Origin of the sequence: Nonomuraea sp. NPDC049655 (assembly GCF_044465465.1) — a bacterium.
GTDB lineage: Bacteria > Actinomycetota > Actinomycetes > Streptosporangiales > Streptosporangiaceae > Nonomuraea.
This window is the reverse complement of record NZ_JBITLS010000011.1, coordinates 276,476-333,167: the sequence shown is the minus strand read 5'-3', so window position 1 is coordinate 333,167 and position 56,692 is coordinate 276,476. Positions and strand designations below refer to the sequence as shown.

Here is a 56,692-nt window from a genome sequence, read left to right as displayed (position 1 = left end):
CGTCGAACTTGCCGGCCCCCCGGTACGCCTCACCTCCAACTTCCAGAACGGCCTCAAACACCTCCCGGTACGCCTGACCCGCCGCCCGGCCTGAAGGCCGCCGCCCATCCAGACAAATGGGACATCTGAGACCGATGGGCCGGATGACCGTAAGATTTGCGCCGTGAAGTCACCAGCATCGTTCAAGAAGGCCGCAGCATGGGCCTTGCCGTACTGGACCAGAGGCCAGGCGGGGCGCGAGACGCCGCAAGACCTGTTCCGGGTGCTCTACTTCGGATGGCTGGTGGCGCTCACGCTCAAGCTCCTCGGCTCGGCCTGGGACGTCTCGTGGCACTTCAAATGGCTGCGCGACGACCTCGCCCCGCCCCACCTGCTCAACTCCGCCGGCACCGCCCTCGTCGTCGTGCTGACCGTCGTCCACGGCTACACCGGCTACGGCGTCGACAAGGCGGCGCTGCGACTCATCCAGTGGGGAACCGGGATCTTCCTCGTCGCGGTGCCGCTCGACCTGATCAACCACCGCGTCAACGGGCTCGACATCACCTCGTGGAGCCCGTCGCACATCATGCTCTACGTTGGAACGTTCTTCATGATCATGGGCGTGATCAGGGGCTGGTTCATGGGCGCGCCCCCCGGCCGGGAGCGCACGGTCGTGCTGGGCGCCTTCCTCGCGTTCTTCCTGGAGAACGTGCACTTCCCCGAGCAGCACCAGGAGTACGGCATCCTGTCGCTCGGCGCCTGGGACAACCAGGCCACCTACGCCGAGCCGATCCTGCTGCGCTTCGCCGCCGACCAGATGGGCCGTCCGGTCGACCGGATCATGATGGCCGGCTTCACCCTGCCGGTGCCCGACTACCTCTACCCGGTCTACGCCGTCGTCGGCGGGCTGTCGGTGCTGGTCGCGGCCAGGCTGCTGATCGGCAGGTTCGGCGCGGCGACGCTGGTGGCCGGCGCGTACGTCGGGTTCCGCACGCTGATCTGGCCGCTGCTCACCTTCGGCGGCTTCCCGCCGTCGGCGGTGCCGTTCTTCTTCGTGGCGGCCGGCCTGCTGGTGGACCTGGCGTTCCTGGTGCGCGTCCCGGCCGTGCGCGCCGTCGTGGGGGCGGCCGTGGTGACCGCCGGCGCCTACGGCGCGCTGGTCGCGCAGAACGCGGCCCTGGGCCCGGTCTACGGCGCGATCAAGGGCCAGACCGGCCTGTACGGAGCCCCGCCCCTGGTCACGTCGTCGGCCCTGTGGGCCGGGCTCGGCCTGATGGTCGCCTGGCTGGCCGCCGAATGGCTCGCCGGGCGGCGCGACCGGCGAGCTCAGCCGATCGAGGCCCGGGTGATCGCGACCGCCACCCCGTAGGCCAGCCCCATCACGCCCACCTCGGCCGCCGTCCAGCTCACCAGGGCGGTGGCCCCGCCGCGGCGGATCACCGGCAGCAGGCGGAAGCGGATGTGGGCCGCCAGCGGCACCAGCAGCGCCACCAGCGCCGTCTTGATCACCACGAGCACGCCGTAGTGGCTGGTCAGGATCGCGCCGGGCAGCTCGACGCCGGGCGTGAGGGCCATCGTGCCGAGCCCCGTGACCAGCCCGGACAGCGAGACCAGGAGCAGGCAGACGGTGGCCATCCTGGAGAACTTCGGCAGCGCCACGGCCAGCAGCCCCCGGTGGGGGGCGACGAACACGGCCGTGGCGGCCAGGCCGCCCGCCCAGGCAGCCGCGCCCATCACGTGGATCTCCATCGAGATCATGATGGGGTCGTGCCAGACGGAGTTGACCGCGTGCCCGGTGACCGGGATGGGCAGCAGCCCGAACAGCGCCACGATGATCCGCAGCTCCGCGGGCACCTTCTCGCCGAACCTGACCGCCATCAGCCCGATGCCCGCCGCCGCCAGCGCGCACGCCGCGCTGAACAGCAGCCCCTGCCCGGTGCCGACCTCCTCGACGTAGGAGGCGATCAGGCCGAACGTGGGCACCCGGCCCGGATTGAGCTCGGCCGTCTGGAACACGATGGTGAGCAGCGCGCAGATCGCCCACGCCCAGGCCGCCAGCACGGCGAGCGGACGCACCCGGCGCAGCACCGGCTCGGTGGCGTCGGGGTCGTCGAAGCCGAGCAGCTTGGGCACCAGGCTCAGGCCGACCACGGCGACGGCGGCCAGGTCGAGCAGCACCCGGACGACCGGCAGGCCGTAGGCCACGACCGGCCCCGGCATGGGGATGCCCGGCACGGACTCCTGCGCGGTGAACGTGGACGCCGCCACGGCGGCCACGATCCCGCACACGACGAAGGCGCCGGCGACGAGCCGCCCGCCCACCACCTGCTGCCCGGAACGGGAGGAGACGGTCGCGGTCACGCCCGCGTCCCCTCCGACTCCGGCTCCGACTCCGATGCCGATTCCGGCTTCGGCTCCGGCTCCGCAGAGGCGGGCTCGGGGGCCGGGGCGGCGCGGCGGAGGGCGACGGCGGTGCCCGCGGCCAGCAGCAGCAGCGCGGCCACGATCCACACGACCGCCATGCCGGCCCCGCCGTTGGCCGCCGCCTCGGCCGCCTCGGCGCTGTCGCCCTGCTCGGCCTGCCCGGCCGAGACGCCGGTGGCGGAGGCGGCCATGGTGAAGCTGATCTTCCCGGTCACCGGATGGCCGTCGGAGGACAGGATCCGGTAGCCCACCACGTACGAGCCGCCCGCGGGCAGCGGCCTGACCTTGACGGAGACCCGCTCGGCGGCCACCTCCGCCGCGCCGTCGGTCCACGAGGAGCCGTCCGCCCCCGTCACGCCCACCTGCGCGTAGCCCTGGCGCACCGCCTGGTCGAACACCAGCGTCACCCGCGCGGGCGAGGCGGACAGCGTGGCGCCGTCCTTCGGATCGCTGCCGACCAGCACGTTGTGCGCCTGCGCGGGAAGGGCGAACCCGACCGCGGCGCACGCGAGCAACAGGACCGTGAGTAGCCGCCTCACCGATCAAAACCTTCCATCGAACGAGTCTCGAACCCGTATATGGTCCCACCCATGACGGACCTCTTCGGCGGCGCGGCGCCCTACTACGCCAAGTACCGGCCCGGGCACGGCGATCCGGCCATCGACCGGCTGGCCCGCGCGTTCGGCCCGGACGGCGTCGTGCTCGACCTCGGCTGCGGCCCGGGGACGATCGCGATCCCGCTGGCCGGGCGGGTGCGCGAGGTGCTGGCCGTGGACCCCGACGAGGAGATGCTGGCCGAGGGGCGGCGGCTGGCGGCGGGCGTCCCCGGCGTCCGCTGGCTGCGCGGCGACTCGACGACGCTGCGGGAGCTGCCGCCGTTCGGTCACGTGGTGATGGGCCGGTCGTTCCACTGGATGGACCGCCGCGCGGTGCTGGCCGACCTCGACGCGCTGCTGCCGCCCGGCGGCGTCGTCGCCCTCGTCGGCCCCACCCGCGACCCCGCCGAGGAGCCGTGGGAGCCGGTCATGCGCCGGGTGCGCGAGGAGTTCGGGGTGAACACCTGGACGGCCGCCGGCTCCTTCCAGCAGACCGGCGAGCACCACCACGACGTGCTGGCCGCCTCGCCCTTCGCCGACCTGGAGTCGAGCCGGTACGAGCACCGCCTCGCCTACGACCTCGACGCCGTGCTCGGCCTGCAGCTCTCCTACTCCTACACGGCCCCGGCCAGGCTCGGCGACCGTCTGCCCGCGTTCGTCGAGGCGGCCAGGGCCGCCCTGCTGGCCGCCGAGCCGTCGGGCCGCTGGGAGCTGACGACGACCACCGAGGTCCTCATCGCCCGTCGCCCCGCCTGACCGGTCCGGTGGCCCGGACGGCCGGGCCTCAGCGCCGGGCGAGCCGCCGGACCGCGAAGCCCGCCACCCGCACCGCCGCCGACGGCCACAGCCGGGCGGCGCGCCAGGCGATCCGGCCCGAGGCCGGCGCCACGATCAGCGCCTTGTTCCTGGCCACCCCGCGCAGGATGTCCCCGGCCAGCGCGTCGACGGGATAGAGCCGCCCCTGCGCCCGCACCGCCGCGCGCCTGGCATGGGCGGCGATCTCGTTCTGCGGCAGCCCCGGGTTGGCGTGGTCGAGCAGCGGCGTGTCGATGAACCCCGGGCAGACCACGCTCACCCGCACCCCGTACGCGGCCGCCTCGGCCCGCAGCGCCAGCGAGAGCCCGACCACGGCGTGCTTGCTCGTCGTGTACGGCAGCATCAGCGGCGCGGGCACCAGCCCGGCCAGCGAGGCGGTGTTGACGATGTGCCCGAAGCCCTGGTCCACCATGATCGGATAGGCCGCGTGCACGCCGTGGACGACGCCGCGCAGGTTCACGTCGATCGTCCGGTTCCAGTGGTCGAGCGTCAGCTCGCGGGTGCGGCCGCCGACCGCGATGCCGGCGTTGTTGAACAGGAAGTCGAGCCGCCCGCGTTCGGCCTTCACCCGGGTGACCAGCGCGGCCACGGCCTCGGCGTCGGTGACGTCGAGCCGGGCGAACTCCAGCCCGGAGTCGGCGGCGGCCTGCTTGCCCGCCCGCTCGTCGACGTCGGCGATCACCACCGTCACGCCCCTGCGCCGCAGCTCCCGCGCCACCGCGAGGCCGATCCCGGAGGCGCCCCCGGTCACCACCGCGACCTTCACCGGCCCGGCTCCGCCCATATCCCCATGGCCTGCCAGACCTTCCTGCTGACGACGTTGACGAGCCCGATCTCGGCGCACAGCTCGCGGGTGCGGCCGACCGAGTCGCGGATCTCCCGCCGGGCGGCCGGGTTGTCACGGTAGATCTCGGCCACGACCTGCGGCGGGACGCGGAAGTGCCTGATCAGCGGGCCGGGCGGCGCCAGCATGATGCGGGCCATCACGCCGAGCACGACCGGCGAGATCACGCTCAGCAACATCCGCCGGTGGCGGGGCATGCGCGGCACCCGGTCGCGGAGGTAGTGGCGGGCGAAGGAGATGTGCCTGGCCTCCTCCGCGATGTGGATGCGCATGATCGTCTCTTCCAGCGGATGGTGGGCCCGGCCGTCCTTCAGCACCTTACGCTGCACGTGGTCGATCGGGTCCTCGCCACCCAGGACGAAGACGAAGAACAGCTCGGTGGAGATCAGCGGGATCCAGGGCGCGATCTGGGCGACCAGGGACAGCGGCCGCGGCATGCCGCGTATCGGGAGCTTCGTGCGGTTCACGAACTCCTGGAACATCATCCCGTGATGTCCCTCTTCGATGGTCTCGTGGTAGACGTACCGGAACTCGGGGGAGCCGTTCGGCAGGCGGTAGGCGTAGTTGAGCAGGCCGCGCTTGAGCAGGTTCTCGAACTGCAGGCCGATCTTCATGGCGGTGGCGACCCGCCACAGGCCGATCCTGGCGCGGACCTCGGGGGAGCGGCTGCGGTACCACGGGTGGCCGCCCAGCTTGTCGACCTCGGGCAGTTCCCAGCGCGGGTCGGCCTGGTCCACGCGGAACTCCGGGGCGTCCCACGGGATGTCGCGGTAGGGCTCCCAGTGTCTGTCGACCGACGCCTTCGACAGGCGTTCGACGACCGCCTCGTAGGCGGCGCGGTCGGCGATCCTCTCGTCGTTCTCCCGGGCGGCGGCAGAGCTCGGTGCGGATGTCATCGCGGGTGCTCCTCTCCTCGCCCTTGTAATTGTACGAAGGATCCAATAGGCGTGGAAGAGGGACCCGGGTCACAGGTTCTCGACGGGCAGCCCCAGCTCTCCGGCGACCGCCGTACGCAGCAGGACGGCGGCCCGGCGGCGCGAGAGCACATGGGGATGCACGTGCGTCTGGACCGCCAGGCCGTCGATGAGCGCGAAGATCCGCCAGGCCGCCTCCTCCGGATCGCCGCAGGCGAACGCGCCGGAGCGCACGCCGTCCTCGATGATCGAGCGCAGCAGCGAACGGCTGCGCGCGTCGATCCGGCGGGAGATCTCCGCCAGCTCCGGACTGCGCATCGCCTCGGCCCAGGCGTCGATCCACAGCCGCCACTCGTCCGAGGGGATCGCCGGCGAGCAGCGCCGCAGCAGGGCGCGCAGCCGTTCGAGCGGGCCGGCGGGGGACTCCTCGATGTCGGACAGCGCGTCCAGATGCAGCCTGGCCGCGTAGCCGAACGCCTGCGCGAACAGCCTGTCCTTGGTGTCGAAGTGGTAGAAGAGCAACGCCTGGCTGACGCCCGCCGCGCGGGCGATGTCGAGGGTCCGGGTGTGACCGAACCCCTGCTCGGCGATCACTTCGCAGGCCGTCTTGAGGAGGTCTTCGCGCCTTAATCGGCTGAAAGTGGGTGTCACAGCGAGTAACTCTAACTACTGATCAACGGTATTTGTAGGACAAACCGGGCGCCGCGTTCGGAGGGCTCGATGGTGAGCCTGCCCTCGTGGGCCTCGGCGATCTCGCGGGCGATGGGCAGGCCGAGCCCGGTGCCGCCGGCGTCGCGGCGGCGGGAGTCGGCCAGCCGGGTGAACCGCCGGAAGACGGCTTCGCGCTGGTCGGGGGCGATGCCGGCGCCGTCGTCGAGCACCTCCAGCACCGCCCGTCCCTCGTGTTCACCCACAGTCACAGTGATCATGGTATCGGCGTGCCTCTCGGCGTTGTCGAGCAGGTTCGCCAGCAGGCGGGACAGTCGCAGCGCGTCGCCCTCGACGACCACGCCCGAGCGCAGCCGCGTCTCCACCGGCTTGCGCTCCGGACGGCGGAGCAGCTCCTCGCGCACCAGCCTGGCCAGGTCCACCGGCTCGCGCCGGCCGGGCGCGCCCGCCTCCAGCCGGGCCAGGGTCAGCAGGTCGCCGACGATATTCTGCAGGCGGTCGAGGCCCTCGATCACGCGCCGGCCGGTCCGGGGCCAGTCGGTCTCCTCGGGGGCGAGCATCGCCTCCTCGACCTGCGTGCGCATCGCCGCGATCGGGCTGCGCAGGTCGTGGGAGGCGTCGGAGGCGAACCTGCGCTGCTGCTCCACCGCGCGTTCGAGCCGATCGAGGGTCTCGTTCACGGTACGGGCGAGGTCGTCGAGCTCGTCCCGGCGCCGTCCCCTGGGCACCCGGCGGCCGAGGTCGGTGGCGGTGATCTCGGCCAGTTCGTTCCTGATCGCCGAGACCGGGGTCAGCGCGTTGCGCGCGGTCAGCCAGGCCACGCAGGCGGTGACGGCGGCCAGCAGCAGCACGCCGAGGCCGGTGACCGGCAGGTACAAGGGGCTGATGTACCAGGGGAGCGCGGGGGTGTAGGCGTAGATCATCCAAGGTCTGCCGCCGACGTGCGCCCGGAAGCCGACGGTGATCAGGCAGTTCACGCCGGACACCCGGTTCGTGCAGGTCGTGGTGTCGAGGCGGGCGTCGTCGCCGGTGGCGGTGGCGGTGCTGAGCGGCGGCAGCCCCGTCAGGCGGGGGCTGGCCTGCCGGATCCGGCCGTCCGCGTCGACGACCTGGATGAGGTCGGTGCCCTCGGTGACGGCCACGGGCCGCAGGCGGCCGGGGGCGTCCCGCTCGACGACGAAGGCGATGCGGCGCGCGGCCTTGGCGGTCTCCTCGACGAGATAGCCGGTGGCCATCGTGTGCACGAGCGGCGTGACGAGGAGCGCGGTGACGCCGTAACCCGCCAGCGCGCACAGCAGGGCGGCCAGCGTCAGCCGCCGTTGCACGGACCAGCGTCTGAACATGCGCACGCACCCCTCCGACGACCAGATGATCACAGGAGGCGGGAGTGATCCTAATTAGCGGAGTTTCGTCGACAAATGCGGCCGAAAGGTCCTCCAGAGCATTGCTCTATGCGTGCCGCCGCGACCTGACTAGAGTAAGTGAACACTGATGCCAAGGAGTCGATGTGGACCTTGCAGAGTATCGGCGTGCCGCCGCGGAGTGGCTGCGCGACAACGTCCCGGCCGACGATCAGTCAGGGGCCGACGCCCTCGCCCGCGCCAAGGAGTTCATGGCCAGGCTGTACGACGCCGGCTACTCCGGCATCACCTGGCCGCGGGAATGGGGCGGCCAGGGGCTGACGCAGGGCGAGGAGCGCGCCTTCGCCGCCGAGGCGCGTGACTACACCCTCCCCACGTACGTCTTCTCCATCGGGCTCGGCATGACCGGGCCGACCCTGGTGGACCGGGGCACCGACGCGCAGCGCGAGCGGTTCGTCCGGCCGCTGCTGCGCGGCGAGGAGGTCTGGTGCCAGCTGTTCTCCGAGCCGGGCGCCGGCAGCGACGTGGCCAGCCTCCAGACCCGCGCCGTACGCGACGGCGACACCTGGGTCGTCAACGGCCAGAAGGTCTGGACCTCGGTCGCCCACCACGCCGACTGGGGCCTGCTGCTGGCCCGCACCGACGTCGAGGTGCCCAAGCACCGCGGCCTGACCATGTTCGTGGTGGACATGCACCACCCCGGCGTGACGGTCCGGCCGCTCAAGGACATGTCCGGCCGGGCCAACTTCAACGAGATCTTCTTCGACAACGTGACGATCCCCGACGAGCACCGGATCGGCGAGGTGAACGACGGCTGGAGCGTGGCCGTCACCACCCTGCTGCACGAGCGGCTGTCGATCTCGGCGGGCGTCGGCATGGGCGGCCAGAAGGACAACCCGGCCACCTTCGAGGCGCTGCGCGAGACGCTCGACACCAGCGACCCGCTGGTCCGCGACCAGCTCGTCGAGCTGCACATCCGCAGCCGCGCCCTGGCCCTGTTCAACCAGCGGCTGGCCCAGGAGACCAGGGCGGGCATCTTCCCCGGCGCCCGCGGCAGCGCCGCCAAGCTGCTGCTGGCCGAGCTGACCCTGTTCCAGGCCGACCTCGCCACCCAGCTCGCCGGCCCCGAGTCCGTGGTCGGCGACCACCCGCTGTCCCGGTCGATCTCGCTGGCCCCCGGCATGGCGCTGGGCGGCGGCACCAACGAGATCATGCGCAACATCGTCGGCGACCGCGTGCTCGGCCTGCCGCCGGAGCCGCGGGTGGACAAGACCGTGCCGTTCAAGGACCTGAAGGTGGGGACGCAGGGGTGAAGCTCGTACTCAGCCAGGAACAGCAGCAGCTCCGCGAGGCCGTGCGCGACTTCCTGCGCGCCGCCTCGCCGCTGCGCAAGGCCCGCGAGGGCTACGACCCCCAGGTGTACGCCCGGCTCAACGGCGAGCTCGGCCTGTCCGGCCTGGTCGTCCCCGAGGAGCACGGCGGCGCCGGGGCCGGGCTCGCCGACCTCGCGGTGGCCCTGGAGGAGACCGGCGCCGCGCTGCTGCCCGGCCCCTTCCTCGCCACCCAGTTCGCCGCGCTGGCGCTCACCCAGGTGCCCGACAAGGAGCTGCTGGGCGGCATCGCCGAGGGCCGCGTCGCCGCCACGCTCGTCCAGCCCGAGAGCGACCTCGCCTTCGACGGCACGGCCGTCACCGGCTCCCTGCCCCGGGTGTTGTCCGGCATGGAGGCGGACGTGCTGCTCGCGCCCGCGCCCGGCGACGGCGGCGTGCTGCTGGTGGCCGTCGACCTGGCCGGCCCCGGCGTCACGCGGACCCCGCTGGAGACGCTCGACCTCACGCGCGGCCAGGCCCGGGTGACCCTGGAGCACGCCCCCGCCCGCGTGCTCGGCCGCCCGCCCGCCGGCAGCGGCATCGGCGACCGGCTGTGCGTCGCGCTCGCCGCCGAGCAGCTGGGCGTGCTGCGCGCCTCGCTGGACGCCATCGTCGCCTACGCCAAGATCCGCGTCGCCTTCGGCCGTTACATCGGCTCCTACCAGGGCGTCAAGCACAAGCTCGCCGACATGCACGGCAAGCTCGAACAGGCCGAGTCGATCGTCAGGTACGCCGCCTGGGCCGCCGACGAGTCGCCCGCCGAGCTGCCCGGCGCCGCCGCCCTGGCCCAGGCGTACGTGGGCCGCGCCTGCTTCGAGGTCGCCCGCGACCACCTGCTCCTGCACGGCGGCATAGGTTTCACCTGGGAGCACGACGCGCACCTGTTCTACAAGAGGGCCAAGGCCGACGAGGTGCTGCTCGGCCCGCCCCGCATCCACCGGGCCCGTCTCGCGGAACTCCTGGAGCTGTAGATGGACATCAGCGGCCTTCCCGGCTTCTACGCCATCGCCGCCGCCGACCCCGGCCGCCTGGCCGTGATCGACACCGACGGCACGCGGACCACGTACGGCGAGCTGCTCGCCAGGGTCAACCAGGTCTCCCACGGCCTGCGGGCCCGCGGGCTGGGCAAGGGCGACGTGGTCGCGGGCGTGCTGACCAACGGCGTCGACGCCGTCGTCATGCTCATGGCGACCGGCCAGATCGGGCTCTACTACGTGCCGGTCAACTGGCACCTCACCGAGTCCGAGGTGTCCTACATCCTGGCCGACTGCGACGCCAAGGTCGTGGTCACCGACGCCGCGCACGCCGTGCCGGGCGCCGAGATCGGCACGTCCGGACTGGCCGAGGGGCAGCCCACGGACGCCCCCGACGGACGTACGGCCGGGGCGGTCATGTGGTACACCTCCGGCACCACCGGCTTCCCCAAGGGCGTGCAGCGCGCGCTGCCCGACGCCGAGCCGGAGGCCGTCGTGCCGCTGTACACGTGGTTCCTCGGCGAGGTCGTCGACCTCACGCCGGGCGACGGCGTGCACCTGGTGACCTCGCCCATGTACCACTCGGCGCCCTGCGCGCACACCCAGTTCGCGCTGCACCTGGGGCACACGGTGGTGATCACGCCCAGGTTCGACCCGGTCGACATCCTGGAGCTGATCCAGCGTCACCACGTCACCAACGCCATGATGGTGCCGACCATGTTCCACCGCATGCTCCAGCTCCCCGAGGACGTCCGGGCCAAGTACGACGTGTCGAGCCTGCGCCAGGTCATCCACACGGCCGCGGCCTGCCCGGTCGCCGTCAAGCAGGCGATCATGGACTGGTGGGGCCCGGTGCTGTACGAGTACTACGGCTCCACCGAGTCCACGATCGCCTTCTCCGTCAAGCCGCACGACTGGCTGGCCAGGCCCGGCACGGTGGGCCGCCCGGCGCCGACGTTCGAGGCCAAGATCTGCGACGAGAAGGGCGAGGAGCTGCCGCCGGGCGAGCCCGGCATGATCTACGTCAAGTCCTCGATGGGCTCCTTCGAGTACCGCAAGGACCCGGCCAAGACCGCCGCCAGCATGCTGGGCGAGTGGTACGCCCCCGGCGACATCGGCTACCTCGACGACGACGGGTTCCTGTTCCTGTGCGACCGGCGCACCGACCTGATCGTCTCCGGCGGGGTGAACATCTACCCCGCCGAGATCGAGGCCGCGCTGCTGGAGCACCCCGCGGTGGCCGACGTCGCGGTCATCGGCGTGCCCGACGAGGAGTGGGGCCACAACGTGGTCGCGCTCGTCCAGCCCGCCGAGGGCGTCGAGCCGGGCCCCGAGCTCACCGCCGAGCTGCTCGAACACTGCGGGCCCCGGCTCGCCCGGTTCAAGCACCCGAAGGTCGTCGAGTACCGCGACCGGCTCCCGCGCACCCCCACGGGCAAGCTGTCGCGCTCGAAGGTGCGCGAGGGTTACCTGGCCGAGGCGGGGAACACCAGCTCCTCGCTGTAGTCGCGGCCGTCGCCGAGGTAGAAGCGGGTGGCGAGGGTGCGGTCGGCGGTGTCGAAGACCGTGGTCCACAGCGTGCGGAACGGCCCGGCGGCATCCTCCTCCGGCCGCACCGCGCGCAGGCTGTCCCGCAGGTCTTCGGCGGACATGGTGGCGCCCTTGCTGCGCTCGTACAGGGTGCGCAGCCGGCCGTAGGTGCCCAGGCTCGCCGGGGTGTCGGCGGGCAGGGCCATCGGGTCGGGATGGCGGTGCAGCAGGTGGTTGGTGACGCACAGCGGGCCGTCGCCGAACTCGACGGCGTGCTCGGTGCCGTCCGTGCCGCGCTCCCACACGAACGCCTGGCCGTGGGCGTCGGCGACCAGGTAGTGCAGGGGCAGGCCGAGGTCGTACTGCTTGGCCCCCAGCAGAGCCTGCCTGGCCTGGGCCGCGGTCTCGCAGGTGTCCATGAGGAACCGGGGCAGTTGCAGGCTGCCGAGCCCCACCTGCGGGACGTCCAGCCGCGGCGGGGTGGCGGTCTCGGCGTCGGCGATCAGCAGCATGACGGCCAGGCCGGCCTCGTTGATGCCGTCGATGCAGCCGTCGAGGCCGTTCATGGTGATGACGGTGGAGGCGAGCCCGTCGTCGGGCACGGTGCTGATCACGTACGGGCGGGCGGCCATGGGCAGCTCGCCGGGGCGGGCCGGCTCGCCCATGAGCTGACTGGTGGTGTGCAGGAAGAAGTCGTAGTTGCGGCCCACCCTGCCGTGCCCGTCGGCGGAGGCGGACGGCGGGCACCACAGGGCCGAGCAGGCGGCGCCCGCGGGCACGAAGTTCCAGCCGTCGAGGGCCAGCTCGTCCTGGTCGGGGTCGAGGCCGAGCGCCGCGGCGGCGCCGTCCATGCGGGCGTGGTGCTGCGGCCAGTTCCGTTCGAACCAGGACATCCTTGCTCTGATCACCGCCGGGTCGGCGGTCCTGGGCGACCAGCCGAGCCGGCGGGCCTCCTCGGTGAGCACCCGGCCGATCTCGAACTGGCTGCCGGTGACGGTGAGGTGCGTGACGAGCTGGAAGTCGTCATTGCCGCCGGCCACGCAGGTCATGTTGGTCATGCCGCCGATGTTGCCGCCGCCCGCTGACCGGGCTCCTACCGTCCGCTGACCGCCCGCCGGTGTCCGGGGGAGCAGGCGGTCGACCCGGAAGGTGCGCCAGTCGTCCCGCTCGACGTCGTAGCCCATCAGATACCACCGTCCGCGCCGGTGGACCAGCCGGTACGGCTCCACGTCCCGGACCGTCGACGAGCCGTCGTGCCCGGTGTGGTCGAAGCGCAGGCGCTCGTGGTCGCGGGCGGCGTTCGCGATCGCGGACAGCGCCTCCGGCCGGACGGGCGCCGCGGCCGACCCCGGGAGCTGCCCCGGGATCTGCACGGTCCAGGCGTTGAGCGTGCTCACCCCGCGCCGCAGCCGGGCGGGCAGGACAGCAGCGGCGGCAGCGCCGCCCCCGCGCCGAGCCGGTACCCGTCGGCTGCCCCGGGCGTGGCGTGCACGGGGTAGCCGAGCGTGCGCAAGCGCCCGACGTCGTTGCGGATCGTCCTGGTCGAGACCCGCAGCCGGGTGGCCAGCTCCGGGCCCGTCCGTTCGCGGTGCGCCTGGAGCAGCGAGAGCAGCTTGAGCAGGCGGGCGGAGTCTTCCAGCGTGCGCCCAGTCTGCCCGCTAACGCGGCAAGGAGGCTTCCGCGTCGAGGACCAGCTTGCCGAGGAAGTGGCCGTCCTGGCTGCGCCGGTGGGCGTCGGCCACCCGCTCCAGCGGGAACACCTCCGCGACCGGGACGCGCGGCAGCACGTCCGCCGGGAACGGCCCGCCCTTGCCCGTGGAGAACCGCACGCCGTGCTCGGCCGCGCCCGCCGGGTCGGCGATGGTGATCACCTTGGCCGGATCGCCGGTGAGCCTGACCGACAGCGCGACCTCGCCGCGTCCCGAGGCGTCCAGCACCCGGTCCACGGGGTCGGGGAGGCGCTGCTCCAGCCCGTCCCCGTAGGTGACCGGCACGACGCCGAGGTCGCGCAGGAAGGCGTGGTGGCGTTCGCTCGCGGTGCCGATCACGCGGGCGCCCCGGGCCAGCGCGAGCTGCGCGGCGGCCAGGCCGACGCCGCCCGCGACCGCGTGGACGAGCAGCGTCTCACCCGCGCGCAGGCCCAGCTCCGCCAGCACGCGGTGGGCGGTCTCCAGCGCGACGGGCAGCGCGGCCGCCTCCGCGTACGACAGGTGCTCCGGCTTGGGACGCAGCGCGGCGGCCTCGGCCAGCGCGTACGTGGCCGCCGCCCCGGACGGGACCTGCCCGAACACCCCCTGGCCCACCGCCAGGCCGGTCACCCCGGGGCCGAGTGCGTCGACCGTCCCGGCCAGCTCGATCCCGGTGCCCTGCGGGCCGTCGGGCGGCGTGCCGCGGAAGCCGGTGCGCAATTTCCAGTCCAGGGCGTTCACCCCCGCCGCCCGGACCGCCACGCGTACCTGCCCGGCCCCGGGCCGGGGCAGCGGCACCTCCTCCAGCGCCAGCACCTCGGGGCCGCCGTGCTCGTGGTAGCGCACGGCCTGGGCGGTGACCAGCAGGACCGCCTTGCCGACCAGCTCGCGGGCCTCCAGGGCGGCGTGCGCCTCGTGGGCGCGGTCGAGCGGCACGGCCAGGCCGACGACGGTCGTCAGCTCGCCGGTGGCCGCCATGCGCAGCGCCTGCCCGGCCAGGCGGCGGAACTCCTCGGGGGCGAACTGCACCTGTTCCATGCCGACCAGCCGCACCCCCCGGCGCGCCGCCTCGGCCGGGTCCACCAGCGCGGTCGAACCGCTCGGCACCCCGTACGCGAAGAACACCCCGCCGGGCCCGAGCGACGCGAACGCCTCGGCCCCCACCCGCCCCCCGACCCCGTCGAAGACCACGTCGAACGCCCCCACCGCGCCCCCGCCGGCCATGGTCACGTCAGCTCCCGCGCCCGCTTCCGTCTCGTGGGGGCCGGTGGCGTTCAGGGCGTGGTGGTCGGTGCCCCCATCGGTCTCACGGGTGGCCAGGGCCGGGTAGTCGACCGCCTCGGCCGCGCCCGCCGCCAGCGCCGCCGCCCGCTTGGCCGGGCCGTGCGCGGCGGCCGTCACCCGGGCGCCGGCGGCCCGCGCGAGCCGGACGATCGGCAGGCCCAGCGCCCCGCCGGCCCCCGTGACCAGCACCCGCGCCCCCGGCTTCAGCTCCGCCGCCGCCACCAGGCTGATCGCCGCCGGGCCCACCTGCAGCAACGCCGCCGCCAGCCACGAGCTCACCTCGTCGGGCACCGGCACGAGCGTGTCCACGCCGGTCACGACCCGCTCGGCGTACCCGCCGGACACCAGGGCCGCGACCCGACGCCCCGTCCAGCCGGGATCCACCCCCTCGCCCACCGACACCACCCGCCCGGCCACCCCGGTCCCCGGCACGAACGGCGGCCGGTTCGGGAACCACTCCTGCCCCCACCCGGCGCGCAACTGGGCGTCCAGCGACATCACGTCGGCCACCGAGACGCCGACGACCACCTGCCCCGGCCCCGCGACGGGATCGTCCACCCGCCGCACCTGAAGCACGTCGGGACCACCGAACTTCGTCACCTCGACAACATCCATGCCGCCGAGTGTCCTACCTCAAGTGAACTTGAGGTCAACCCCGGCGCTCAGCCGGTCAGCTTCTGCACCTGCTGGACGACCACCAGGACGGTCAGCGTCCCGAAGAACAGCACCGACCAGACCAGCGCCCCCAGCCGGTACGACCTGACCTTGATCGCCTCCGGCAGCGCCCGCCGGTTCAGCACGATCAGCAGGATCGAGTACACGAACATCATCACCGCCGCGAAGCACGCCGAGAACACCAGCAGGATCAGCGGCTGGTCGAGCCCGAGCAGCAGGATCGCGATGCCGACCAGCGTCATCGCCCAGACGGTGACGAAGTACACCCGGTTCACCGACACGGGACGGTCGCGCAGGTAGACCGTCTTGATCGTGTCCGAGGCCAACCGCGAGGTGTAGTCGACGATGCCCATCGCCGAGGCGAACAGGGCCAGCGCGCCGATCAGCCAGAACAGGATCCCGAACCACGTGCCGACCACGCCCTGCAGCACCTCGCCCTCGACCTTCAGGAAGCCGATGTCGTTCTTGCCCGCCACCTCCGGCCGGCCGAAGACGGTCGAGTAGGCCAGCATCGACATCAGCCCGATCGTCAGGAACGACACCAGCGCGAACGTGGCGCCCTGCTCGGCGTTGGCGAAGCGCCACCACCGGCGCCAGCGCGCCAGGTTGTCGTCGGTCGGCGGGAACTGGAAGCCGGTCGAGGCGGTTGCCTCCTCCTCGCCGGTGACCGGGCTGACCAGGCGCGGGACGTACACGCCCATGCCGAAGCCCTTGTCGCGGATCCAGTTGCTCTGGCACAGGTTCTGGCCGCCGCCCGCGCCGGCGTAGGCGACGGCGCCCATCAGCACGGCGATCCCGAGCTCCCCGGCCGGGAAGCGGGCGCCTACGGTGAGCCCCTTGCCCAGCTCGACCCAGCTGTCGGCGTTGATCGCGAACAGGATGGCGACCACCGCCAGCGTGGCCACCAGAGCGATCTTCACGAAGATCACCCGTTCGAGGACCGTGTAGATCACCGGCGCCAGCGTCAGGCCCAGCGCGATCACGACGAGCATGCCGATCGCGATCCAGCGCACCCCGCCCGCCCCGGCCCCGGTCAGGTACGTCACCATGGTCGCGGACGTGGTCACCCACCCCGGCCACAGGTTCGAGGCCAGCGTCATCACGACGAAGACCAGCCCCCAGTGCCGCCACATCCGGCTGAACCCGGTCAGCGCGGTCTCGCCGGTGGCCAGCGTGTACCGCTCGATCTCCATGTTCAGGAACCACTGGGTGACGATGCCGACCGCCGCGCCCCAGACGAACACCAGCCCCACCTGGGAGGCGATGTAGGGCCAGAGGATGAACTCGCCCGACGCCAGCCCCACCCCCGCCCCGACCAGCCCCGGGCCGATGACGCGCCAGGTCGAGCGGGGAGGGTCGGGCAGGTCGCGGACGGCGACGGACGGCAGGACTCGCGCGGGGACGGTGGGGGTGAAGTCCGTCATGCGGATCTCCTCGGTCGGCTTCCCGTACCGTCACCTTACGCAGATCGCTTACGCCGGTGAACTATCCGGTCAGGGTCACCACGTAGTCCCCCTGGTCGGTGAGCCCGTCCACCCGCCCGCCGGACTCCATCAGGCCGCCCAGCACCTCGCGCATCGCCGTCCGCCAGGCCCTGGCCGCCGCCGGGTCGTGCACGCGCAGCCGTTCGACGTCGTGCGGCGTGCCCACCAGCACGGCGTCCGCGTCGGCCGGCCGCACGACCGGGCCGGAGCCGTCCTCGGCCAGCACCCGGACGCGGCCCTCGGCCGGTTCCACCCGTGGCCCGACCGGGCGCTCGTCCAGCGGCCACACCGCCAGCAGGCGGTCGGAGGAGTCGCCCTCGTTGATCGCGTCGGCCATGACGCCGTAGAAGTCGCGCAGGTACTCCTGCGGGCGGGCGCCCAGCTTGACCAGGTTGAACCGGGCGTTGCGGCGGACGAGCGGATCGAAGGTCCAGGTGACGCGGTCCAGGCCCCGATCCAGGCACCACGCCCGCTGGTGCAGCTTGAGCGCGTAGCCGATGCCCCGGCCGATCGAGGCGCCCGTCACGTGCGAGTGCAGCGCGCCCTCCGCCGCCCGGAAGCCCACCGACGCGCCCACCAGCACGTCGTCCTCGTACGCACCGGCCACGTAGTTGCCGGTGTGCGCGAACCCCGCCATCAACTCGACGCTGATCGGCGCGTTGCCCGGATCGGGCCGCCAGATCTCGTCGAAGAGCCGGAAGACCTGCGCGAACTCGCCCATCTCGTGCAACTCGCGGATCGTCACACCACTCTTGGCCGCCGCCTCGGCGGCCTCCTCCCGGCTCGTCATGCCCCCACTATGCCCGCCGGACGGCGACATGCCCGCCCGCGCTCGGCGGACGGGCATGTCAGGGACTGCCGGGGATCACTTCACCAGCGGCCCGAGCGTGCGTTCCATCAGGCAGTCGTTCTCGAACTTCCTGTCGTAGGACGTCGTGCGGCCGTACCAGTGGCCCCTGACGTGCACGGAGACGGGGGAGTAGTTGCGCGGGCACGCGCCCGGGTCGACGTTGAGGTCCTTGACCACGCCGTCGACCTCGTGCAGCTCGGCGCAGGCCGTGCGCGGGCGCGGGTGGGTGCCGCCGTCGGGGTCGCAGGTGAGCCGCATCGCGTACGCGCCGCCGCCGTTGCTCGGCGTGACGGTGATGTACAGCAGCACGCCCGGCTCGTCGGCGGCGGCGGCGGCACCGGCCGGGCTCGCCCCGAACGGGACGACGAGCGCGGCGGACGCGCACAGGGCTAGGGCGGCCGTCCTGCGAGCGGCGGTCAGCACGGATTTCATGGAACCTCCCTGGTCAACGTGCGCCCCGAGAGCGGCGGCGCACGTCAAATGACTACAGGCAGTCACCATATCGATACCACTGGTGAAGGAGTGACAGAATGCTGTCCCCGCCGCTCACCCCCGCTCCCGCCGACCGGGCCCGGCCGCCCTGGCCGGGGCCGCGACGCCGGGCCCAGGTCGCTCCGGCGCGGCCTCGGTCAGCGCACGGCCTCGATCAAAGTGCGGCCTCGGTCAGCGCGCGGCCTCGGTCAGGACGGCGTCGATCAGGGCGCGGAGGAGGGCTGCGCGGCGCGGCATCTCGGCCACCACCACGTGCTCGTGGTCGGCGTGCGCGCCGCCGCCCACCGCGCCCAGCCCGTCGAGCGTCGGGCAGCCGGCCCCCGCGGTGAAGTTCCCGTCGGAGGCGCCGCCCACCGCGGCGGCGGTCAGCGGGCCCACGTCCAGCCCTGCGGCCAGATCCTGGGCCAGGGCGTACAGCGAGGCCGACATCGCGGCTTCGAGCGGCGGCCGGTTGGGGCCCCCTTCGACCTCCAGCCGCGTGCCGGGCACCACGGGCGCCAGCGCCCGCATCGCCGCGTCCACCCGCAGCTGCTCGGCCACCGTGCTCGCCCGCACGTCGACCCCCACCGTCGCCTCGGCCGGGACGGTGTTGAGCGTCGTCCCGCCGCGCAGCACGGTCGGGGTGACCGTCGTGTCACCGGCTCCGAGGGCGGCGATGGCCAGGATCTGGTGCGCCAGCTCGACGCCCGCGTTCGCGCCCTTCTCCGGCTCCAGCCCGGCGTGGGCCGCCTTGCCGCGCACCCGCAGCGTGTACATCGACGTGCCCTTGCGGGACGTCTTCAGCGCGCCGCCGTCCGCGCTGGCCTCCATGACGAACGCGGCGGCCAGCCCTCGCGCGGTGTCCGTGATCAGCGGCGCGGACGTGATCGAGCCCAGCTCCTCGTCACCGGTGATCAGCAGCGTGACGCCGTCGAGCGAGCCGAGCCCGGCGAGCGCGTGGAAGGTCTGCACCAGCCCGGCCTTCATGTCGAACACGCCCGGCCCGCGCGCCACGCCGTCGACGACCGACCAGGGGTGGGTCGCCAGCGTGCCGATCGGCCAGACGGTGTCGTGGTGGCCGAGCAGCAGCACCCTGGGCGTGCCGAACGACCAGCGCAGATGGGTGACGCCGTCGATCACCAGGAACTCCGGCCGGGCCCCTAGGTAGCGGGCCCCCATCGCGGCCACGACCTCGGCGCTGCGGGCCACGGCCGCGAGGTCACGCGAGAACGACTCGCACAGGACCAGCTCCTCCAGATCCTCGATCATGCCAGCCGCTCTCCGAGGAACCGGTGGACGTTCCCTCCGATGATCTTGGCGACGTCCTTCTCCGGCAGGCCGCGGGCGAGCAGCCCCTCGGTCACCATGGGCAGCCCGACGGGCCCCTCCAGGCCGGGGATCGACGCCTTGGAGTCGAGGTCGTCGGGCTCCAGGTCCTCGCAGCACGGGGGCGTCAGGTCCTCCATGACCTCGCGGATGAAGTCGGGGCCGAGGCCGACGTGGTCGATCCCGGCCACCTGCGCGACGTGCTCGATGTGGTCGAGCAGGCGGTCGAGCGTCATGTCCTCCTTACGCTCGGCCAGGAAGGGGGCGAAGAAGTTCACGCAGACCACGCCGCCCGTGGCGGCGACCGCGCGGAGCTGGTCGTCGGTGAGGTTGCGGTGGTGGTCGCGCAGCGCGCGGGCCGCGGAGTGGGTGGCCATGACCGGCTTGGTCGCCAGCTCCAGCACGTGGGCCACGCCCGACGCGCCGAGGTGCGAGACGTCGAACACCATGCCCAGCCGCTCCATCTCGCCCAGGGCGGCCACGCCGCGGCTGGTCAGGCCGCTGCCGGTGGCGTCCTCGGCGCTGCCGTCGGCCAGCGGCGTGCGCCCGAAGTGCGCGATCGAGGCCACCCGCACGCCCAGCCGGTGGACGGTCGAGATCAGCTCGACGCTCTCGTCGAGCCCCGGCATGCTCTCCAGCGCGAGCACCAGGGCGATCTTGCCCTCCGCCAGCGCCGCGTCGATCGCCGAGCCGTCGAGGCAGAGCCGTACGGCGTCGGGGTTGCCCTCCGCGATCACGTGGGCGCACTCGATCATGCGCAGCGTCTGCCGCAGCGCGCCCTCGGGCCGGTACTGGTCGTCGATGAAGACCGGCAGGATCTGCAGGTCGACCCCGCCCTCGACGAGCTGCGGCAGCCACCGCCGGCGGAAGAAGGAGGCCCACTGCTGGGGCGGCCGGGCGGCGACCGCCATGAGGAGATCATTGTGGGTGTCGGCCACGACGGCACGCCGGTGCAGGGGAAGCGTCATGCGAAGGACGTTACCGCGCGCCCCCGACCTGCTCCAATGCGCCTCAAGTCCGATTTTTTGCCCATATCTTGTTCACCGCACCGAAGACGGGACCTCCTCGACCCTCCGGTACGCCCCGCGCGGCGGCCGGGCGGTGAGCCGCCGGTAGAGCGTCGTCGGGCCGGGCCAGTTGTTGGTGATCCGTCCCTCGGCCGTCTTGTACCAGCTTCGGCACCCCTCGCCCCACACCATGCGGTCCATTGCCGCGTCGAGCTGCCTGGTCCAGGCGGCCATCGCCTCGGGACGCACCTCGATCGGCCCCTGCTCGGCCACCCGCGCCAGGCATGCCATGACGTGCCGCACCTGGCACTCGATCATGTAGATGATCGAGTTGTGCCCCAGGTTCGTGTTCGGGCCGTAGAGCAGGAACATGCTGGGGAAGCCGGGCACCGAGATGCCGAGGTAGGCGTGCGCGCCGTCGCGCCACTGCTCGGCCAGCGACCGTCCGCCGAGCCCGGTGACCTCCATCGGGGCCAGGAACTCGGTGCTGAGGAAGCCGGTGGCGTACACGATCGTGTCGGCCTCGCGCAGCCCCTCGGCGGTCTCCACGCCCTTCGGCCCGATCCGGACGATCGGATCGGTGACGACGTCGACGTCCGGCCTGGTCAGCGCCGGGTAGAAGGCGCTGTCGATGACGACGCGCTTGCAACCGGGCGGATAGCCCGGCGTCAGCTTCGCCCGCAGGACGGGGTCGGGGACCTGGGCGCGCAGGTGGGCCAGGGCGCGCTTCTTCAGCAGGCCGGCGCTCCAGCCCTCGGCCAGGGCCGGGTAGAGCGTGGCCTCGCCGTACCGGTAGATCAACTCCCGGTAGACCCGCTGGAGGCCCGGGACGTAGTGGAAGGCCAGCCGGGCCAGCGGGCCGAAGGTGGCGTCAGGCTTGGGGATCACCCAGTTGGGCGTGCGTTGGAAGACGTCGAGGTGCGCGGCCCGCTCGGCGACGGCCGGGATGAGCTGGGCCGCCGACGAGCCGCTGCCGATCACGGCGACGCGGCGGCCGGTGAGGTCGTGGTCGTGGTTCCAGCGGGCCGAGTGGAAGGAGACGCCCTCGAAGTCGGACATGCCGGGGATCTCGGGCAGGTGGGGGCGGTTGAGCTGGCCCACGCTCATGACGACCACGTCGAACGCCTCGGTGCGCTCGCCGCCGTCGTGGACGCTGGTGACCTGCCAGCGGCGGCCGTCGAAGGCCGCGCGCCGTACTTCCGCGCCGAAGCGGATTTTTCGCCTGACGTCGTATTTATCAGCGCAATGCTCTAGATAGGAGAGGATTTCGGGTTGGGCTGGGTAACGGCGGGTCCAGCTCGCGTACTTCTCGAACGAGTACGAGTACAGGTGCGAGGGGATGTCGCAGCCGGCGCCCGGATAGCTGTTGTCCCGCCACGTGCCGCCGAGGTCGGCGGCCTTCTCGAAGACGGTGAAAGAGCCGATCCCGGCGCGCCGCAGCCGGATCGCCATGCACAGGCCGCCGAAGCCCGCTCCGATGATCGCGACGCTGGGTGCCATGCCGTCCTCCGCGAAGTCAGGATCCACTTACAGTACGCCGAACCGTGTTCCGGCGACACCCTCCGCCGCGCCCCGCGCGACCCTTCCGCGGGCCGGTAGTCTGCGCAGGTGGCTGCTGTGACGCTGACTGAGGTGATCGAGGTGCTCGAGGCGGCCTACCCGCCCGCCCGGGCCGAGTCGTGGGACGCGGTGGGGCTGGTCTGCGGCGACCCCGCCCAGCGGGTGCACAAGGTGCTGTTCGCCGTCGATCCGGTCGCGGTCGTGGGCGAGGAGGCCCTCGACTGGGGCGCCGACCTGATCGTCACCCACCATCCGCTCTACCTGCGCGGCACCACCAGCGTGGCCGCCACCACGCCCAAGGGCCGCCTGATCCACCGCCTGATCAAGCACGAGGTCGCCCTCTACACCGCCCACACCAACGCCGACACCGCCAATCCCGGCGTCTCCGACGCCCTGGCCAGGGCCGTGGGCCTGACCGGCGACCTCGTACCGCTCCAGCCCTTCCCCGACGACCCCTGGCGCGGCCTGGGCCGCATCGGCGAGCTGCCCGAGCCCACGACGCTGGGGGAGTTCGCCGCGCAGGCCGTCAAGGGGCTGCCGCGCACCGCCGGCGGCCTGCGCGTGGCGGGCGACCTGGCCCGGCCGGTCTCGCGCGTCGCGGTCAGCGGCGGCGCGGGCGACTCGCTGCTCGGCGCGGCCAGGTCCGCGGACGTCGACGTGTTCCTCACGGCCGACCTGCGGCACCATCCGGCCGGTGAGTTCGTCGAGTCCGGTGGCCCCGCCCTGATCGACGCCGCCCACTGGGCCACCGAGTGGCCCTGGCTCGACAGCGCGGCGTCCATCCTGCGCTCCAGTGGCGTTACCGTTGAAACGCGCGTCTCCGCCACGGTCACCGATGCTTGGACAAGAGGATATTGATCATGAAAGCAGCCCCTGAGGCCCAGAAGCGACTGCTCGACCTGGCAGAGCTCGACTCCGTGATCGACCGGCTGGCGCACCGCCGGCGCACCCTGCCCGAGCTGGCCGAGATCGACGAGCAGTCCAAGCGCCTGGCCCGGCTCGTCACCCAGGTCATCGAGGCCGAGACCGAGGCCGGCGACCTCGCGCGCGAGCAGACCAAGGCGGAGAACGACGTCGACGCCGTGCGCACCCGCGCCGACCGCGACCAGAAGCGCCTCGACTCCGGCGCCGTGACCTCGCCCCGCGACCTGGCGAGCCTGCAGTCCGAGATCGCCTCGCTGCAGAAGCGCCAGGGCGACCTGGAGGAGGTCGTGCTGGAGATCATGGAGCGCAGGGAGGCGGCCGACAGCAAGGTCACCGACCTGGTCGCCCAGCGCGACGAGGTGGCCGCCACCCGCGCCGCCGCCGAAGACCGCCGTGACGCCGCGCTGACCGAGATCGACAAGGAGGCGGGCGAGGTCCGGGGCCGCCGCGCCGCCGTCGCCGGCGAGATCCCCGCCGATCTGCTCAAGCTCTACGACAAGCTCAAGGAGCAGTACGTCGTGGGCGCCGCCATGCTGCACGGCGGTCGTTGCCAGGGCTGCAAGGTGGCCCTGTCCATCGCCGAGATGAACTCCATCAAGGCCGCCCCCCACGACGAGGTGCTGCGCTGCGAGGAGTGCCGGCGGATCCTGGTCCGCACCCCGGAGTCCGGCCTGTGACGTCCTACGTCATCGAGGCCGACGGCGGCTCGCGCGGCAACCCGGGCCCCGCCGGCTACGGCGCGGTCGTCCGGGACGCCGCCGACGGCCAGGTGCTGGCCGAGGCCGCCGAGGCGATCGGCGTCGCGACCAACAACGTGGCCGAGTACCGGGGGCTGATCGCCGGGCTGACCGCCGTGCTGGGGGTGGGCGGCGAGGGCGCCGAGGTGGCCGTGCGGATGGACTCCAAGCTGGTCATCGAGCAGATGGCCGGCCGCTGGAAGATCAAGAACGAGGGGCTGCGTCCGCTCGCCCTTGAGGCCGGCGCGCTGGCCAGGCGGCTGCGGGTGGTCGAGTGGACCTGGATCCCGCGCGAGCACAACAAACACGCCGACCGGCTGGCCAACGAGGCCATGGACGCCGCCGCCAAGGGCCTGACCTGGAAGGCGGGCGGCACCCACGACACCGGCGCGCCGGGGTCCGTCCCGGCTGCCGCCGTGCCCGCGGCCCGCACACCGGCGCCGGTCGTCGAGCAGACCGACCTCCTCGACGCGGGCGCCATCGCCGAGCTGTCGGCCCCCACGGCCTCCGTGGCCGCCGCCCAGCAGCGCTCCAAGGGCACCGGCTGGGCCCCGCCCACCCGCGTGGCCACCTCGCTGCTGCTGCTCAGGCACGGCGAGACGCCGCTGTCGGTCGAACGCAGGTTCTCCGGCCTCGGCGACGCCGAGCTCACCGCCAATGGGCTGGCCCAGGCGGCGGCGGCGGCCGACCGGTTGTCGCGGGAGCCGTACCGGCCGGACGTCATCGTCTCCTCGCCGCTCAAGCGGGCCAGGCAGACGGCCGAGGCCGTGGCCCAGCGCACCGGGCTCGACGTCGAGATCGACGAAGACCTCAGGGAAGCCGACTTCGGCGCCTGGGAGGGGCACACGTTCACCGAGGTCCAGCGCGAGTGGCCCGCCGAGCTGGCCGCCTGGCTGGCCGGCCCCGACGCCGCGCCGCCCGGTGGCGAGAGCTTCGCCATGGCGGCCCGCCGCGTCCAGGCGGCGGGGGAGCGGCTGGTGGAGCGCTACGAGGGCAAGACCGTCCTCGTCGTCTCCCACGTGACACCGATCAAGATGTTGCTGCGCGACGCCCTCACGGCGCCTCTGGGCGCGCTCTACCGCATGCACCTCGACCTGGCCTGCCTGTCGCTGATCGAGTACTACGCCGACGGCCCCGCCGTGGTGAAGTCCTTCAACGACACCGCCCACCTCCGTTGAGCACGCCCGGCGACACGACCCGTTCGCGTTGAGCGCAGCGGTGGCGAAGCCGTGCTTCGAGCAGCCTGCGGGCGTTGAGCGCGGCCGCGCCGGGAGCCGCCAGAACATCCCGGCGCGGCCGCTGCTGCCTCCGCCCCCCTCAGGCGGTGACATGCCCATCCCACCCAATCGATCTTGCGACTCGGTTGGGAACGGCTTGAGGTTTGATAACCTCCCTGAAGACGAGTCGGCCGGGCGGCCGCGTCGGGCCTTCGGGCCCGCCGAGGAAGGTCCGGGCTCCACAGGGCAGGGTGGTCGGTAACGCCGACCCGGGGTGACCCGCGGGACAGTGCCACAGAAAGCAGACCGCCTCCCGCTTCGGTGGGAGGTGAGGGTGAAAGGGTGGTGTAAGAGACCACCAGCGCCCACGGTGACGTGGGCGGCTAGGTAAACCCCACCCGGAGCAAGGTCAAGAAGGGACGCTCTCCGGAGCGTTCCGCGCGCGACGTTCGAGGGCTGCCCGCCCGAGCCGCGCGGGTAGACCGCTTGAGGCCGCCGGCAACGGCGGCCCTAGATGGATGGTCGCCCCTTCGTTCGCGAAGGACAGAACCCGGCCTACAGGCCGGCTCGTCTCTCACCTCCCAGTTCCTGGGCCTCGCGGCCGTGCACGATCAGGGCGTACAGCACCAGTACGTCCACCGCGATGACCGCGAGCGACCACCACGGGTTGACCGCGATCCAGGTCAGCTGCGTCATCGCGTTGATCATGACGAGAACCACCGCCACGACGCGGGCCCAGGTCTGCCCCACGCTCACCGCGATACCGGTCAGGAGCAGGACGATCCCGAACAACAGGTGGATCCAGCCCCAAGTGCCGACGTTGAAGAAAAGCAGGCGGGATGGTGTGCGGACGAACAGCCCGCTGTTGATCACCGCGTAGAGACCGGTGATGATGTTGAACACGCCGGCCATGATCATGAGCATGCCGGCGAACCATACCCAGCCAACCCAGCCCGTGACGGGCCTGCTCTGGTACGTCATCGTCGAACCCTCCCCCGTGAGTTCACGTACACCGTGCAGTCACCTGCCCGTCGAGCTGAGCTGTATGCGTCTTCCCAGCTCACAAGGTTTCGACGACGCGTCAGGCGCCCGGCGGCGAGGGGCGGAAACCCAGCCGCCTCCGGGGATGCCTGACAGCCGCGGCACCCTGACGACGCCTCAGCCGAACCCTGACGGCCCGCCTCCGCGGGAGCCCAACGGCGGCTGCGCCGAGGCCCGACGGCATCTGCGCCGAGGCCCGACGGCGTCTCCACCGAGGCCCGGACGGCGCTACTCCGCCCGGGGCTCGACGGCGCTTCCGCTGGGTCCTGGCGGCGCTTTCGGGGTCAGGCGGAGCGGGCGTCCCAGGCGGCGAGGATGGCGGCCTCCTTCTCCGGGGCCATCCCGTGCACCATCCTGCGCCCGTAGGAACGCTCCTCCTCCGGGATCTCCCGCAGCCACGCCCACGTGTCACGCACGGTCTCCGCGACCGGACGCGCCCGCAGCCCCGCCGCCTCGGCCTTGCCCGTCGGCACGCTCCAGAAGTTGGCGTTCTCCTCCGACGGCGGCCCGCCCCACAGCGGCAGCTCCACGAACGCCCCGGCCCCCTGCGCGACCAGGAACTCCGCGTCCATCCACACGAACTCCGCGTCGGACCCGGTGACCTGCTTGCACAGCTCCAGCCACTCGCCGTAGGTGGTGTTGCCCGCCGGGCCGGTCACCGCGAAGCGGCCGGCGACGCCCTGCTCGGCCTGGTCAAGGGTGAAGATGGCGACGTCGCGGGCGTCGATGAGCTGCATCGGCTCGGCGGGATCGCCGGGCGCCAGCACCCGGCCGCCCCGCGAGATGCGGGTCAGCCACCAGGGCAGCCGGGCCACGTTCTCGTACGGGCCGAGGATCAGCCCAGGCTGGATGATCAGCGCGTTGCCGTCGAAACCCTGCTCGACCGCCCGCTCGCACCCGGCCTTCAGCACACCGTAGTCGCCGTCGTCGGGACCGGCGTCGGGCTCGCACGGCCATCCGCCGGTGTCCTCGGTCGCGGCCTTGGCGGGGAACCCGTCGAGGGCCGAGACGCTGGAGATGAACGCGTACGTCGCCGCCCGGCCCGACAGCGCCCGCACCGACTCGCCCACCACCCGCGGCACATACCCGGACGTGTCCACCACGAAGTCCCACGACCGGCCGTCGGCCAGCCGCTCCAGGTCGGCGACGGACTCACGGTCGCCGCGCACGGCCTCGACGCCCGGCACGTCGCCGCCGCTCTGCCCTCTGTTGAACGTCGTGACCTCATGGCCGCGCGCCAACGCCTCTTCCGCGATGGCGCGCCCCAGGAACCCCGTGCCGCCGATGAGCAAAATCTTCATGAACCCATCTTCGGCGCCCGGCGGGGCGCGGGCTCACAACTTCACGGAGAGCGAAGACCGCAGCGGCGGCACCAGGTGCACCCGCGCCGACCCGATGTCGAAGTACAGACCTACCAGCTCCAGCTTGCCCGCCCTGACCTGCTCGTCCACCTTCCGGTAGGTGCGCAGGTTCTCCAGCTGCTGCTGGACGTTCACCCGGCACAACACGTCGAGGGCCCCCTTGTGCAGCCGGTCGCCCTCGGTCTCGATGAACCTGGCCAGGCTGTGGTTCCCGTGCCGCAGCCACCGCCGCAGCCCCGGCAGGCTGCCGGCCTGCACCCCGGCGCTGAGCACCCCGGCCATGGCCCCGCATCCCGAGTGCCCGCACACGGTGATCGTGCGCACGCCGAGCACCTGCGTGGCGTACTCGATCGCGGCCACCACCGAGTCGTCGTGCGGCTCGGAGCCGCGGCGCGGCACCAGGTTGCCGATGTTGCGCACGGTGAACAGGTCGCCGGGACCGCTCGCCGTGATCAGGCTGGGCACGATCCTGGAGTCGGCGCACGTGATGAACAGGTGGGTCGGCTGCCGCTTGTGCGCGAGCTCGGTGAAGATCGGCCGGACCAGCGGCGCCGTGGTGCGGTGGAAGTCGCGCGCCCCCTCGGTGCAGGTCGCCGGGCCGTCGTCGGGGATGACGCGGCGTTGCGGGCGGGTCCGCCGCTGCGCCCACGGCACCCATCGCCGGTCCGGTGACCTGCCGGGGTACGCGCGGGCCCCGCCGGCCGCCAGTGTGTACCACTCGTCGTGCGGCTCGTCGAGGTCGACCGTGCCGCCCGCCTGCTCGTGGTCCAGCCGCCAGGAGTGGATGGCCTCGAAGGCCGCGTTGTCCATGAAGTCGATGGTGAGGTCGAGGTCGACCGGCGTGCCCGCGGGGATCGACCGCAGCTCGTGCGTCAGCCTGGGCACGCCGAGGAACGTCAGCGAGCCGTTGATCGTCACGTGCAGCCGGCCGTCCGGCTCCTCGCGCCTGCGCACGTTCACCCAGGTCAGCCGGCGCAGCGCCAGCAGCGCGGCCAGCGCCGCCCCCGCCAGCACCCCCTCGGCCAGGCCCAGCACGATCACGGTCGCCGCCGTCACCATGTAGACCGGCACCTCGCCGTGGCCGCGGCCCCTCCTGACGCGCGCCAGCCCCACCATCCGCACGCCGGTGAACACCAGCAGCGCCGCCAGCGCCTCCAGCGGGATCAGCCGCACCGACCAGCCGAGACCCACCGCGAAGCCCAGCACCCACACCCCGTGCAGGATCGCCGCCGACCGGGTGCGCCCGCCCGCCCGCACGTTCGCCTCCGTACGGACGACGCCGCCGGCGATCGGCAGCCCGCCCAGCGCCCCCGACACCATGTTGGCCACGCCCTGGCCGGTCAGCTCCTGGTCGAGGTCGGCCCGGCGGCCGGGGTGCGTCCCGTCGGCGGCGGACGCGCACAGCAGCGACTCGACGCTGCCCAGCAGCGCGACGAGCAGCACCGCGCCCACGATCGTGTGCCAGTCGGCGGACGGCAGCACGGGGAATCCCCACCCGGAGAAGCTGCCCGCCAGGTCGACGTGAGTGACGTCCCAGCCGGCCAGCCAGGCGACGCCCGCCGTGGCCGGCAGCGCGACCAGCGGCGCGGGCACCACTCTGACGCGGGCCGGCAGCCGCGTCCACGACGCCAGCACCATGATCGTGAACAGGCCCAGCGCGACCTTGTGCCCGTGCAGGCCGGCGATCTGGCCGGGCAGCTCGGCGAGGTTGGCCAGGGCCGACAGCTGGGGCTGTCCGCTGAGCACCACGTGGAGCTGGGAGAGCGCGAGGATCACGCCGACCGCGGCCAGCAGGCCGCGCAGAACCGCGGGGGAGACGGCCGGGACGACCCGGGCGGCCTTGACCACGCCGAGCACGAGCTGGACGACCCCCGCCAGCAGCGTGATCATGCACGTGGCCCGCCAGCCGTGCGTCCGCACCAGCTCCACGACCACCACGGACACCCCTGCCGCGGGCCCGCTCACCTGGACGGCCGACCCGCCCAGCGACCCGGCCACGACCCCGCCCACGACGGCGGCGATGAGCCCGGCCGCCGGCGGGGCGCCCGAGGCCGCCGCGATGCCCAGGGAGAACGGGACTGCGACGAGGAAGACCACGAGCGAAGCGGGTAGATCATGCCGTAGCGTACGCAACCAGCTACTGAGGGTATCGCCGATCATGTCGGAAACCCTAGTGGTGCGCCACCCCCGCTTTAGGGGGTCGTCGCGGGGGTTTTACTCATTCGGTAAGGGGCCGGAGATCACCGGTAGTAGTCGTTGTAGTCCTGCTCGGGGGCCCGGCGACGGCCGCCGCCGTTGTCGGCCTGGCCGGGAGCGGCAGCACCCTGCGACTGCCCGCCGTACGTCGGCCAGTTCGCCGTGCCGGACGGCGGCTCGGGCCAGGCGGGGCCGGACCCGGCGGTGAAGTCGCCGGTCTCGTACGCGATGGAGGACGGCGCGGGCGGCACCGGCGGAGCCGACAGGACGTCGTCGTAGGCCGAGACCGCGCGGGCGGGGACGGTCGGCGTGCCGGTGGCCGGAGAGGGGCCCGTGATGGGCGAGCCGGAGTCGTCGGCCACGGCCCAGCCGGCGCGCACCTCGTACGAGGCCGGGAACGCGGCGGCCGGCGAGGCGGTGGCGGCGGGCTGCTCCACGAAGGCGGGCCAGGAGCTCGCCGGGCCGCCGTAGGAGGCCGGGGAGGGGTCGTCGAGGATGTCGGGCGAGGCGGCGGGCCAGGAGCCTGAGGTGGCCGCGGCGGGCACGCCCGTCCAGGTGGTCTCAAGAGCGTCGGCCGCGTTGTTGGCGGCGTTGTTGGCGGCGTTGTTGTACGCGGGGAACGGGTCGCTGGTCGGCGCGCCGTGGATCGGCGCGACGGGCGCGACCGGGAAGGACCCGCTGGAGGTGACGCCCGCGTAGGACCCGCCGCCGGCGGCCGGGTTGGCGGGGAACGAGCCGCCCGCTGCCGGGACGGCCGGGTGGGCGCCGCTCGCGGGCAGGGGCTCGGGGCGGGAGGCCGGCACGACCGGCTGGGCGCCGCCGAGGAGGCTGAGCACGTCGGGCGTGGGCGCCGCGAACGTCACCGTGCGCTGGTCGGCCATGTCGGAGGCGGAGGGGGTGGGCCGCTTGGCGGGCTCCACCAGGTCGGCGAGGTTGGCCGCGGCGGCGGCGGCGGGCTGGCGCTGGGGCAGCGGGGCCTGGACGGTCGCGGCGTTGGGGTCGGCCGCGGCGGCCACGGGCTTGGGCTTCGCGGGACGCTCACGGCGCTCGGCGGGCTGCTCACGCTCGACCGGACGGGAGGCGCCCTTCCGGGCCGCCACGGTGCCGCCGGCGCCGAAACCGCCCTCCTCGGCGTCGCTGCGGATGTTCGCCCAGAACTCCTCGTCCTCGTGGTCGGTGGTGGGGTTGCCCCACTCGTCGACGCCACGCCTGCCACGCTGGCCGGTGCGCACCGGCTTCGGCTTCACCTCGTCGATCGGGGAGAAGTCAGGGCTGAAATTGGCCATGCGCGGTTCGTGCGCGGCGAACTCGTCGGTGGACCGGGCGTGCGTCATCTCCTCCTTCTCGGCCATCTCCTTCAGCCGTTCCGGAGGGAGAGAGCTCTCCCGGCGGTTCATGGAACGCATGCCCAGTGCCACGACGACGAGCACGAGGAGCACGACAGCGACCAAGCTCACGACGACCGCGATCATTGCACCACCCTCAAAGCCATGGCCTCCCTGTGGCATCGGTGAGATCGCGCGGCCATCGACGCGATCTGCCCCCTTTGATCACCAATGCCTAACAATTGGATCTGATTCTGTCGGACCACTATGAGAGTTGTCACACCCTACGCAAAGAATTGGTTCATCCGGTCTACCTGCGGTGATCGACCTGTCACTGGATGTTCACCGCCGTCAGCCGGCCCCGGGCGATCGTGTGGTCGGCGATCTCCTTCAAGATCTCGGGGAGGCCGCCCTCCTTCGCCTCGACCTTGTCGTTCAGCGTGTAGACGGTGAACCGGTAGCTGCCCGGAGTGTTGCAGGGCGGTTCGTAGCCCGCCTTCCCACTGGTCACCGTGGCCTGGCCGGAGCCCTCGGGAGGACTCTCGGCGGCGCCCGGCCCCAGCTCGGTCGTGGTCGCCGGGATGTTGTAGAGCACCCAGTGAACGGCCGATTCGGAGGGAGTATGGGAATCGACCACGATCGCGATCGACTTCGCCTTCGGCAAGGGTTCGCTGGACCAGCGCAGCGGCGGGCTGCCCTGGCGGCCTCGGCAGGAGAACTCGCTCGGCAGCGGCATGCCGTCGCGCAACTCGGGGCTCGAGACGTTGATCTCCGCGATCTCCTTGGCCTGGGATCTTCCGATGCCCAGGGCGGCGCAACCTGACAGGGTGAGCGCGAAAGCCACCACTGTCACACTGACAGCGGCCCGCCTCACACGTGATGCCGTGTTACACAGCCCCATGCCGGATGATGCTACGCGGCTCTCGGCGGTGCGCAGACCGTTTCCCGATGGTCGGTCGTCGGTAAAGGAGCCGAAACCGGCCAGAATGCGGGGATCCTGGGGGTGAAGTTGGCCACAGGGACGCCGTCGGCGGAGGCCCGGGGGTGACGATCCGATGACCTTCCTGGCCTGCCTGTTCCCTGGGGCGGGCGGCGCGGTCGCGGCGCGCGAGCTCACAGGACAAAACGGGCATGGTTTCGGACGGCGCCCGGCACGCAAAATTCAGATGCGCCGGACGAGGCAGATGTGCTTTGCACGGGGGTGCGGTTGCCCAGGTGGCTGCGCCCTGCGAAGGGCGGCGGCTGCCTATGGCGTGCGAGCCGGGGGTGGCTGCCGCGTCGCTCTGGCTTGTGGGCGGGCGGTGGCTGCCGCGTCGCTGCGGCTTGCGGGGCGGACGGCGGCTGCCACGCTTCGTGAGGGCGTTTCGCGCGTGGTGCGGTAACGCGCCGCCGGGCCTGGATGGCACGAACGTGGCGCCGCCGACGTGGCCCAGCTCGACAGCCTGCGGCCGGCCGCCACCGAGCATGCACCCGCCGCCCCCGGCCGGCCGTCCGACACGCCGCGCCGCCCGTCCGATCTTTACCTGCCGCCGGGCGATGCACGCGGGGGCCTGCGCGATGCCGCCGTGGCAGGCACTGGCGGTCCTCGGTGCCGGGCCGGACTCCCTTCGGCTCTTGGTCTATGACCCTCCGAGCAGCCTGAGCGTCGTCTATGCCCTCGTAATTCTCAGCGGGTGCGGGCCGTGCGCTCCCAAGGCCCGAGCAGAGGAAGCCCCTCCGCCCCTGGGCCCTCGGCCCCTCGCCCCTCCGCCCCGGTCCCTCGGCCCCTCGGGTCCGGGACTTGCGGGCCCCTTGGCTTCTGCTCGCCGGCTCGGGCCTGCCGACCGGCACCGTCTTTCGCCCGTTCACCGGCTCTGGACTCCGGATCCCCCGAGGGCCGGCTGGCCCTGGCTGTGGGGATGCCTTTCGTGGGTGGCCTGGCAGCCGTGCCGGAGGATGGGAGAGATCTTGGGGTCGGGGTCAGATCGTCTTTCGGGGCGTGCGCCCTAAGCTGGTTCTTGTGACGTCAAAAGGCCCACTGCGTGACCCCGCGCACCGCGTCTCGCCCAAGGCCCGCCGCCTGTGGTTGCTGCAGGCGGCGATCGGATTCGTGCTCTTCGTGGGCGGTTCGGCCGTGGTGGCCGGGTGGGTGGGCGGCAGCGGCTGGTCGTGGGTGCCGTCCTGGTTCGCCGCGCGTTCCTGGTTGTTGCCGCTGGTGGTCGGGGTCGTGCTGACGCCGTTCCTGGCGGCGGAGCCGTTCATCAGGTACGCCGTCCACCGCTGGGAGTTGTCGGGCGACGTCGTCTACGCCAGGTCGGGGTTCCTGACCAGGGAGTGGGTGTTCGTGCCGGTGAGCCGCATCCAGACGGTCGACAAGGGCCAGGGGTGGATGGAACGGCTGCTCGGCCTGGCCACGCTGGAGATCCGCACCGCCTCGCACGCGGGCTCGTCCACGATCAAGGGCCTCGACTTCGAGGTGGCGGCCGGGCTCGCCGAACGGCTCGCCCACCGCGCCGAAGAGCTCAGGGACGACGCCACGTGACCCAACCGCCACCACCACCGCCCGCTCTGCCTCCTCCTCCGCCGCCCCCGCCCCCCGCGCCCAGGCGGCTGAGCCCCAAAGTGCTGCTCATCGACCCGGTACGCATGCTGCCCTCGCTGCTGCTGCCCCTGGTCGGCGTGCTGTTCGTGGGCGGCTTCTCGGCCAGGTCCTACGCGTGGGCGGCGTTCGGCGTCGTCGGCACCGTCGTGTTCGCGGTCATCCGCTGGGCCACCTTCACGTACGAGATCGTCGGCGACCGCCTGGAGACCAAGCGGTCGCTCATCAGCCGCTCGATCCGGACCATCCCGCTGGAACGGGTGCGCGGCGTCGACGTGTCCACGCCGCCCATGCACCGCATTCTCGGGCTGGCCGTGCTCAAGGTCGACACGGGCGCCAGCGGCGACGACGAGGAGGCCGCGCTCGACGGCGTCACGCTGGGCGAGGCCGAACGCCTCAAGGCGGTGCTGCTGCGCCGCGCCGTCCAGGTCAGGGAGGCCGAGCACATCCCCGGGCCCGGCCCCGCGCCCGTGAACCGGCCGATCATCGCCGTCCCGCGCCGGTGGCTCCTGTACGGGCCGCTGTCCGGGGCGTACCTGCTCACGCCGTTCGCGCTCGCCGGCGGCGCGGTGGGGCTGGCCTTCCAGTGGGGCGACGACCTGGGCTTCGGCCAGGACGCCGCCTGGAGCGCGGGGGAGTGGCTGTGGGAGCACCCCTACCTGCTGCTCGTCGTGGCGCTGCTGCTGGTCGTCGCCATGCCGTTCGTCGGCGGCGTGATGTACGCGGTCTTCAACTGGGACTTCAGGCTCACCCGCCGCGACGGCTACCTCGTGGCCGAACGCGGGCTGATCAACCGGCGCAGCGTGTCGCTGGAGTCCCGGCGGGTGCGCGGCTACGAGATCGTCGACGGCCTGGCCGAACGCCTGGCCGGGGTCGTACGCGTCTGGGCGATCGTGACCGGGCTCGGCGACTCCGAGACGCGCGGGCAGCTGTTGCCCGACGTGCCGCGCCAGGTCGCCGTCGGCGTCACCGCCGACGCCGTGGGCCCCTTCCGCTCCACCCTGCGCGCCCATCCGCCGATCGCCCGCAACCGCCGTCTGTTCCGCGCGGTCTTCCCCTGGCTCCTCCTGGCCACGCTGAGCGCCGCCGGGGCGTGGGCCACAGGAATGATGCTCTGGTGGATCCTGACGGTCCTGGCGTTGCTCCTGGCGGGCGCTGGGGTGTTCCTGGGCCTCGACCGGTACGCCTCCCTGGGCCACGGCTACGACGGCGCCCGGCTGGCGGTCCGGTCGGGATCGTTGCGCCGTGCCGAGGCGGTGATCGAACGCCGGGCCGTGGTGGGCTGGCGGCTGCGCCAGACCTGGTTCCAGCGACGGGCCGGGGTGCTGACGCTGATCGCGGGGGTCGGAGCGGGCAAGGGCGGCTACGACGCGCTGGACGTCTCGGAGGCTCAGGGCGCGGCGTTCCCCGCCGAGGTGACGCCGGAGTGGCTGGCCCCGTTCATGCGGCCCCACACCGTCCCGCCCCAGGACTGAACGCCTCCCCCGAACACCGCGGTACTTCCTTCTTGAACGACCGAGGCCGCGCCCTCCTGTCCAGGTGGGCGCGGCCTGTGGTCGCTTGATCGGGTGCGGGTCAGTCCTGGCGGCGGGCGCCGAACATGATCTCGTCCCACGTCGGCACGGAGGCTCGACGGCCCCGCGAATTCTTGCGCGCCTGACGCGCGGCCGGAGCGGGCGGCGGAGAGGGCACCGGGACGTCGTCCTTGCCGGGGCCCTTGGCGTCGTCCTTGCCGGGACGCGCGGCCGGGACCGGCGGGGTGCCCTTGGGGGCGCCGGGGCCGGGCTTGGGCCTGGGCGCGGGCGCCTTCTTCTCGGCCACCTCGACCTTCTCCGCCACCTCCTCGGACGCTGCCGCCACGGATGCCTCCGGCACGGCTGAGTCCTGGGCGGGCACGTCCTCGGCGGGGACGTCCTGGGCGGCGGGCTCCGGTGCCGTCGCCGGGCGCTCCTGCTCGGCGTCCGGGGACTTCGCGGCAGCCGGCGCCGGAGCGGCCGAGGACTCTTGGTCGGTCTCGTCGGCCGGCACGTCCTGCGAGGTGGCGGCGGAGGGCTCGTCGGCCGGTGCGTCCTTGGCGGCAGATGTCTCGGCGGCGGGTGCGTCGGGCGTCGCCGTCTCGGTCGGGACAGACTCGGCCTGAGGGGTGGCGTCCGCCTCGGCGGTCGTGCCGGCTTCCGGGGCGTCCTCGGTGGCTGCCGGGGTTGCCGCGGTCGGCGCGTTTTCGGTGGTCGGCGTGGGTGTGGTGGCCTGCGGTGCGGTCGCCGCGTCCTCCGGCTCGGTTGATTCGGGCGTCTTGGGCGCGGGCTCCGCGGCGGTCGGTGCGCTTGACGTCACGTCCGAGGCGGTCGCCTCGGTGGTGGCGGGCGTGGAGTCGGTGGTGGCCACCGTGGGCGTTTCGGTGGATGGGGCGGAGGAAGCCTCCGCAGCGGCGTCCGGGACGTCCGTCGCACCGGCCGTCGCATCGGCCGTCGAGGCGTCCGACGAGGGCGCGGCGGAGTCGCTTGCCTCGGGCGTGGTGGCCTGGGCGTCGCCGGTGTCGGAGGTGGTGGCGGCGTCTTCGGGCGCGGGAGAACCGGTGGTGTCGGTCTCGGGCGTGGCGGAGACGGACGTGGTGTCGGCCTCCGGCGTCGCGGAGAGCTGAGCGTCCACGGCCGAGCCCGTCGGCTGGGCCTCCGTGGTGGCCGCGGTCTCCTGCTGCACGTCGGACGTGGCGGAGGGCTCCGGCTGGACGGGCGCCGCGGCGGCGGGCGCCGCGGCGGCGGGCGTCGAGGTGGCGGGCGTCGAGGTGGCGGGCTGGGCCGGGGCCGGGACGGAAGCGTCGGGCTGGGCCGTGCGCTCCCCGGCGGCCGTCGGCGAGGACGGCGGCGTCACAGGCCCTTCAGGACCGGCCGACGTCGGCAGGACCTCAGGAGCCGCCGACGTGGCGGCGACCTCGGGAGCGGACACCGCCGCCTGTCGACCAAGAGCCTCCGAAGCGGCAGGTGACTGAGCGCCGGACTCCGGAGCGGCGGGCGACTGGACGCCGGCCTCCGAAGCGGCAGGCTGCTGCGCACCCGGCGACGGACTGACCGACGGTTCCCCATCCAGCGACGGGCCGGCCGGCAGCTGTGTGCCAGGTGCCGGGAGCGCAGGCGGCTGCGTACGGAAGTCCGAGGCAGCAGGTGGCGGCGTACCGAAGTCCGGGGCGGCGGGGGGCTGCGTGCGGAGGTCCGGGGCGGCGGGGGGCTGGGTGGATGTCGTGGGTTCGGCGGGTGACGGGTGGGAGGCGAGCGGGCGGGAGTGCGGCGGGGTGGCGGGCGCGTAGATGGAGTCGTCGCGCTCGCCCGAGCGGCCCGAGCCGAAGTCGGGCAGCCACGGCGACGTGCCGCCGCGGCGGGAGGAGGCGTCCGGAGAGCGGCCGAAGCCGGTCTCGCGGCCCGCGGTCTCCCCACGCTGCCCCTCAGCGCGCTCCCCGCGCTGCCCCTCGACACGGGACGGGTCCGGGTGGAAGCCCTCGCCCCGGAAGGGGGCGCGGCTGGTCTCGGGCAGGGACGACGAGCCGTCCGACGCGCTCTCCCGCCCCGGGGACGGCCGATCGAACGGCACGTCACGCCCGGAGACGTCGCGTCCCGCGAGGTCACGCCCCGGCAGGTCGGGGCCGCGGCCGTAGCCGCCGGTGTCGGCGGGCCTGGGCGGCGGGGTGTAGCCGACGGCCGGTTCCTCCGGCTCGCGGCGCACGACCGAGGGGAACGGCAGCGGGTCGGAGGCGAGCGGCGGCACCGGCTGCAGCTTGGCCACCCGCGGCGCGAACGGCGTGACCGTGGTGTCCTCCACCACGGCGGGCTCGGGATCGAAGTCGGCCGACGACAGGCGCATGGCCTCGTCGTCGTGCGGGGAGACGTGGCGCTTGCGCGGGTCGAAGAGCCATTCGGCGTGGCGCGTGTGACCGTTCCAGACGTAGCCGAGCTTGACCCGCCACAGGCCGTCGTCGCGCTTGGCGGAGTCCCAGTCGATCTCGTCGGTGGGCACGCCGCGCCTGGTCAGCCGCTCGGCCACCAGCTCGCCGAGGGTGGGACCGGGCGCGGTCTCCCCGGGCATGCGGACGGCGACGCGCTGCGCCTGCTGGGCGACGTACTCCCGCTCCTGCAGCACCGGGCCCTCGAACCAGCGGACTCGTTCGACCGGGATCCCGGCGGTCGCGGCGATCTCTTCCGCTGTCTCTCCGGCGCGGATGCGTGCCTGGATCTCCTTGGGGCGCAACGGGCTCTCCACTTCGATCTCGTACTGGCCGAGACGGGAGAAGTTGCCGCGGACGGCAGCACGGAGCCGGTCGTCCACGGGAAGGGTGAAGCGCGTACCTCGCCCGGCAGTAGCCAGCACGAGATAGGTGCCGTCCTCACTCACCGCGACGAGTCGGAGCTCCTGCATGCGAGTCCCTTCGTCAGCGTCGCCATTCTTCCCCCGGACCCTTGAGTCTCTCGCGTGTGCCGGTTGCCTGCCAGCACCGTACCCGGCATGTCCGAACATCGCCTTCCTGGGAAGCCCCGGGGGCGATGTGACGCCGGTCACATTTGTGGATTCCATTTCCTCTAACGCCCGCCGCTGTGCATGAGGAGGTTAGAGCTCCTCGACGGATTCTGGCGAATCGCGGCGCGTGCTGTTGTGCACTTCAGCGAACTCGCGACAAGGGAGGGGGCGGCGTCGGGACGGCGTTCGAGAAGACGCGCCGCGGCGGCGGCGAGGTACGGGGCGCCCGCCGAGAACGCCTGCCCGCCGGAGGAAACCTGGCACCAGCCCGAGTCGGCCGCGCCCACGACGAACACCCCCGAGCGCACCAGCGACCGTACGGCCGCGCCGAGCGCGGGCGAGTCGGCCCCGTCGGCGGCGAGCGTGACGACGGACGGGCCGCGCGCGTGCCGCCGGATCCAGTCGAGCCCGGCCAGCACGTCGGCCAGCGAGCCCGACCCCGCGCAGCCGAGCACCCGCACCGAGGCGATCCTGGCCTCCGGCGCCCGCGAGGCGACGGCCCTGGCCACGCGCGTGCCGTGCCCGCCGCAGTCGCGCCCGGTGCCGCCGGTGGCGTCGAAGGCGCGCCAGGCCCGGTCGCCGAACTCGGCCCGGGTGACGTCGACGCCGGTGTCCACGACGAACACGGTCGTGCCCGCGCCCGAGTCGGCGCCCGAGTCGGTGGCCGTGTCGGTGGCCGTGTCGGCGTCCATGTCGGGGGCGGGGGCGTCGCCGGGCATGGTGTGGATCTCGCGGTCGGGCTCGACGGCCAGGACCCGGCGATCGGATCTGAGCTCGGCCAGCTCGCCGACGGTGAGGAAGGTGGCGAAACCCGGCAGAGCCTCGGTGTAGTAACGCCGTACCCGCCATCTCACCTCCGCGACGAGATCCCGGGCGTCCGCGCGGCTGCGGGCCGTGACGATGTAGGGCCGGGTGGGCTCGGAGGCCGAGGGGCGCAGGGCGAGTCCGGAGGCGGGCGTCATGGCGAGAGGGACAGCGGTCGTCGCGGCCGTCGCCACGGCCGCGGCGAGGTAGACGGAGGGTAGGCCGAATCGTCGGGGCACGAGTTACGAGGATGCCTGTCGCGCAGGTCACAGGAACAACGGGACACGCGCTCGCGTCTATTCACGAGGAAGCTCTTTACCGTACGCATGACCAGAGGGGACTGATCCGGGGGATGACCGGCGAGCAGCGGAAGTTCGAGCTGAGCGTGCCACAGATCCTCGGGAGCGCCCTCGCCGCCGTCACCGCCGCGGTGGCCGCCTCCTACCTCGGGGTGGCGGGCACCGTGATCGGCGCCGCCGTGGTCAGCATCGCGAGCACGGTGGCCAGTGCCGTCTATACGCACTATCTCAAGCGCACCGGCGACCGGGTCAAGCAGCACACGCTGTCCGCGTGGCGCGAGGAGCAGGAGGAGGGGCAGGGCCTGCTCGCCGCCGCCGCGAACGCCACCCCGGCCGCGGGCGAGGAGACCGCCGCGCACGCCACCAGGGCCGCGGGGGAGCAGACCGCCGCGCACGCCGTCCGGGGAGGCGGCGGCCGGGGGCATGACACGCTGGTCATGCCGGTCGTCGAGCCCGCCGGGCGCGGCGGGCTGCCGTGGCTGAAGATGGCGGTCGCGGCCGCGCTGGTGTTCGCGGTCAGCATGGGCGGCATCCTCGCCTTCCAGGCCCTCGACCACCGGACGCTGCACGAGCGGGTCACCGGCGGGCAGACGCCGGTGAAGGAGCAGCAGCGCGCCCCCGTCAAGGATCAGGGGCACGACCGCCAGGACCGCGACGACCGGCCGATCGGTCCGACGCGGTCGCCGACCCCGACCCCCACCCCGACGCCCACGGACACGCCGCGCACTCCGCCGCCGTCCGGGACCGGCGAGCCGAGTCCGAGCGGCACGCCGACGCCCACTCCCACGGACACGGTCGAGCCCGTCCCCGAGACGCCCGGGCCCGGCGAGGAGGAGCAGGAGCGTCCCGACCCGGGTGAGCAGCAGTCCAGCGCGCCTCCGGCCACGACGCAGCCGGACGAGCCGCCGGCGCAGCAGGAGGGGCGCTAGCCGAGCACCACGTCGAGGTAGTCGTTGGTGAACACCCGGCGCGGGTCCAGCCGGTCGCGCAGCGCGACGAAGTCGTCGAAGCGGGGGTAGACCTTGCGCAGGTACGCGGCGTCCCGGGTGTGCATCTTGCCCCAGTGCGGCCGGCCGTCCAGCCGGTTCATGATCTCCTCCACGCCCTCGAAGTAGGCGGGGTTGGGCGTGGGCCGGTAGATGTGGCAGGCGACGTAGGCCGAGTCGCGGCCGTACGCGGTGGACAACCAGGCGTCGCTGGGCGGCGTGACGCGCACCTCGACGGGGAAGGTGATCTTCCAGTCCATCCTGTCGATCAGGTCGCGGGTCTCGCGCAGCGCCTGGGCCAGGTGCTCGCGCGGCACGGCGTACTCCATCTCCAGGAACCGCACGTCCCGGCGGGCGGTGAACACCTTGTACGAGGTGTCCACCGCCTCCGAGTCGCCGAGGGCCGCCGCGCTGATCGCGTTGATCCGCGGGATCAGCGCCGGCCGCCGCCCGCCGACGGCGCAGGCGGCGCCGAAGACGGTGTTCTCCAGGAACACGTTGTCCAGCCAGTGCTTGAACGGGCTCGGCGGCCTGGCCGGGCCCGCGTCCCTGTTGTTGGTCTTGACCAGGCAGGCGTCGGTGTGCGGCAGCCAGAAGAAGTCGAGGTGCTCGTTGGCCGAGGTCAGCGAGTCGAGCGAGGCGAGGATGTCGGTGAGCGTCATCCTGCGCCGGCGGTTGCGCAGCAGGAACGCGGGCTCCACCCGGAACGTCACGGCCGTCAGCACGCCCAGCGCCCCGAGGCCGACCCGGGCCGCGTCGAACAGGTCCTCGCCGGGCACGGCCGTGGCGACCGAGCCGTCGGCGAGCACCAGCTCCAGCTCGGTGACCTGGTCGGCCAGGCCGCCGCTGTCGCGCCCGGTGCCGTGGGTGCCGGTCTGGATCGCGCCGGCGACGGTCTGCTCGGTGATGTCGCCCATGTTGGCCAGGGCCAGCCCGCGCTGGTCGAGCAGCTCGTTCAGCACCTTGAGCGGCGTGCCGGCCAGCACCGTGACGCGGTCCTCGCCGGCGGACCTGATGCCGCTCAGCCCCTCGGGGCGGAGCATGATCCCGTCGGTGAGGGCCACCCCGGTGAAGGAGTGGCCCGTGCCGACCATGCGCAGGCGGCGCCCGGCGGCCGAGGCGTCCCGCACGGCCTGGACGACGTCCGCCACGCTCGCGGGGGTGCGCACCTCGGCAGGGGCGCCCGTCTGATTCCCGGCCCAGTTAGTGAAGACCATGAGGCGCCCCTCCGAGCGTCGTTCCGATTAAACGTGAACGATACTCACTTCTCCCAGCCTTCGGGAACCGGGAAAATCTGACCGGGCTGCAGGTTCTGCTGCTTGATCACGTCGGAGACCGTGACCAGCTGGTACCCCTTCGCCTGCAGCGACTTGACGATCGAGGGCATGGCGTCCACGGTCTGCTTGACCCAGTCGTGCATGAGGATGATGCCGTCGCGCTCGGCCACCTCAAGGGTCTTCTTCTTGATGGCCTCGACGTTCTTGGTGTCCCAGTCGTGCGAGCCGGCCGTCCACAGGATCATGGGCATGCCGAACTCGGTCGCGACGTCCGACACCTGGATGTCGGCCAGCCCGTACGGCGGGCGCAGCAGCTTGGGCTCGACGCCCGCCGCCTTCTTGACCGCGTCCTGGGTCTTCTTGATCTCGCTCCTGATGACCCCGGCGTCGATCTTGGTGAAGTCGGGGTGCTTGTAGCTGTGGTTGCCCACCTCGTGGCCCTCGGTGACCATGCGCTTGACGAAGGCCGGGCGGCTGTTCACGTACTGGCCCTCCAGGAAGAACGTCGCCTTGGCGTTGTACTTCTTGAGGGTGTCCAGCAGGGTGCCCGCGTACTGGCCGGGCCCGTCGTCGAAGGTCAGCGCGATGCACTTGACCTGCTCGCAATCGACCTCGGCCTTCTTCGGCGTCTGGGCGAACGCGGGCGCGGGAGCCAGGGTGACGCAAACTGCCGCGATAGCTAGAAGTGAAGTGATTTGTCGGGACATAGCAAAGCTTCCGGTGTGATGGGTGTTGCGAGGGATAACTCCCGACCGTAGCGGATCAGCTCTTCAGGGGTGAAGGCGCTTCCGGAAGTCTCAGCAAACCCGAACCTCCGACGCCCACGACCGCCGCCAGGAGCGCCGCGCACACCGCGAAGCCGAACGCGCTGGACGCGCCGACGGTGTCGGTGAGCTGCCCGCCCGCCCACGCGCCGATCGCCACGCCGAACCCGATCGAGGTGGAGATCCAGGCCATGCCCTCGGTGAGCAGGGACGGCGGGACCAGCCGCTCGGTGAGCGAGAACCCGGTGATGAGCGTCGGCGAGATGGCCAGACCGGCCACGAACGCCACGGCGGCCATGATCCACGGGTCGTCCACGAGCAGGATCGGCAGCAGGCCCACCACGAACACGCCCAGCGCGCGGATGAACCGGGCGCGCAGCGAGATCCGCCACTCCCGCGAGCCGAACCACAGCCCCGACACCATCGACCCGCCCGCGAACGCCGCCAGCAGGAATCCCGAGGCGCCCTTCACGCCGTGCTCCTCGGCGAAGGCGACCATGATCAGGTCCACCGAGCCGAACACCGCGCCGAGCCCGAGGTAGACGCACGCCAGCAGGGCGATGCCGGGGATCAGGATGGGCGTGCCGCCGGCCGTCCTGACCGGTTGCACGGGCGGCTGCGTACGCCGCTGCGCCGCCAGGGCCAGGCAGCCGCCGAGCATGCACACCAGCGCCACCAGCAGCCCCGCGTACGGGTTGATCGCGGTGGCCAGCACGGTGACGAGCGCGGGCCCGGTGACGAAGACGACCTCGTCGGCCACGGACTCGAAGGCGAAGGCGGTGTGCAGCGTCCCGGTGCCGCCGTGGATCGTGGACCAGCGGGCCCGCACCATCGACCCGATGGACAGGGAGGAGGCGCCGATCAGCAGGCCGGAGACGTACAGGGTCCACTCGGGCAGGCCGAGCGCGGCGCTGAGCATCAGCGCGGCCATCGCCAGCGCGTTGACCACCGAGAAGGGGGCGATCACCCGGTTCTGGCCGAACCTGTCCACCAGCCGCCCCGACAGCGGCGCCGCGATCGCGAAGGCCACGTTGGTGGTGGCGCCGACCGCGCCGGCGGTGGCGAAGGACCCGGTGACGGTGGAGATCAGCAGCACGACGCCGATGCCGAGCATGGACATCGGCATCCGGCCGACGAACCCGGCCAGCACGAATCCTTTGACTCCGGGCCCGTTGAACAATCCCCGGTAAGGCCCGACCACGCTGTTTCCCCCTTACTTGGCGCCCCCACGATGGCGCACCGTCTGTCCGGATGGCAAGTGATATTTCCGGTGAGTGGGTTAACGTGTGGCTGATGTCCGGTCTTCCCTCTCTCCGCGCGGTCCTGCTCATGGTCCTCGGCGTGCTCGTGGTCACCGCCGTGGCCGGGGGAGTCGTCGTGCTCATGGGCGATGACCTGGTCAGAACGGCCCAGGAGCCGGTGCGCAGGCCGATCACCCGCGCGGTTCCGGAGGCCGCTCCCCGCCTCGACCAGCTCGTACCCACGACGGCGCCGGTCAAGGATTTCGGCCAGGGCGGGCCGGGCGTCACCGTGACGCCGCCGCGCGTGCTGGCGATCGCGCCCGCCACGGTCTCCCGGCGGACCAGGCTCGCTCTGGGCGCGCTCAAGCACGTGCAGAAGGCCGCCGTCGTGGACGCCGGCGCGGTCAAGGTCGCCGGCACGTCGCTCAACCTGCTGGCCGTCGACCCGGCCGACTTCCGCTCCTGGACGCCCCAGCCCGTCGCCGACCAGCCCGCCGTCTGGAGCGCGCTGGCCAGGGGCGAGCTGGTCGCCGAGGCCGGCACGACGCGCAGGTACGGCATGATCCTCGGCGCGATGTACCAGGTGGACGGCGGCCCGAGACTCCGGGTCGCGGCCTCGGCCACGCTCGGACTCTCCGGCGTGGACGGCCTGGTCAGCCTGGAGGTGGGCAGGTCGCTCGGCTTCGCGAAGGGCGTCGCGGTGCTGCTGCACGGCAAGCCGGGCACGATCGCCGAGGCCGGCGTGCGGCGGCTACTCGGCAAGGGCGCGCAGGTCGTCGTGCTCGACGCGGCCAGCCGCACCCAGCGGCAACAGCAGCAGCAACCGCAGCGACAACAACAGCAGCCGGTCACCGTCGGCCGCCCGAACAGCTACCTCGACCTCTACAAGGCCGCCGCCACCCGCTGCCCCGGCCTGTCCTGGACGGTGCTGGCGGCCATCGGCCAGGTCGAGAGCAGCCACGGCCGCAACAACGGCCCCTCCAGCGCGGGCGCCCTGGGGCCGATGCAGTTCATGCCCGCCACCTGGAAGCACTACGGCGTGGACGGCGACGGCGACGGCAAGGCCGACATCTGGAGCCCCTACGACGCGGTGCCCGGCGCCGCCAACTACCTGTGCGCCAACGGCGCGGGCAAGGGCGGCGCGAAGCTGCGCAAGTCGATCTGGTTCTACAACCACTCGTGGGACTACGTGGACAAGGTCATGGGCATCGCCGAGGCGTACGCCCGCACCTACGCCTGAGGCCGCCCGCCGGGCCGGACCGGACGCGGGCAGCAGGTGAGCGGGCACGCGACGGGCTCCGGCTCGTCCATCAGCTCCCTGACCATGCGCACGAACGCCGGATGGGTGCCGGCCGTCGCCGCGCGCTCCATCGGCAGGCCCAGCTCGGCGGCCACCTGCCGGGCCTCGGTGTCGAGGTCGTAGACGACCTCCATGTGGTCGGAGACGAACCCGATCGGCACCAGCACGACCGAGCCGGCGTCCGTCTTGCGCAGGAAGTCGCACACGTCGGGCTCCAGCCACGGCACCTGCGGGGGGCCGCTGCGCGACTGCCACACCAGGTGCCAGGGCTCGTCGCGGCCCAGCGCCTGGTTGACCAGCTCGGCGCTGCGGCGGAGCTGGGACTCGTACAGGCCGCCCGAGGGGCCGGCGGTCTCGGCCATCGACACCGGGATGCTGTGGGCGGTGAACACCAGCCGGGCGTCCTGGCGGCCCAGCCGCTCCAGCGCCTGGCGCGTGTGGTCGGCCATCGCCGCGACGAACCCCGGATGGTCGCCGAAGTGCCGCATCTTGATCAGCTCGGGGCCGCCCTCGACGGAGATCCTGGCGATGTCCTCGTAGTACTGGCGGCAGCTCGAATATCCGGCGAACGCCGAGGTGGCGAAGACGGCGGCCCGGCGCACGCCGTCGGCCGCCATCCGCCGCACGGTGTCCTCGCCGAAGGGGTGCCAGTTGCGGTTGCCCCAGTAGACCGGCACGCCCGCGACCGGGCCGAGCGCCTCGACCAGCTCGCGGTTCTGCCGGTTGATCGGGCTGACGCCGCCGAACCCCTGGTAGTGCTCGGCCACCGCGAGCAGCCGCTCGCGCGGCACGCCGCGCCCCCGCACGACGTTCTCCAGGAACGGCAGCACGTCGTCGGGACCCTCGGGGCCGCCGAACGACAGGACGAGCAGAGCGTCGTAATCAGCCACGTGTCAAGCCTAGTCAGGAGAGCGGGCGGTCCGGCCCGAGGGAGGGTGAGGAGGCGCGGAGCGCGGTGTCGCCCGCGGAGCGCCGGTGACCAGGTAGGTTCGATCGAGTGAGCGCATTCGATGACATTCGTGACTATGTGGCCATTCCCCGGGTCCTCTCCCTGAAGCTCTCGCCTGACGGCTCCCGTCTGATCTCGGCCGTGCAGGCCCTCAATCCCGACGGCAAGTCGTACGGCACCGCGCTCTGGGCGATCCCCCTCGACGGTGAGCCGTACCGTCTGACCCGTTCCGCCAAGGGCGAGACGGCCGCCGTCTTCACCGACGCCGGGGACGTGCTGTTCACCTCCGCGCGCCCCGACACCACCGTCAAGGACGCGACCGACGAGGTGCCCGCGCTGTGGCTGCTGCCGCGCGCCGGCGGCGAGGCCCGCCAGATCGCCACCCGCCCCGGCGGCATCGGCGCCGCGCGCACGGCGGGCGACGTGGTGGTGTTCGCCTCCGACGTGCTCGACGGCGACGAGTCGACCGAGGACGAGCGGCGCAAGGCCCGCAAGGACGCCGGGACCAGCGCGATCCTGCACGAGGGCTACCCGGTCCGCTACTGGGACCACGACCTCGGCCCGGCCCGCACCCGGCTGTTCACCGGCCGGCTCGGCGCCGACCGCCTGGAGGACGTGCGCGAGCTGACCCCCGACGCGGGCGAGGCGCTGCGCGAGGCCGCCTTCGAGCTCACCCCCGACGGCTCCACCGTGATCGCCACCTGGCGCAGGTACCTGTCCGGCGGCGACAGCCGTACGGACCTGGTCGCCATCGACGTGGCCACCGGCGAGCGGCGCACCCTGCTCACCGACGAGGCGCACGACTTCGGCGGCCCGATCGCCGTCTCGCCCGACGGCACGCGGGTGGCCTGCGCGCGCGAGCGCATCACGAGCACGGACGTCTCCGTCCGCGTGGAGCTGTGGATCGCCGACCTGGCCACCGGCGAGGGCCGGGCCCACGCCCCCGACCTGTTCCCGATGGACCTCGCCTGGGCCCCCGACTCCTCGGCCCTCTACCTCGTCGCCGACCACCAGGGCCGCCGCCCGGTCTTCCGCGTCCCGCTGGACGGCGAGCACACCAGGCTCACCGGCGACGACGCCGCCTACCTCGGGGTCAACGCGAGCGCCGACGGCGCGTACGTCTACGCCCTGCGCAGCAACATCGCCCTCGCCCCCGCCCCCGCCAGGATCGACGCGGCCACCGGCGAGATCGCCGACCTGCCCTCGCCGGCCCCGCGCCCCGAGGTGCCGGGCACGCTGACCGAGATCTCGGCCACCGCCGACGACGGCGCGACCGTGCGCGGCTGGCTCGTGCTGCCCGAGGGCGCCTCGGCCGACAACCCGGCGCCGTTCCTGCTGTGGATCCACGGCGGACCGGTCGCGTCCTGGAACGACTGGCAGTGGCGCTGGCAGTCGTGGATCATGGCGCAGCGCGGGTACGCCGTCCTCATGCCCGACCCCTGCCTGTCCACCGGCTACGGCCAGGAGATGATCGACCGCGGCTGGGGCGCCTGGGGGCCGCGCACCCAGGCCGACCTCGACGCCATCGTGGACGTCGCCCTGGCCAGGGACGACATCGACGACGAGCGCGTGGCGGCGATGGGCGGCTCGTTCGGCGGCTACATGGCCAACTGGCTGGCCGGGCACACCGACCGGTACCAGGCCATCGTCACCCACGCCGCGCTGTGGAACCTCGACCAGTTCGCCGGCACCACCGACTCCTCGCTGTACTGGCAGCGCGAGTTCGGCGAGCCCGGCTCGGAGCGCTACGACCAGCTCTCCCCGCACCTGGGGCTCGGCAAGATCACCACCCCGATGCTCGTCATCCACGGCGACAAGGACTACCGGGTGCCGATCGGCGAGTCCCTGCGCCTGTGGTGGGACCTGCAGCGCACCGACGTCGAGTCGAAGTTCCTGTACTTCCCCGACGAGAACCACTGGATCCTCAAGCCGGGCAACATCGTCGCCTGGTACGAGACCGTGCTCGCCTTCCTCGCCCAGCACGTGCTCGGCGAGGAGTGGAAGCGCCCGGACTCGGTGGCCTGATGACCGACTTCCTGCGGCTGGCCGAGGACGTCGCCCGCGAGGCCGGGGACATGCTCCTGGCCAAGCGGCCCACGATGTCGGAGGACGTCGAGACCAAGTCCAGCCCCACGGACGTCGTCACCATCCTGGACAAGGCGTCGGAGGAGCTGATCCGCGAGCGCGTCCTGGCGGTCCGTCCGGACGACCGGTTCCTGGGCGAGGAGGGCGGCGAGGCGCCGGGCGCGTCCGACGTGCGGTGGATCGTCGATCCCGTCGACGGCACCGTCAACTTCCTGTACGGCCTGCCCGACTGGGCGGTGTCCATCGCCGTCGAGGTGGCCGGGCGGGTCGTGGCGGGGGTCGTCAACGTGCCGGCGCGGGGCGAGGTGTTCACCGCCGCGCTCGGCGAGGGAGCCTGGCTGGGCGGCGCGCGGCTGCGCTGCAACAGCGGGGTGCCGTTGGCCCGGGCGCTGGTCGCGACCGGGTTCGGCTACTCGGCGCCGCGCCGCGAGGTGCAGGGACGGGTCGTGGCGGCGGTGCTGCCGCGGGTGCGCGACATCCGGCGCGGCGGCTCGTGCGCCATCGACCTGTGCTCGGTGGCGGCGGGCCGGGTGGACGCGTACTACGAGCGCGGCACCAACGCGTGGGACCACGCCGCGGCCGGGCTGGTGGCGACCGAGGCGGGCGCCCGGCTCGGCGGCCTGCAGGGCCGGCCGGTCGGCCCGGAGTTCGCGCTGTGCGCGGCTCCCGGCCTGTTCGAGGAGCTGCACGACCTGCTCGTGCCGCTTGACCCCGAACGCGACTCCTGACCGGGCCGCGGGCATGACAGGACGGCCGGGGCCCATCGGGCCCCGGCCGTCGCACGCGTATGTCTAGCGCGGCAGCGGGACGCCGTGATCGTCGGCCAGGCGGCGCAGGTCCTCGATCTCGGCGGTGAGGGTGTCGGCGAGGTAGTCGTCGCCGGTGCTGCGGGCCTCGGAGAGGCTCTTGTAAGCCTGGTCGAGGCGGCGTTCGATCGTGGTGGTGAACTCGCCCATCTCACCTACTCTCTCAGGGGTTCGATCCGTGCGGGGCGAAGGGACCCCATTGCCAGTGGATGTCCGGGCAATGGGTGTCCCGACGGCATACCCCGGGTTATCGCCCTCTGAAACATGAATTTGTGCGGCCCCTGCCCGGCACACCCCTGGACATGCCTTACCGTGCGCTTATCGAGCCTGTAGGCAGAATGAGACACCGGAACCGGAAAGAGGGTGTACCAGGCGTGCGAGTGCTGGTTGTCGAGGATGAGCGGGTGCTCGCCGACGCGATCGCGACCGGGCTGCGGCGTGAGGCCATGGCCGTCGACGTCGCCTACGACGGCGGCGGCGCCCTTGAGCGCACCTCCTACATCGACTACGACGTGATCGTGCTCGACCGCGACCTGCCGGTCGTGCACGGCGACGAGGTGTGCCGCCGGCTGGTCGAGCAGCGCTCGGCCTCGCGGATCCTCATGCTGACCGCCTCCGGCGACGTGGACGACAAGGTGGAGGGGCTCGGCCTCGGGGCCGACGACTACCTGGCCAAGCCGTTCGTGTTCATCGAGCTGGTGGCCCGGGTGCGCGCGCTCGGCCGGCGTTCGGCGCCCGCCCTGCCGCCCGTGCTGGAGCGGGCCGGGATCCGCCTCGACCCGGGCAAGCGGCTGGTCGAGCGCGACGGCAAGGAGATCGTGCTCACCAAGAAGGAGTTCGCGGTCCTGGAGGAGCTGATGCGCGCCGAGGGCGCGGTGGTCAGCCAGGAGGACCTGCTGGACAAGGCGTGGGACGAGAACATCGACCCGTTCACCAACGTCGTCCGGGTGACCATGATGACGCTGCGGAAGAAGCTGGGCGAGCCTCAGGTGATCGAGACCGTGCCCGGGGTTGGGTACAAGTTGTGAGCGAACGGCCAGAGCGCGGGGCGGGGCCGACGCATCCGATGATCAGCCCCCATTCGGCAAGGAAGGCGACGCGCGTGCAGGAGGCGCCACCCCCGACCGGCCCGCCGGCCTGGGACGGCCCGCCCCCGCCCGAGTCCGAGACGCCCGCCCGCAGCACCCTGGAACGGGTCAGGGGGCTGCCGGCCAAGGTGAGCATCCGGTGGCGGCTCACGCTCACCTACAGCGCTCTGGTGTTCGCCGCCGCGGCGGTGCTGCTGTTCGTCGTCTACTCGATCGTCGGCAAATCGATCGAGAACGCCTGGCCCGACCTGATCACCGACGACCTCGACCCGCTCGACGCCGCCATCATGCAGAACCGGTGGACCCTGGCCAAGGGGCGGGCCGTCAGCAGCGCGCGCGACGCGCTGTTCACCAGCTCCTTCATGGCGCTGGCCGGGGTCGGCATCCTCGCGCTCATCATCGGCTACTTCGTGGCCGACCGGGCGCTGCGGCCGGTCACCCAGATGACCAGCGCGGCCCGCAAGCTGTCGGAGAGCACGCTCGCCCACCAGCGCATCGCCCTGCGCGGCCCCAACGACGAGCTGAAGGAGCTGGCCGACACCTTCGACGCCATGCTCACCCGGCTCAACATCGCCTTCGACACCCAGCGCAGATTCGTGGCCAACGCCTCCCACGAATTGCGCACGCCGTTGACGATTAACCGGACCGTCCTGGAGATCGCGTTGTCGGATCCGGAGGCGTCCGAGGACCTCAAAGCGCTCGGCCGCACGCTGCTGGAAGTCAACGCGCGTAACGAGAAGCTCATCGAGGGACTGCTGTTGCTCGCCAGGAGCGAACGAGAACTCGCGGTGCGCAAACCGCTCGACGTTCAGGAAGTCGCGCAGACGGCCGTGGAACAGCTCGCGCCCTTCGCCGCCGAACACGGCGTGACCGTTGTGGCCGAACTGGTCAGCGCGCCTACCGTGGGCGACCCGGTGCTTCTGGAGCGGTCGGTCAGCAACCTGCTGGAGAACGCCGTGAAGTACAACCTTCCCGAAAACGGAAAAGTCTGGATCCGGACGGGAATGGCGGACGGGGGGCTGGTTGTTCAGGTGGCCAACACGGGGCAGCACGTCCCGGCGTACGAGGTGAACAGCCTGTTCGAGCCGTTCAGGAGGCTCCACGCCGACCGCGTGGAATCGGCCAAGGGATCGGGTCTGGGGCTGTCCATCGTCCGTGCGGTGGTGCAGGCACACGGTGGAAACGTGACCGCGGTGCCGCGTGATGGCGGAGGACTTGTGGTGACGATTCGGCTTCCGACGCGTTGACCGAGCGTCCTTGAGTGGGCCATGGGGCGCCGACGGGTGAGGTTCAGGCGTGTTCGTCCGCGTGTTGATGTAGTGGGGGCGTCTCGTTCTCGCCGTACATGTGGTTGGATGTGCCGTCGAACACGGTGGCGCATGACGCCAAGGCTGTGGGTTTCGCCATATTTGGCTAACCATTGCCGTCGGCAGCAGGCCCTGTCGTGTTGGGAGGTTCGTTGTCCGTTCGCGCGGGGTACCGATGGAAAATCTCCCCGACGGAACGGGCACAAGATGGGCCTCCCGGACGTTAGAAGACGCGCGATGAGCGCGAAGACATATAGATGAGGGGGATGGAGTAAGCACAATGGCTACCGACTACGACAGCCCGCGAAAGACAGACGACGACCTGGGGGAGGACAGCCTCCAAGAACTCCAGGCACGGCGTACCGACAAGTCGTCCGGCAGCATCGACATCGACGAGACCGACCTCGCCGAGTCGCTGGAGCTGCCCGGTGCGGATCTGTCGAACGAAGAGCTCTCCCTGCGGGTCATTCCCCGTCAGGCCGACGAGTTCACCTGCTCGCGCTGCTTCCTGGTGCACCACCGCAGCCAGCTGGCCTCCGAGAAGAACGGCCAGCAGATCTGCCGGGAGTGCGCCGCCTGACCGCTGGAGCGAAGGAGCTCAGGGTGAGGGACCCAAGGCACGACCGAGCCCGCCTACCCTGAGCGGTCGCGACCAAGAGGACGGAGGCATCGCGTTGGCCGAGCCCGAGAAGGACAAGCAACAGACGGACGACGGGATCGCCGACCCCGACAAGGAGGTCGGCGAGCTCGTTGTGCGGCTCACCGCGCCCGGTGAGCTGGAGCCGGCCGAGCGGCGCAGACTGCTCGGCCGCCTAGCCAGGTCCCTGGCCGCAGGGGCGAAGAAGGCCCGCGAGAGCGGCGCAGGCCGCGGCCGCTGGCTGGCCGACGTCTTCCTCAACATCGCGCCCCGCATCCCCATCCGCGACCTGTCGACGCTGTCCGAGCATCATCACGGCCTCACCGGCGAGGAACTCGCCGACGACCTGGTGCGCACCGCCCAGAAGGCCACGATGACGGTCGGAGCCATCGGCGGAGCACTGGCGGCGGCCCAGTTCGCCGCACCACCCCTCCTGCTCTCCGCGCCCGCGCAGCTCGTCGCGGAGACCATCGTCGTCGCCGCGATCGAGGTCAAGCTTCTGGCCGAGCTGCACGAGGTCTACGGCGTCCGCGTCCAGGGCAACGGCACGCAGCGCGCCTTCGCCTTCGCCTCCGCCTGGGCCAAGCAGCGCGGGATCGACCCCCTCGCCCCCGCGTCCGTCTCGCTCGCGCTCGGAGCCGCGTCCAAGGCCGCTCTTCGCAACCGTCTCATGCGCACGCTCGGGCGCCATCTGACCACGTTCGGCCCCTTCCTCACCGGAGCCGTCGCCGGCGGCGCGCTCAACCGCGGCGCGACCGGCAAGCTCGGCAAGGCCATCCGCGCCGACCTGCGCCTCAAGGGCCCGTCGTTGCCGCCGCCCGACCCCCGTGACGAGCTGACGCCGTAGCCAGGCGGCCGCGAGGTCAGACGTCCCGGCTGTCCACCACGCGCTTGAGCTTGCCCACCGACCGCTCCAGCGTCTCGGGGTCCACCACCTCGACCTCGACGCTCACGCCGACGCCCGCCTTGACCGCGTGCCGCAGCGCGCGCCCGGCCTCCTCGCGGCCGGTCGCGCCCGGCCGCGCCTCGACCCTGACGGTGAGCACGTCGAGCCGGTCCGGCCGGGTCAGGTGCAACTGGAAGTGCGGCGACAGGCCGGGCACGCGCAGCACGAGCTCCTCGATCTGGGTCGGGAACACGTTCACGCCGCGCAGGATGATCATGTCATCGGTGCGGCCGGTGACCTTCTCCATGCGGCGGAAGGCGGGCCTGGCCGTGCCGGGCAGCAACCGGGTCAGGTCGCGGGTGCGGTAGCGGATGACCGGCATGGCCTCCTTGGTGAGGCTGGTGAACACCAGCTCGCCGCCGTCGGGGGCGGGCTCGCCGGTGAACGGGTCGACGGTCTCGGGATAGAAGTGGTCCTCCCAGACGTGCAGGCCGTCCTTGGTCTCGACGCACTCGTTGGCCACGCCGGGGCCCATGACCTCCGACAGCCCGTAGATGTCGACGGCGTGCAGGTCGAAGCGCTCCTCGATCTCGGCGCGCATGCGCTCGGTCCAGGGCTCGGCGCCGAAGATGCCGATCTCCAGCGAGCTCTCGCGCGGGTCGAGGCCCTGGGCGGCGAACTCGTCGAGCAGCGCCAGCAGGTACGACGGCGTGACCATGATGACCCTGGGCCGCAGGTCGGTGATGAGCTGGACCTGCCGGGCCGTCATGCCGCCGGAGACCGGCACCACCGTGCAGCCCAGCCGCTCGGCCCCGTAGTGGGCGCCGAGACCGCCGGTGAACAGCCCGTAGCCGTACGCCACGTGCACCACGTCGCCTGGACGCCCGCCGGACGCCCGGATCGACCGGGCCATCACCTGCGCCCAGACGTCGAGGTCGGCCTTGGTGTACCCGACGACCGTGGGCTTGCCCGTCGTGCCCGAGGAGGCGTGGACGCGCGCCACCCGCTCGCGCGGCACGGCGAACATGCCGAACGGGTACGACTCGCGCAGGTCCTCCTTGGTGGTGAACGGGAAGAGCGCGAGGTCGTCCAGGCTCCGGCAGTCGCCGGGACGGACGCCGTGCTCGTCGAACTTGCGCCGGTAGAGCGGCACGTTGTCGTAGGCGTGGGACAGCGTCCAGCGCAGGCGCCGCAGTTGCAGGGCCATGAGCTCATCCCTGGAGACACGCTCGACCGGGTCGAGCTCCTCGGGGGACGGCGGCGGGAAGGGCCTCATCTCAGCTCCCTGCTGCGCCCGCGGAACTCCGCGACCACCCGGCCGCCGGACCCGCGCACGGTGATGTCGTAGATGCCGCTGCGGCCGTAGGTGGTGCGCTCGGCCGCCTCGGCCACCAGCACGTCGCCCTCGTGGGCGGGGGCGACGAAGGTGATCTCGGCCCCGGCCGCCACGGTGACCGGGCCCCGGGTGTTGCACGCGCAGGCGAAGGCGGTGTCGGCCAGGAGGAAGACGTAGCCGCCGTGGCAGATGGCGTGTCCGTTGATCATCTGGCCGGTCACGGTCATCCGGCACACCGCGCGCCCCTCGGCCAGCTCCACCAGCTCGATGCCCAGGGCGGCGGAGGCGGTGTCGGCGTCCAGCATGCGACGCGCGCTCTCCAACTGGTCTCCCTTGCTTACTGACCGAATGTTCGGTAAACACTTCCCCGTCCTGCCGAGCACTGTCAAGGGAGGGCCGGCGCAGCGCAGCTGCAAGGGCCGTCTGTGGGGTATGTCCTGGTTCGTCAGCGGGTCGGCCTCAGCGCGTGAGGAGAGACGATGATCAAGCCGTTCGCCTCGTCGGCGGATCTCGGTGAGAAGCGGCAGTCCCTTGAGGTGCTGGCGGAAGGCGTCTACGCGCTCACCGCCGAGGGCGACCCCAACGTGGGCGCGATCGAGGGCGAGGACTTCCTGGTCTGCTTCGAGGCCCTGGCCACGCCCACGGCCGCCGGCGACTGGCTGGCCAGGCTGCGCGAGCACACCGGCAAACCGGTCAGGTACCTCGTGCTCTCGCACTACCACGCGGTCCGCGTGCTGGGCGCCTCGGCGTTCGGCGCGGACGTGGTCGTGGCCCACGACAAGACCCGCGAGCTGATCGCCGAGCGCGGCGAGCAGGACTGGGCCAGCGAGTACGCCCGGATGCCCCGCCTGTTCAAGGATCCCGGCTCGATCCCCGGCCTGACCTGGCCCACCGCCACCTTCAGCGACACCTTCACCATCGACCTCGGCGGCGGCAGGGGCGACCTGGTGCTGGCCCACTGCGGACGCGGCCACACCGAGGGCGACCTGGTGGCCTGGCTGCCCGACCGGCGCATCCTGTTCGCCGGCGACCTGGTCGAGTCGCAGGCCGCGCTCTACACCGGCGACGCCTTCCACCGCGAATGGGCCTCCGGCACGCTCGACCGCGTCGCCTCGTTCGGGGCCGAGACGCTGGTCGGCGGCAGGGGAGCGGTGGCCCACGGCAAGGCCGAGGTCGAGGCGGCCATCGCCCAGAGCCGCGACTTCCTCACCGTGATGCTGCGCGAGGTCGGCGCGGCGAGCGGGCTGAAGGAGGCGTTCGAGCGCACCCACCGGGCCCTGCGGCCGCGCTACGGCGGCTGGCCCATCTTCGAGCACTGCCTGCCCTTCAACGTCTCCCGCCTCTGGGACGAGCTCCACGGCGTCGAACGGCCGCGCGTCTGGACCGCCGAGCGCGACCGCGAAGTGTGGGACGAGCTCCAGTCATGAGGCCCGCGGAGTCCGTGCCGCAGGTCATCGTCGTCGGCGCGGGCCCGGTCGGCCAGACCGCCGCGTTGCTGCTGGCCCGCTGGGGCATCCGGGTGCTGGTGCTGGACCGGCGGCAGGCCCGCGACGGCGGCGGCTCGAAGTCGATCTGCCAGCAGCGCGACGTGCTCGACATCTGGGCCGCGGCGGGCGCGGGCCGGGTGGCGGAGGAGGGGCTGGCCTGGACCACCGCCCGCACGTACTACCGCGACCGCGAGCTGTTCTCCTGGTCCTTCGACGGCCAGGGCCCGCTGCCGCCGTGCGTGAACATCTCCCAGGCCCGCACCGAGCAGCTGCTCGACGAGGTCATCGCCGACCAGCCGCTCATCGAGGTGCGCTGGGGCCACGAGGTCACCGGGCTGGTCCAGGACCCGGCGGGGGTGGAGGTCCAGTGCGGGCAGCGGCTGCTGCGCGCCCCCTACGTGCTGGTCTGCGCGGGCGCGCGGGCCCAGCAGGTACGCCGGTCGCTCGGCGTCTCCTTCGACGGCGAGGCGTTCGACGACCAGTTCCTGATCTGCGACATCCGGGCGGATCTGCCCGGTTGGGAGAACGAGCGCCGCTTCTACTTCGACCCCGTGTGGAACCCGGGCCGGCAGGTCCTCATCCATCCCTGCCCCAACGGGACGTACCGGATCGATTGGCAGATCGCGCCGGACTTCATCCCAACAAGAGACGATATTTCGCAGAAAATCCAGCAAATCATCGGGGATCGGCCGTACGAGCTGATCTGGCACAGCACGTACCGGTTCCACTCGCGCATCGCCTCGCGGATGCGGGTAGGACGGGTGCTGCTGGCGGGCGACTGCGCCCATCTGGTGGCGCCCTTCGGGGCCCGGGGGCTCAACTCCGGCGTGCCCGACGCCGAGAACGCGGCCTGGAAGCTGGCCTTCGCGCTCAACGGCTGGGCCGGGCCCGAACTGCTGGAGTCGTACCACGCCGAGCGGCACGCGGCGGCGCGGGAGAACCTGGAGGTGACCGCCGCCACCATGCGCTTCCTCGCGCCCAGGACGGACAAAGACCGGGCCAGGCGGCGGGAGGTCCTGGAGGCCGGCCTGGTCGCCGAGGTGGACTCCGGGCGCTTCGCCGAGCCCTACTGGTACGTGGACTCGCCGCTCACCACGCCCGAGCCGGGCCGGCCGTTCGGGGGGCGTCCGCCGAAGGGCGCGCCGTGCGATCCGGCCCCCGGAGTGATCCTGCCGGACGTGCCGCTGGCGAAGGGCAGACTGCGCGAGTTCTGCCGGGACGGTTTCCTCATTCTGTTGGGCGATATGTGCGATTCGAGTTTGTTTGTGCAGGTCCTGGGCAAGGTCATTACGGCACCGCTCGCCGTCCGCGAGCTCACGGAGATGGATGCGACCGGCTCGCTCGCCGAAAGACTCGGTGCGCGGCCGGATGAAGCATGGGTGATCAGGCCAGATGCCCACATCGCCGCGATCATTCCCCGCGGGGGGCCGGACGAGGTCGCGGCCGCCGTGAGCCGCGCCTGCGGCTCTCCTCGACCTGAGCCCTAGGAGGACTGCGTGACCGGCCGTAGCTCGTTTCTGATCGTCGCGAACCGCTTGCCGGTCGATCGCACGATCGAGCCAGACGGAACGGCCTCGTGGCGCAGGAGCCCGGGGGGGCTCGTGACGGCCATAGCGCCCGTGATGAAGCGCCGCCACGGCGCCTGGGCCGGTTGGCACGGCGCGCCGGACGAGAAGCTCGAACCGTTCGAGCAGGACGGCATGAGCCTCATCCCCATCCCGCTGTCGGCCCGC

49 protein-coding genes, 1 other RNA gene and 2 pseudogenes (2 of these 52 cut by a window edge) are annotated in these 56,692 nt (G+C 72.5%); 23 read left to right on the top strand and 29 right to left on the bottom strand.

The window, feature by feature from the left end:
- Both ACIBQ6_RS33345 and ACIBQ6_RS33340 read left to right on the top strand, forming a co-directional pair.
- On the top strand, positions 1-94 hold the 3' end of the coding sequence (locus ACIBQ6_RS33345) for a cytochrome P450 (protein WP_397216693.1). The gene continues 1,190 nt to the left of window position 1, outside the view; only the last 94 of its 1,284 coding nucleotides appear in the window; the start codon falls outside the window, past its left edge; the stop codon is at positions 92-94.
- A 69-nt stretch (positions 95-163) separates the two neighbouring features.
- Positions 164-1,348, top strand: a complete 1,185-nt coding sequence (locus ACIBQ6_RS33340; RefSeq protein ID WP_358284536.1) for a hypothetical protein — start codon at positions 164-166, stop codon at positions 1,346-1,348.
- Here the strand turns inward: ACIBQ6_RS33340 and ACIBQ6_RS33335 are convergent.
- Positions 1,306-2,340 carry a CopD family protein gene (locus tag ACIBQ6_RS33335; protein ID WP_397216691.1) on the bottom strand — a complete coding sequence of 345 codons (1,035 nt, stop codon included), beginning with the start codon at positions 2,338-2,340 and terminating at the stop codon, positions 1,306-1,308. The genes ACIBQ6_RS33340 and ACIBQ6_RS33335 overlap by 43 nt on opposite strands.
- Positions 2,337-2,942 (bottom strand): copper resistance protein CopC, encoded by a 606-nt coding sequence (locus ACIBQ6_RS33330; protein WP_397216689.1) that lies wholly within the window; start codon positions 2,940-2,942, stop codon positions 2,337-2,339. Before ACIBQ6_RS33330 ends, ACIBQ6_RS33335 begins: the two co-directional genes overlap by 4 nt.
- 51 nt (positions 2,943-2,993) lie before the next feature.
- On the opposite strand from ACIBQ6_RS33330, the gene ACIBQ6_RS33325 reads away from it, so the two are divergent.
- Positions 2,994-3,755 (top strand): class I SAM-dependent methyltransferase, encoded by a 762-nt coding sequence (locus ACIBQ6_RS33325; protein WP_397216687.1) that lies wholly within the window; start codon positions 2,994-2,996, stop codon positions 3,753-3,755.
- A gap of 28 nt (positions 3,756-3,783) precedes the next feature.
- On the opposite strand, the gene ACIBQ6_RS33320 is transcribed toward ACIBQ6_RS33325, so the two are convergent.
- The 4 genes from ACIBQ6_RS33320 to ACIBQ6_RS33305 all read right to left on the bottom strand — a co-directional run bounded on the left by ACIBQ6_RS33320 (position 3,784) and on the right by ACIBQ6_RS33305 (position 7,585).
- Positions 3,784-4,581, bottom strand: a complete 798-nt coding sequence (locus ACIBQ6_RS33320) for an SDR family oxidoreductase (protein WP_358284546.1) — start codon at positions 4,579-4,581, stop codon at positions 3,784-3,786.
- Complete coding sequence (locus ACIBQ6_RS33315; protein ID WP_358284548.1) at positions 4,578-5,555, bottom strand: diiron oxygenase; 978 nt, start codon at positions 5,553-5,555, stop codon at positions 4,578-4,580. Before ACIBQ6_RS33315 ends, ACIBQ6_RS33320 begins: the two co-directional genes overlap by 4 nt.
- Positions 5,556-5,624: 69 nt before the next feature.
- The gene (locus tag ACIBQ6_RS33310; RefSeq protein WP_397216684.1) at positions 5,625-6,224 is read right to left on the bottom strand and encodes a TetR/AcrR family transcriptional regulator; all 600 of its coding nucleotides are present in this window, start codon (positions 6,222-6,224) and stop codon (positions 5,625-5,627) included.
- Positions 6,225-6,235: 11 nt separating this feature from the next.
- Positions 6,236-7,585, bottom strand: a complete 1,350-nt coding sequence (locus tag ACIBQ6_RS33305; RefSeq protein ID WP_397216682.1) for a sensor histidine kinase — start codon at positions 7,583-7,585, stop codon at positions 6,236-6,238.
- 164 nt (positions 7,586-7,749) lie between these two features.
- Here ACIBQ6_RS33305 and ACIBQ6_RS33300 point away from each other — a divergent pair, with 164 nt between their 5' ends.
- The 3 genes from ACIBQ6_RS33300 to ACIBQ6_RS33290 are packed head-to-tail and all read left to right on the top strand — an operon-like array spanning position 7,750 to position 11,453.
- On the top strand, positions 7,750-8,916 hold the full coding sequence (locus ACIBQ6_RS33300; protein WP_397216680.1) for an acyl-CoA dehydrogenase family protein: 1,167 nt from the start codon (positions 7,750-7,752) through the stop codon (positions 8,914-8,916).
- Positions 8,913-9,944, top strand: coding sequence for an acyl-CoA dehydrogenase family protein (locus tag ACIBQ6_RS33295; protein WP_397216678.1), 1,032 nt, complete (start codon positions 8,913-8,915; stop codon positions 9,942-9,944). The genes ACIBQ6_RS33300 and ACIBQ6_RS33295 overlap by 4 nt, the downstream gene beginning before the upstream one ends.
- Positions 9,945-11,453 (top strand): AMP-binding protein, encoded by a 1,509-nt coding sequence (locus tag ACIBQ6_RS33290; protein WP_397216676.1) that lies wholly within the window; start codon positions 9,945-9,947, stop codon positions 11,451-11,453. It begins immediately after the preceding gene.
- Here the strand turns inward: ACIBQ6_RS33290 and ACIBQ6_RS33285 are convergent.
- From ACIBQ6_RS33285 to ACIBQ6_RS33240, 10 genes and pseudogenes are all read right to left on the bottom strand, one after another.
- The gene (locus ACIBQ6_RS33285; RefSeq protein ID WP_397216811.1) at positions 11,414-12,526 is read right to left on the bottom strand and encodes a C45 family autoproteolytic acyltransferase/hydolase; all 1,113 of its coding nucleotides are present in this window, start codon (positions 12,524-12,526) and stop codon (positions 11,414-11,416) included. The two genes, ACIBQ6_RS33290 and ACIBQ6_RS33285, sit on opposite strands and share 40 nt — an antisense overlap.
- Before the next feature lie 60 nt (positions 12,527-12,586).
- Positions 12,587-13,116 (bottom strand): annotated as a pseudogene (locus tag ACIBQ6_RS33280) (helix-turn-helix transcriptional regulator); the annotation flags it as partial.
- 19 nt (positions 13,117-13,135) lie between these two features.
- Complete coding sequence (locus ACIBQ6_RS33275) at positions 13,136-14,029, bottom strand: NADP-dependent oxidoreductase (protein WP_397216809.1); 894 nt, start codon at positions 14,027-14,029, stop codon at positions 13,136-13,138.
- 12 nt (positions 14,030-14,041) lie between these two features.
- Positions 14,042-15,064: pseudogene (locus tag ACIBQ6_RS33270) on the bottom strand (zinc-binding dehydrogenase); the annotation flags it as partial.
- A gap of 47 nt (positions 15,065-15,111) precedes the next feature.
- Positions 15,112-16,548: an Nramp family divalent metal transporter gene (locus ACIBQ6_RS33265; protein ID WP_397216674.1), complete on the bottom strand. Its 1,437-nt coding sequence runs from the start codon at positions 16,546-16,548 to the stop codon at positions 15,112-15,114.
- 61 nt (positions 16,549-16,609) lie between these two features.
- Positions 16,610-17,398 (bottom strand): GNAT family N-acetyltransferase, encoded by a 789-nt coding sequence (locus ACIBQ6_RS33260; protein ID WP_397216672.1) that lies wholly within the window; start codon positions 17,396-17,398, stop codon positions 16,610-16,612.
- A 75-nt stretch (positions 17,399-17,473) separates the two neighbouring features.
- Positions 17,474-17,890, bottom strand: coding sequence for an SSI family serine proteinase inhibitor (locus ACIBQ6_RS33255; RefSeq protein WP_397216670.1), 417 nt, complete (start codon positions 17,888-17,890; stop codon positions 17,474-17,476).
- A gap of 231 nt (positions 17,891-18,121) precedes the next feature.
- The gene (locus ACIBQ6_RS33250) at positions 18,122-19,198 is read right to left on the bottom strand and encodes a M20 family metallopeptidase (RefSeq protein WP_397216668.1); all 1,077 of its coding nucleotides are present in this window, start codon (positions 19,196-19,198) and stop codon (positions 18,122-18,124) included.
- Positions 19,195-20,223, bottom strand: coding sequence for a dipeptidase (locus ACIBQ6_RS33245; RefSeq protein ID WP_397216666.1), 1,029 nt, complete (start codon positions 20,221-20,223; stop codon positions 19,195-19,197). The genes ACIBQ6_RS33250 and ACIBQ6_RS33245 overlap by 4 nt, the downstream gene beginning before the upstream one ends.
- A gap of 72 nt (positions 20,224-20,295) precedes the next feature.
- Positions 20,296-21,762: a flavin-containing monooxygenase gene (locus ACIBQ6_RS33240; RefSeq protein ID WP_397216664.1), complete on the bottom strand. Its 1,467-nt coding sequence runs from the start codon at positions 21,760-21,762 to the stop codon at positions 20,296-20,298.
- Between the two features lie 117 nt (positions 21,763-21,879).
- Between ACIBQ6_RS33240 and ACIBQ6_RS33235 the strand changes: the two genes are divergently transcribed.
- The 4 genes from ACIBQ6_RS33235 to rnpB all read left to right on the top strand — a co-directional run bounded on the left by ACIBQ6_RS33235 (position 21,880) and on the right by rnpB (position 25,274).
- Positions 21,880-22,680, top strand: coding sequence for a Nif3-like dinuclear metal center hexameric protein (locus ACIBQ6_RS33235; RefSeq protein ID WP_397216662.1), 801 nt, complete (start codon positions 21,880-21,882; stop codon positions 22,678-22,680).
- Positions 22,681-22,682: 2 nt separating this feature from the next.
- Positions 22,683-23,423, top strand: coding sequence for a C4-type zinc ribbon domain-containing protein (locus ACIBQ6_RS33230; protein WP_364328731.1), 741 nt, complete (start codon positions 22,683-22,685; stop codon positions 23,421-23,423).
- On the top strand, positions 23,420-24,661 hold the full coding sequence (locus tag ACIBQ6_RS33225; protein WP_397216659.1) for a bifunctional RNase H/acid phosphatase: 1,242 nt from the start codon (positions 23,420-23,422) through the stop codon (positions 24,659-24,661). Before ACIBQ6_RS33230 ends, ACIBQ6_RS33225 begins: the two co-directional genes overlap by 4 nt.
- 222 nt (positions 24,662-24,883) lie before the next feature.
- Positions 24,884-25,274, top strand: an RNA gene (gene rnpB / locus ACIBQ6_RS33220) — RNase P RNA component class A.
- 751 nt (positions 25,275-26,025) lie between these two features.
- On the opposite strand, the gene ACIBQ6_RS33215 is transcribed toward rnpB, so the two are convergent.
- From ACIBQ6_RS33215 to ACIBQ6_RS33200, 4 genes are all read right to left on the bottom strand, one after another.
- Positions 26,026-27,042 (bottom strand): NAD-dependent epimerase/dehydratase family protein, encoded by a 1,017-nt coding sequence (locus ACIBQ6_RS33215; RefSeq protein ID WP_397216657.1) that lies wholly within the window; start codon positions 27,040-27,042, stop codon positions 26,026-26,028.
- Positions 27,043-27,075: 33 nt separating this feature from the next.
- Positions 27,076-29,262, bottom strand: coding sequence for a SulP family inorganic anion transporter (locus ACIBQ6_RS33210; protein WP_397216655.1), 2,187 nt, complete (start codon positions 29,260-29,262; stop codon positions 27,076-27,078).
- 80 nt (positions 29,263-29,342) lie between these two features.
- Positions 29,343-30,755, bottom strand: a complete 1,413-nt coding sequence (locus ACIBQ6_RS33205; RefSeq protein ID WP_397216653.1) for a hypothetical protein — start codon at positions 30,753-30,755, stop codon at positions 29,343-29,345.
- A gap of 199 nt (positions 30,756-30,954) precedes the next feature.
- Positions 30,955-31,467, bottom strand: coding sequence for a YbhB/YbcL family Raf kinase inhibitor-like protein (locus tag ACIBQ6_RS33200; protein WP_352324255.1), 513 nt, complete (start codon positions 31,465-31,467; stop codon positions 30,955-30,957).
- Between the two features lie 1,155 nt (positions 31,468-32,622).
- Between ACIBQ6_RS33200 and ACIBQ6_RS33195 the strand changes: the two genes are divergently transcribed.
- Together ACIBQ6_RS33195 and ACIBQ6_RS33190 are read left to right on the top strand one after the other, a co-directional pair.
- A complete protein-coding gene (locus tag ACIBQ6_RS33195) occupies positions 32,623-33,144 on the top strand; it encodes a PH domain-containing protein (RefSeq protein ID WP_358284587.1) in 522 nt (173 codons plus the stop codon).
- An 80-nt stretch (positions 33,145-33,224) separates the two neighbouring features.
- Positions 33,225-34,676: a PH domain-containing protein gene (locus ACIBQ6_RS33190; RefSeq protein WP_358284590.1), complete on the top strand. Its 1,452-nt coding sequence runs from the start codon at positions 33,225-33,227 to the stop codon at positions 34,674-34,676.
- Positions 34,677-34,776: 100 nt separating this feature from the next.
- On the opposite strand, the gene sepH is transcribed toward ACIBQ6_RS33190, so the two are convergent.
- Positions 34,777-37,608: a septation protein SepH gene (sepH, locus tag ACIBQ6_RS33185; protein ID WP_397216650.1), complete on the bottom strand. Its 2,832-nt coding sequence runs from the start codon at positions 37,606-37,608 to the stop codon at positions 34,777-34,779.
- 161 nt (positions 37,609-37,769) lie between these two features.
- Positions 37,770-38,750 carry a S8 family serine peptidase gene (locus ACIBQ6_RS33180; RefSeq protein ID WP_397216649.1) on the bottom strand — a complete coding sequence of 327 codons (981 nt, stop codon included), beginning with the start codon at positions 38,748-38,750 and terminating at the stop codon, positions 37,770-37,772.
- A 113-nt stretch (positions 38,751-38,863) separates the two neighbouring features.
- On the opposite strand from ACIBQ6_RS33180, the gene ACIBQ6_RS33175 reads away from it, so the two are divergent.
- Positions 38,864-39,739 (top strand): hypothetical protein, encoded by an 876-nt coding sequence (locus ACIBQ6_RS33175; protein ID WP_397216647.1) that lies wholly within the window; start codon positions 38,864-38,866, stop codon positions 39,737-39,739.
- On the opposite strand, the gene ACIBQ6_RS33170 is transcribed toward ACIBQ6_RS33175, so the two are convergent.
- From ACIBQ6_RS33170 to ACIBQ6_RS33160, 3 genes are read right to left on the bottom strand one after another with little or no spacing between them, the layout of a single operon-like run.
- Positions 39,736-41,013, bottom strand: coding sequence for a D-arabinono-1,4-lactone oxidase (locus ACIBQ6_RS33170; protein WP_397216645.1), 1,278 nt, complete (start codon positions 41,011-41,013; stop codon positions 39,736-39,738). The two genes, ACIBQ6_RS33175 and ACIBQ6_RS33170, sit on opposite strands and share 4 nt — an antisense overlap.
- A gap of 44 nt (positions 41,014-41,057) precedes the next feature.
- A complete protein-coding gene (locus tag ACIBQ6_RS33165; RefSeq protein ID WP_358284600.1) occupies positions 41,058-41,780 on the bottom strand; it encodes a polysaccharide deacetylase family protein in 723 nt (240 codons plus the stop codon).
- A 55-nt stretch (positions 41,781-41,835) separates the two neighbouring features.
- Complete coding sequence (locus tag ACIBQ6_RS33160) at positions 41,836-42,987, bottom strand: MFS transporter (protein WP_358284602.1); 1,152 nt, start codon at positions 42,985-42,987, stop codon at positions 41,836-41,838.
- 143 nt (positions 42,988-43,130) lie between these two features.
- Between ACIBQ6_RS33160 and ACIBQ6_RS33155 the strand changes: the two genes are divergently transcribed.
- Positions 43,131-44,318 carry a lytic transglycosylase domain-containing protein gene (locus ACIBQ6_RS33155; RefSeq protein WP_358284604.1) on the top strand — a complete coding sequence of 396 codons (1,188 nt, stop codon included), beginning with the start codon at positions 43,131-43,133 and terminating at the stop codon, positions 44,316-44,318.
- Here ACIBQ6_RS33155 and ACIBQ6_RS33150 read toward each other — a convergent pair.
- Positions 44,309-45,268 (bottom strand): ferrochelatase, encoded by a 960-nt coding sequence (locus tag ACIBQ6_RS33150; protein WP_397216642.1) that lies wholly within the window; start codon positions 45,266-45,268, stop codon positions 44,309-44,311. The two genes, ACIBQ6_RS33155 and ACIBQ6_RS33150, sit on opposite strands and share 10 nt — an antisense overlap.
- Positions 45,269-45,375: 107 nt before the next feature.
- Here ACIBQ6_RS33150 and ACIBQ6_RS33145 point away from each other — a divergent pair, with 107 nt between their 5' ends.
- Positions 45,376-47,352 carry a prolyl oligopeptidase family serine peptidase gene (locus ACIBQ6_RS33145; protein ID WP_397216640.1) on the top strand — a complete coding sequence of 659 codons (1,977 nt, stop codon included), beginning with the start codon at positions 45,376-45,378 and terminating at the stop codon, positions 47,350-47,352.
- Positions 47,352-48,140 carry an inositol monophosphatase family protein gene (locus tag ACIBQ6_RS33140; RefSeq protein ID WP_397216638.1) on the top strand — a complete coding sequence of 263 codons (789 nt, stop codon included), beginning with the start codon at positions 47,352-47,354 and terminating at the stop codon, positions 48,138-48,140. The genes ACIBQ6_RS33145 and ACIBQ6_RS33140 overlap by 1 nt, the downstream gene beginning before the upstream one ends.
- Before the next feature lie 63 nt (positions 48,141-48,203).
- Here ACIBQ6_RS33140 and ACIBQ6_RS33135 read toward each other — a convergent pair whose 3' ends face one another.
- Positions 48,204-48,368, bottom strand: a complete 165-nt coding sequence (locus ACIBQ6_RS33135) for a hypothetical protein (RefSeq protein WP_352324241.1) — start codon at positions 48,366-48,368, stop codon at positions 48,204-48,206.
- Positions 48,369-48,592: 224 nt separating this feature from the next.
- Here ACIBQ6_RS33135 and ACIBQ6_RS33130 point away from each other — a divergent pair, with 224 nt between their 5' ends.
- From ACIBQ6_RS33130 to ACIBQ6_RS33115, 4 genes are all read left to right on the top strand, one after another.
- Positions 48,593-49,246, top strand: coding sequence for a response regulator transcription factor (locus ACIBQ6_RS33130; protein ID WP_349451511.1), 654 nt, complete (start codon positions 48,593-48,595; stop codon positions 49,244-49,246).
- A 38-nt stretch (positions 49,247-49,284) separates the two neighbouring features.
- Positions 49,285-50,553, top strand: coding sequence for a sensor histidine kinase (locus tag ACIBQ6_RS33125; RefSeq protein ID WP_397216807.1), 1,269 nt, complete (start codon positions 49,285-49,287; stop codon positions 50,551-50,553).
- A gap of 340 nt (positions 50,554-50,893) precedes the next feature.
- A complete protein-coding gene (locus tag ACIBQ6_RS33120; protein ID WP_352324238.1) occupies positions 50,894-51,193 on the top strand; it encodes a DUF4193 domain-containing protein in 300 nt (99 codons plus the stop codon).
- A 94-nt stretch (positions 51,194-51,287) separates the two neighbouring features.
- Complete coding sequence (locus ACIBQ6_RS33115; protein ID WP_358284617.1) at positions 51,288-52,097, top strand: hypothetical protein; 810 nt, start codon at positions 51,288-51,290, stop codon at positions 52,095-52,097.
- 16 nt (positions 52,098-52,113) lie between these two features.
- Here ACIBQ6_RS33115 and paaK read toward each other — a convergent pair whose 3' ends face one another.
- Both paaK and paaI read right to left on the bottom strand, forming a co-directional pair.
- Positions 52,114-53,412, bottom strand: a complete 1,299-nt coding sequence (gene paaK, locus ACIBQ6_RS33110; protein ID WP_358284619.1) for a phenylacetate--CoA ligase PaaK — start codon at positions 53,410-53,412, stop codon at positions 52,114-52,116.
- Positions 53,409-53,777: a hydroxyphenylacetyl-CoA thioesterase PaaI gene (paaI, locus tag ACIBQ6_RS33105; protein ID WP_358285958.1), complete on the bottom strand. Its 369-nt coding sequence runs from the start codon at positions 53,775-53,777 to the stop codon at positions 53,409-53,411. Before paaI ends, paaK begins: the two co-directional genes overlap by 4 nt.
- Positions 53,778-53,951: 174 nt before the next feature.
- Here paaI and ACIBQ6_RS33100 point away from each other — a divergent pair, with 174 nt between their 5' ends.
- The 3 genes in view from ACIBQ6_RS33100 to ACIBQ6_RS33090 are tightly spaced (at most 9 nt apart) and all read left to right on the top strand, a layout consistent with a single transcriptional unit that may run on beyond the window.
- Positions 53,952-54,899, top strand: a complete 948-nt coding sequence (locus ACIBQ6_RS33100; RefSeq protein ID WP_352359151.1) for an MBL fold metallo-hydrolase — start codon at positions 53,952-53,954, stop codon at positions 54,897-54,899.
- Positions 54,896-56,446, top strand: a complete 1,551-nt coding sequence (locus ACIBQ6_RS33095) for an FAD-dependent monooxygenase (protein WP_397216635.1) — start codon at positions 54,896-54,898, stop codon at positions 56,444-56,446. The genes ACIBQ6_RS33100 and ACIBQ6_RS33095 overlap by 4 nt, the downstream gene beginning before the upstream one ends.
- Before the next feature lie 9 nt (positions 56,447-56,455).
- On the top strand, positions 56,456-56,692 hold the beginning of the coding sequence (locus ACIBQ6_RS33090) for a trehalose-6-phosphate synthase (RefSeq protein ID WP_358284623.1). 1,197 nt of this gene lie beyond the right edge of the window; only the first 237 of its 1,434 coding nucleotides appear in the window; it begins with the start codon at positions 56,456-56,458; its stop codon lies beyond the right edge, outside the window.

Bases quoted from the DNA above. Each gene is read 5' to 3' on its own strand.
- ACIBQ6_RS33140 (WP_397216638.1), top strand. From the start codon at position 47,352: ATGACCGACTTCCTGCGGCTGGCCGAGGACGTCGCCCGCGAGGCCGGG.
- ACIBQ6_RS33260 (WP_397216672.1), bottom strand. From the start codon at position 17,398: ATGACGAGCCGGGAGGAGGCCGCCGAGGCGGCGGCCAAGAGTGGTGTG.
- ACIBQ6_RS33135 (WP_352324241.1), bottom strand. From the start codon at position 48,368: ATGGGCGAGTTCACCACCACGATCGAACGCCGCCTCGACCAGGCTTAC.
- ACIBQ6_RS33285 (WP_397216811.1), bottom strand. From the start codon at position 12,526: ATGACCTGCGTGGCCGGCGGCAATGACGACTTCCAGCTCGTCACGCAC.
- ACIBQ6_RS33120 (WP_352324238.1), top strand. From the start codon at position 50,894: ATGGCTACCGACTACGACAGCCCGCGAAAGACAGACGACGACCTGGGG.
- ACIBQ6_RS33325 (WP_397216687.1), top strand. From the start codon at position 2,994: ATGACGGACCTCTTCGGCGGCGCGGCGCCCTACTACGCCAAGTACCGG.
- ACIBQ6_RS33255 (WP_397216670.1), bottom strand. From the start codon at position 17,890: ATGAAATCCGTGCTGACCGCCGCTCGCAGGACGGCCGCCCTAGCCCTG.
- paaI (WP_358285958.1), bottom strand. From the start codon at position 53,777: ATGCTGGACGCCGACACCGCCTCCGCCGCCCTGGGCATCGAGCTGGTG.
- ACIBQ6_RS33305 (WP_397216682.1), bottom strand. From the start codon at position 7,585: ATGTTCAGACGCTGGTCCGTGCAACGGCGGCTGACGCTGGCCGCCCTG.
- paaK (WP_358284619.1), bottom strand. From the start codon at position 53,412: ATGAGGCCCTTCCCGCCGCCGTCCCCCGAGGAGCTCGACCCGGTCGAG.
- ACIBQ6_RS33170 (WP_397216645.1), bottom strand. From the start codon at position 41,013: ATGGTCTTCACTAACTGGGCCGGGAATCAGACGGGCGCCCCTGCCGAG.
- sepH (WP_397216650.1), bottom strand. From the start codon at position 37,608: ATGCAGGAGCTCCGACTCGTCGCGGTGAGTGAGGACGGCACCTATCTC.
- ACIBQ6_RS33240 (WP_397216664.1), bottom strand. From the start codon at position 21,762: ATGGCACCCAGCGTCGCGATCATCGGAGCGGGCTTCGGCGGCCTGTGC.
- ACIBQ6_RS33230 (WP_364328731.1), top strand. From the start codon at position 22,683: ATGAAAGCAGCCCCTGAGGCCCAGAAGCGACTGCTCGACCTGGCAGAG.
- ACIBQ6_RS33125 (WP_397216807.1), top strand. From the start codon at position 49,285: ATGATCAGCCCCCATTCGGCAAGGAAGGCGACGCGCGTGCAGGAGGCG.
- ACIBQ6_RS33175 (WP_397216647.1), top strand. From the start codon at position 38,864: ATGACCGGCGAGCAGCGGAAGTTCGAGCTGAGCGTGCCACAGATCCTC.
- ACIBQ6_RS33215 (WP_397216657.1), bottom strand. From the start codon at position 27,042: ATGAAGATTTTGCTCATCGGCGGCACGGGGTTCCTGGGGCGCGCCATC.
- ACIBQ6_RS33290 (WP_397216676.1), top strand. From the start codon at position 9,945: ATGGACATCAGCGGCCTTCCCGGCTTCTACGCCATCGCCGCCGCCGAC.
- ACIBQ6_RS33315 (WP_358284548.1), bottom strand. From the start codon at position 5,555: ATGACATCCGCACCGAGCTCTGCCGCCGCCCGGGAGAACGACGAGAGG.
- ACIBQ6_RS33100 (WP_352359151.1), top strand. From the start codon at position 53,952: ATGATCAAGCCGTTCGCCTCGTCGGCGGATCTCGGTGAGAAGCGGCAG.
- ACIBQ6_RS33250 (WP_397216668.1), bottom strand. From the start codon at position 19,198: ATGATCGAGGATCTGGAGGAGCTGGTCCTGTGCGAGTCGTTCTCGCGT.
- ACIBQ6_RS33210 (WP_397216655.1), bottom strand. From the start codon at position 29,262: ATGATCGGCGATACCCTCAGTAGCTGGTTGCGTACGCTACGGCATGAT.
- ACIBQ6_RS33165 (WP_358284600.1), bottom strand. From the start codon at position 41,780: ATGTCCCGACAAATCACTTCACTTCTAGCTATCGCGGCAGTTTGCGTC.
- ACIBQ6_RS33265 (WP_397216674.1), bottom strand. From the start codon at position 16,548: ATGACGGACTTCACCCCCACCGTCCCCGCGCGAGTCCTGCCGTCCGTC.
- ACIBQ6_RS33095 (WP_397216635.1), top strand. From the start codon at position 54,896: ATGAGGCCCGCGGAGTCCGTGCCGCAGGTCATCGTCGTCGGCGCGGGC.
- ACIBQ6_RS33245 (WP_397216666.1), bottom strand. From the start codon at position 20,223: ATGACGCTTCCCCTGCACCGGCGTGCCGTCGTGGCCGACACCCACAAT.
- ACIBQ6_RS33155 (WP_358284604.1), top strand. From the start codon at position 43,131: ATGTCCGGTCTTCCCTCTCTCCGCGCGGTCCTGCTCATGGTCCTCGGC.